53 protein-coding genes (1 of these 53 cut by a window edge) are annotated in these 57,671 nt (G+C 48.8%); 27 read left to right on the forward strand and 26 right to left on the reverse strand.

What is annotated here, in order from left to right; genetic code table 11:
* On the forward strand, positions 1 to 78 hold the final stretch of the coding sequence (locus ACTJJS_RS14130) for a VWA domain-containing protein (protein WP_168871036.1). The gene continues 945 nt to the left of window position 1, outside the view; only the last 78 of its 1,023 coding nucleotides appear in the window; the start codon falls outside the window, past its left edge; it ends in the stop codon at positions 76 to 78.
* Positions 79 to 124: 46 nt separating this feature from the next.
* Positions 125 to 874, forward strand: a complete 750-nt coding sequence (locus ACTJJS_RS14135; protein ID WP_440664176.1) for a tetratricopeptide repeat protein — start codon at positions 125 to 127, stop codon at positions 872 to 874.
* A 513-nt stretch (positions 875 to 1,387) separates the two neighbouring features.
* On the opposite strand, the gene ACTJJS_RS14140 is transcribed toward ACTJJS_RS14135, so the two are convergent.
* The gene (locus ACTJJS_RS14140; RefSeq protein WP_168871034.1) at positions 1,388 to 2,251 is read right to left on the reverse strand and encodes a helix-turn-helix domain-containing protein; all 864 of its coding nucleotides are present in this window, start codon (positions 2,249 to 2,251) and stop codon (positions 1,388 to 1,390) included.
* Between the two features lie 128 nt (positions 2,252 to 2,379).
* On the opposite strand from ACTJJS_RS14140, the gene ispG reads away from it, so the two are divergent.
* The 3 genes from ispG to ACTJJS_RS14155 all read left to right on the forward strand — a co-directional run bounded on the left by ispG (position 2,380) and on the right by ACTJJS_RS14155 (position 5,791).
* Positions 2,380 to 4,347 carry a (E)-4-hydroxy-3-methylbut-2-enyl-diphosphate synthase gene (gene ispG / locus ACTJJS_RS14145; RefSeq protein WP_440664177.1) on the forward strand — a complete coding sequence of 656 codons (1,968 nt, stop codon included), beginning with the start codon at positions 2,380 to 2,382 and terminating at the stop codon, positions 4,345 to 4,347.
* An 80-nt stretch (positions 4,348 to 4,427) separates the two neighbouring features.
* On the forward strand, positions 4,428 to 4,781 hold the full coding sequence (locus tag ACTJJS_RS14150; protein ID WP_440664178.1) for a hypothetical protein: 354 nt from the start codon (positions 4,428 to 4,430) through the stop codon (positions 4,779 to 4,781).
* A 116-nt stretch (positions 4,782 to 4,897) separates the two neighbouring features.
* Positions 4,898 to 5,791 carry a LysR substrate-binding domain-containing protein gene (locus ACTJJS_RS14155; protein ID WP_440664179.1) on the forward strand — a complete coding sequence of 298 codons (894 nt, stop codon included), beginning with the start codon at positions 4,898 to 4,900 and terminating at the stop codon, positions 5,789 to 5,791.
* 1 nt (position 5,792) lies between these two features.
* Here the strand turns inward: ACTJJS_RS14155 and ACTJJS_RS14160 are convergent, their stop codons facing one another.
* The 7 genes from ACTJJS_RS14160 to ACTJJS_RS14190 form a co-directional block, all read right to left on the reverse strand.
* Positions 5,793 to 6,311 carry a GNAT family N-acetyltransferase gene (locus tag ACTJJS_RS14160; RefSeq protein ID WP_440664180.1) on the reverse strand — a complete coding sequence of 173 codons (519 nt, stop codon included), beginning with the start codon at positions 6,309 to 6,311 and terminating at the stop codon, positions 5,793 to 5,795.
* A gap of 32 nt (positions 6,312 to 6,343) precedes the next feature.
* Positions 6,344 to 7,093, reverse strand: coding sequence for a metal-dependent hydrolase (locus tag ACTJJS_RS14165; RefSeq protein ID WP_440664181.1), 750 nt, complete (start codon positions 7,091 to 7,093; stop codon positions 6,344 to 6,346).
* A gap of 113 nt (positions 7,094 to 7,206) precedes the next feature.
* The gene (locus tag ACTJJS_RS14170; RefSeq protein ID WP_168871028.1) at positions 7,207 to 7,698 is read right to left on the reverse strand and encodes a lipocalin family protein; all 492 of its coding nucleotides are present in this window, start codon (positions 7,696 to 7,698) and stop codon (positions 7,207 to 7,209) included.
* A 131-nt stretch (positions 7,699 to 7,829) separates the two neighbouring features.
* Complete coding sequence (locus ACTJJS_RS14175; protein ID WP_440664183.1) at positions 7,830 to 8,231, reverse strand: hypothetical protein; 402 nt, start codon at positions 8,229 to 8,231, stop codon at positions 7,830 to 7,832.
* 216 nt (positions 8,232 to 8,447) lie between these two features.
* Complete coding sequence (locus ACTJJS_RS14180; protein ID WP_440664184.1) at positions 8,448 to 8,924, reverse strand: hypothetical protein; 477 nt, start codon at positions 8,922 to 8,924, stop codon at positions 8,448 to 8,450.
* On the reverse strand, positions 8,915 to 9,394 hold the full coding sequence (locus ACTJJS_RS14185; protein WP_440664185.1) for an RNA polymerase sigma factor: 480 nt from the start codon (positions 9,392 to 9,394) through the stop codon (positions 8,915 to 8,917). The genes ACTJJS_RS14180 and ACTJJS_RS14185 overlap by 10 nt, the downstream gene beginning before the upstream one ends.
* A gap of 131 nt (positions 9,395 to 9,525) precedes the next feature.
* The gene (locus ACTJJS_RS14190) at positions 9,526 to 10,026 is read right to left on the reverse strand and encodes a GNAT family N-acetyltransferase (protein ID WP_440664186.1); all 501 of its coding nucleotides are present in this window, start codon (positions 10,024 to 10,026) and stop codon (positions 9,526 to 9,528) included.
* 147 nt (positions 10,027 to 10,173) lie between these two features.
* On the opposite strand from ACTJJS_RS14190, the gene ACTJJS_RS14195 reads away from it, so the two are divergent.
* The 3 genes from ACTJJS_RS14195 to ACTJJS_RS14205 are packed head-to-tail and all read left to right on the forward strand — an operon-like array spanning position 10,174 to position 13,057.
* Complete coding sequence (locus ACTJJS_RS14195) at positions 10,174 to 11,445, forward strand: acetyl-CoA hydrolase/transferase family protein (protein WP_440664187.1); 1,272 nt, start codon at positions 10,174 to 10,176, stop codon at positions 11,443 to 11,445.
* Positions 11,446 to 11,478: 33 nt separating this feature from the next.
* On the forward strand, positions 11,479 to 12,489 hold the full coding sequence (locus ACTJJS_RS14200) for a lipid A-modifier LpxR family protein (protein WP_440664188.1): 1,011 nt from the start codon (positions 11,479 to 11,481) through the stop codon (positions 12,487 to 12,489).
* A gap of 28 nt (positions 12,490 to 12,517) precedes the next feature.
* Entirely contained in the window at positions 12,518 to 13,057 is a 540-nt protein-coding gene (locus ACTJJS_RS14205; RefSeq protein ID WP_440664189.1) for a hypothetical protein, read from the forward strand.
* 3 nt (positions 13,058 to 13,060) lie between these two features.
* On the opposite strand, the gene ACTJJS_RS14210 is transcribed toward ACTJJS_RS14205, so the two are convergent.
* Positions 13,061 to 13,609, reverse strand: coding sequence for an SRPBCC family protein (locus tag ACTJJS_RS14210; protein ID WP_440664190.1), 549 nt, complete (start codon positions 13,607 to 13,609; stop codon positions 13,061 to 13,063).
* A 21-nt stretch (positions 13,610 to 13,630) separates the two neighbouring features.
* On the opposite strand from ACTJJS_RS14210, the gene ACTJJS_RS14215 reads away from it, so the two are divergent.
* Together ACTJJS_RS14215 and recR are read left to right on the forward strand one after the other, a co-directional pair.
* A complete protein-coding gene (locus ACTJJS_RS14215) occupies positions 13,631 to 15,115 on the forward strand; it encodes an Ig-like domain-containing domain (RefSeq protein WP_168871020.1) in 1,485 nt (494 codons plus the stop codon).
* A gap of 60 nt (positions 15,116 to 15,175) precedes the next feature.
* Positions 15,176 to 15,793: a recombination mediator RecR gene (recR, locus tag ACTJJS_RS14220; RefSeq protein ID WP_168871019.1), complete on the forward strand. Its 618-nt coding sequence runs from the start codon at positions 15,176 to 15,178 to the stop codon at positions 15,791 to 15,793.
* Between the two features lie 127 nt (positions 15,794 to 15,920).
* Here recR and ACTJJS_RS14225 read toward each other — a convergent pair whose 3' ends face one another.
* A complete protein-coding gene (locus tag ACTJJS_RS14225; RefSeq protein WP_168871018.1) occupies positions 15,921 to 16,136 on the reverse strand; it encodes a hypothetical protein in 216 nt (71 codons plus the stop codon).
* A 415-nt stretch (positions 16,137 to 16,551) separates the two neighbouring features.
* On the opposite strand from ACTJJS_RS14225, the gene ACTJJS_RS14230 reads away from it, so the two are divergent.
* The 6 genes from ACTJJS_RS14230 (at position 16,552) to ACTJJS_RS14255 (ending at position 22,355) form a co-directional block, all read left to right on the forward strand.
* On the forward strand, positions 16,552 to 17,568 hold the full coding sequence (locus tag ACTJJS_RS14230; protein WP_168871017.1) for a homocysteine S-methyltransferase family protein: 1,017 nt from the start codon (positions 16,552 to 16,554) through the stop codon (positions 17,566 to 17,568).
* A 23-nt stretch (positions 17,569 to 17,591) separates the two neighbouring features.
* Positions 17,592 to 20,363 (forward strand): methionine synthase, encoded by a 2,772-nt coding sequence (gene metH, locus ACTJJS_RS14235; RefSeq protein ID WP_440664191.1) that lies wholly within the window; start codon positions 17,592 to 17,594, stop codon positions 20,361 to 20,363.
* A gap of 8 nt (positions 20,364 to 20,371) precedes the next feature.
* Positions 20,372 to 21,136: an exodeoxyribonuclease III gene (locus tag ACTJJS_RS14240; protein ID WP_440664192.1), complete on the forward strand. Its 765-nt coding sequence runs from the start codon at positions 20,372 to 20,374 to the stop codon at positions 21,134 to 21,136.
* A 51-nt stretch (positions 21,137 to 21,187) separates the two neighbouring features.
* Complete coding sequence (locus tag ACTJJS_RS14245; RefSeq protein WP_168871014.1) at positions 21,188 to 21,490, forward strand: DUF4286 family protein; 303 nt, start codon at positions 21,188 to 21,190, stop codon at positions 21,488 to 21,490.
* A 316-nt stretch (positions 21,491 to 21,806) separates the two neighbouring features.
* Complete coding sequence (locus ACTJJS_RS14250) at positions 21,807 to 22,076, forward strand: HU family DNA-binding protein (protein WP_012788562.1); 270 nt, start codon at positions 21,807 to 21,809, stop codon at positions 22,074 to 22,076.
* A gap of 153 nt (positions 22,077 to 22,229) precedes the next feature.
* On the forward strand, positions 22,230 to 22,355 hold the full coding sequence (locus tag ACTJJS_RS14255; protein ID WP_168871013.1) for a 30S ribosomal protein THX: 126 nt from the start codon (positions 22,230 to 22,232) through the stop codon (positions 22,353 to 22,355).
* Between the two features lie 102 nt (positions 22,356 to 22,457).
* On the opposite strand, the gene pdxH is transcribed toward ACTJJS_RS14255, so the two are convergent.
* Entirely contained in the window at positions 22,458 to 23,105 is a 648-nt protein-coding gene (pdxH, locus tag ACTJJS_RS14260; RefSeq protein WP_440664193.1) for a pyridoxamine 5'-phosphate oxidase, read from the reverse strand.
* An 87-nt stretch (positions 23,106 to 23,192) separates the two neighbouring features.
* Between pdxH and ACTJJS_RS14265 the strand changes: the two genes are divergently transcribed.
* Entirely contained in the window at positions 23,193 to 24,302 is a 1,110-nt protein-coding gene (locus tag ACTJJS_RS14265; protein WP_440664195.1) for a DUF3298 domain-containing protein, read from the forward strand.
* Between the two features lie 82 nt (positions 24,303 to 24,384).
* On the opposite strand, the gene pyrH is transcribed toward ACTJJS_RS14265, so the two are convergent.
* The 6 genes from pyrH to ACTJJS_RS14295 all read right to left on the reverse strand — a co-directional run bounded on the left by pyrH (position 24,385) and on the right by ACTJJS_RS14295 (position 29,230).
* Positions 24,385 to 25,098 (reverse strand): UMP kinase, encoded by a 714-nt coding sequence (gene pyrH, locus ACTJJS_RS14270; protein ID WP_168808203.1) that lies wholly within the window; start codon positions 25,096 to 25,098, stop codon positions 24,385 to 24,387.
* 201 nt (positions 25,099 to 25,299) lie between these two features.
* Entirely contained in the window at positions 25,300 to 26,124 is an 825-nt protein-coding gene (gene tsf, locus ACTJJS_RS14275; RefSeq protein ID WP_168871010.1) for a translation elongation factor Ts, read from the reverse strand.
* A 133-nt stretch (positions 26,125 to 26,257) separates the two neighbouring features.
* Entirely contained in the window at positions 26,258 to 27,241 is a 984-nt protein-coding gene (rpsB, locus tag ACTJJS_RS14280) for a 30S ribosomal protein S2 (protein WP_168871009.1), read from the reverse strand.
* Positions 27,242 to 27,303: 62 nt separating this feature from the next.
* Positions 27,304 to 27,693 (reverse strand): 30S ribosomal protein S9, encoded by a 390-nt coding sequence (rpsI, locus tag ACTJJS_RS14285; RefSeq protein ID WP_168871008.1) that lies wholly within the window; start codon positions 27,691 to 27,693, stop codon positions 27,304 to 27,306.
* Positions 27,694 to 27,707: 14 nt separating this feature from the next.
* Positions 27,708 to 28,151 (reverse strand): 50S ribosomal protein L13, encoded by a 444-nt coding sequence (rplM, locus tag ACTJJS_RS14290; protein WP_168871007.1) that lies wholly within the window; start codon positions 28,149 to 28,151, stop codon positions 27,708 to 27,710.
* 389 nt (positions 28,152 to 28,540) lie between these two features.
* On the reverse strand, positions 28,541 to 29,230 hold the full coding sequence (locus tag ACTJJS_RS14295; protein ID WP_440664196.1) for a zinc metallopeptidase: 690 nt from the start codon (positions 29,228 to 29,230) through the stop codon (positions 28,541 to 28,543).
* Positions 29,231 to 29,788: 558 nt separating this feature from the next.
* Between ACTJJS_RS14295 and radA the strand changes: the two genes are divergently transcribed.
* From radA to ACTJJS_RS14325, 6 genes are all read left to right on the forward strand, one after another.
* Positions 29,789 to 31,165 (forward strand): DNA repair protein RadA, encoded by a 1,377-nt coding sequence (gene radA, locus ACTJJS_RS14300; protein WP_440664197.1) that lies wholly within the window; start codon positions 29,789 to 29,791, stop codon positions 31,163 to 31,165.
* 18 nt (positions 31,166 to 31,183) lie between these two features.
* Complete coding sequence (locus tag ACTJJS_RS14305; protein WP_440664198.1) at positions 31,184 to 31,873, forward strand: ComF family protein; 690 nt, start codon at positions 31,184 to 31,186, stop codon at positions 31,871 to 31,873.
* 106 nt (positions 31,874 to 31,979) lie between these two features.
* Complete coding sequence (locus tag ACTJJS_RS14310; RefSeq protein ID WP_440664199.1) at positions 31,980 to 32,501, forward strand: glutathione peroxidase; 522 nt, start codon at positions 31,980 to 31,982, stop codon at positions 32,499 to 32,501.
* A 105-nt stretch (positions 32,502 to 32,606) separates the two neighbouring features.
* A complete protein-coding gene (locus tag ACTJJS_RS14315) occupies positions 32,607 to 33,152 on the forward strand; it encodes a hypothetical protein (RefSeq protein WP_440664200.1) in 546 nt (181 codons plus the stop codon).
* Positions 33,153 to 33,186: 34 nt separating this feature from the next.
* Positions 33,187 to 34,326: a DNA polymerase III subunit gene (locus tag ACTJJS_RS14320; RefSeq protein WP_440664201.1), complete on the forward strand. Its 1,140-nt coding sequence runs from the start codon at positions 33,187 to 33,189 to the stop codon at positions 34,324 to 34,326.
* A gap of 147 nt (positions 34,327 to 34,473) precedes the next feature.
* A complete protein-coding gene (locus tag ACTJJS_RS14325; RefSeq protein ID WP_440664202.1) occupies positions 34,474 to 35,964 on the forward strand; it encodes a PSP1 domain-containing protein in 1,491 nt (496 codons plus the stop codon).
* 186 nt (positions 35,965 to 36,150) lie between these two features.
* Here ACTJJS_RS14325 and ACTJJS_RS14330 read toward each other — a convergent pair whose 3' ends face one another.
* On the reverse strand, positions 36,151 to 37,203 hold the full coding sequence (locus tag ACTJJS_RS14330) for a nucleoid-associated protein (protein ID WP_440664203.1): 1,053 nt from the start codon (positions 37,201 to 37,203) through the stop codon (positions 36,151 to 36,153).
* Positions 37,204 to 37,341: 138 nt separating this feature from the next.
* On the opposite strand from ACTJJS_RS14330, the gene ACTJJS_RS14335 reads away from it, so the two are divergent.
* The gene (locus ACTJJS_RS14335) at positions 37,342 to 38,235 is read left to right on the forward strand and encodes an SMP-30/gluconolactonase/LRE family protein (RefSeq protein WP_440664204.1); all 894 of its coding nucleotides are present in this window, start codon (positions 37,342 to 37,344) and stop codon (positions 38,233 to 38,235) included.
* A 127-nt stretch (positions 38,236 to 38,362) separates the two neighbouring features.
* On the opposite strand, the gene ACTJJS_RS14340 is transcribed toward ACTJJS_RS14335, so the two are convergent.
* The 5 genes from ACTJJS_RS14340 to ACTJJS_RS14360 form a co-directional block, all read right to left on the reverse strand.
* Positions 38,363 to 41,383 carry a glycoside hydrolase domain-containing protein gene (locus ACTJJS_RS14340; RefSeq protein WP_440664205.1) on the reverse strand — a complete coding sequence of 1,007 codons (3,021 nt, stop codon included), beginning with the start codon at positions 41,381 to 41,383 and terminating at the stop codon, positions 38,363 to 38,365.
* A gap of 124 nt (positions 41,384 to 41,507) precedes the next feature.
* A complete protein-coding gene (locus ACTJJS_RS14345) occupies positions 41,508 to 42,992 on the reverse strand; it encodes a RagB/SusD family nutrient uptake outer membrane protein (RefSeq protein WP_440664206.1) in 1,485 nt (494 codons plus the stop codon).
* 24 nt (positions 42,993 to 43,016) lie between these two features.
* The gene (locus tag ACTJJS_RS14350; protein WP_440664207.1) at positions 43,017 to 46,061 is read right to left on the reverse strand and encodes a TonB-dependent receptor; all 3,045 of its coding nucleotides are present in this window, start codon (positions 46,059 to 46,061) and stop codon (positions 43,017 to 43,019) included.
* 370 nt (positions 46,062 to 46,431) lie between these two features.
* Positions 46,432 to 47,496, reverse strand: coding sequence for a FecR family protein (locus ACTJJS_RS14355; RefSeq protein ID WP_440664208.1), 1,065 nt, complete (start codon positions 47,494 to 47,496; stop codon positions 46,432 to 46,434).
* A 99-nt stretch (positions 47,497 to 47,595) separates the two neighbouring features.
* Positions 47,596 to 48,156 (reverse strand): RNA polymerase sigma-70 factor, encoded by a 561-nt coding sequence (locus ACTJJS_RS14360; protein ID WP_440664209.1) that lies wholly within the window; start codon positions 48,154 to 48,156, stop codon positions 47,596 to 47,598.
* A 372-nt stretch (positions 48,157 to 48,528) separates the two neighbouring features.
* Between ACTJJS_RS14360 and ACTJJS_RS14365 the strand changes: the two genes are divergently transcribed.
* Both ACTJJS_RS14365 and ACTJJS_RS14370 read left to right on the forward strand, forming a co-directional pair.
* Positions 48,529 to 51,726, forward strand: coding sequence for a SusC/RagA family TonB-linked outer membrane protein (locus ACTJJS_RS14365; RefSeq protein WP_440664211.1), 3,198 nt, complete (start codon positions 48,529 to 48,531; stop codon positions 51,724 to 51,726).
* Positions 51,727 to 51,756: 30 nt separating this feature from the next.
* Positions 51,757 to 53,214: a SusD/RagB family nutrient-binding outer membrane lipoprotein gene (locus ACTJJS_RS14370; RefSeq protein ID WP_440664212.1), complete on the forward strand. Its 1,458-nt coding sequence runs from the start codon at positions 51,757 to 51,759 to the stop codon at positions 53,212 to 53,214.
* Positions 53,215 to 53,279: 65 nt separating this feature from the next.
* Here the strand turns inward: ACTJJS_RS14370 and fabG are convergent, their stop codons facing one another.
* Genes fabG through lptB form a run of 3 tightly spaced genes read right to left on the reverse strand, consistent with a single transcriptional unit; the run spans position 53,280 to position 56,357 of the window.
* Positions 53,280 to 54,029 carry a 3-oxoacyl-[acyl-carrier-protein] reductase gene (gene fabG, locus ACTJJS_RS14375; RefSeq protein WP_440664213.1) on the reverse strand — a complete coding sequence of 250 codons (750 nt, stop codon included), beginning with the start codon at positions 54,027 to 54,029 and terminating at the stop codon, positions 53,280 to 53,282.
* 17 nt (positions 54,030 to 54,046) lie between these two features.
* Positions 54,047 to 55,576: a GH3 auxin-responsive promoter family protein gene (locus ACTJJS_RS14380; protein ID WP_168870990.1), complete on the reverse strand. Its 1,530-nt coding sequence runs from the start codon at positions 55,574 to 55,576 to the stop codon at positions 54,047 to 54,049.
* Between the two features lie 19 nt (positions 55,577 to 55,595).
* Positions 55,596 to 56,357, reverse strand: coding sequence for an LPS export ABC transporter ATP-binding protein (gene lptB / locus ACTJJS_RS14385; RefSeq protein ID WP_168870989.1), 762 nt, complete (start codon positions 56,355 to 56,357; stop codon positions 55,596 to 55,598).
* 171 nt (positions 56,358 to 56,528) lie between these two features.
* Here lptB and ACTJJS_RS14390 point away from each other — a divergent pair, with 171 nt between their 5' ends.
* Positions 56,529 to 57,482, forward strand: a complete 954-nt coding sequence (locus ACTJJS_RS14390) for a methylenetetrahydrofolate reductase (RefSeq protein WP_168870988.1) — start codon at positions 56,529 to 56,531, stop codon at positions 57,480 to 57,482.
* Positions 57,483 to 57,671: the final 189 nt, after the last annotated feature.

Genomic DNA, 57,671 nt, shown 5'->3' on the forward strand with positions numbered 1-57,671 from the left:
CTGGCGTTACTGCTGATTGAATTCTTCATTCCGGAAGTACGTCATCCACGTGTCCCCAGGGAAACCACAGTAGCCTAATTATCAACAGATCATGAACATTACTTTTATAAAACAGGGTTGCTTTATGGCTTCATTGCTGCTCACCGGCGTTACCGCGCTGGCACAGAATGGCGCCAGCAAGTTTATCCGCAAAGGCAATGAACTGTATCAAAAGCAGCTGTTCAGCGACGCTGAAGCCAACTACAAAAAGGCGCTTGAGCAAAACGGGCAGTCTGCCGTAGGCAGCTATAACCTGGGCAACTCCCTCTATCAACAGAAAAGATACGATGATGCCCGCACCCAGTATGCAAACAGCCTGAAAATCGCGGACAACAGCCGCATCAAGTCAGACGCAGACTACAACATCGGCAATACCTTTATGGAAGCTAAAAAGTGGGAAGAAAGCATCAAATCCTACAAACAGGCCCTGAAAATAAATCCTGCTGATGAAGATGCCCGCTATAACCTCGCCTACGCCCAGGCCATGCTGAAAAAACAACAGCAGGACAACAAAGACAATAAAGACAACAAGGATAAAAACAAAGACAAAAACAAGGATAAAAAAGACCAGAACAAGGACCAGAATAAAGATCAGAACAAAGACCAGCAGGATAAAGACAAGAAAGACCAGAACAAAGACCAGCAGAACAAAAACAAGGACCAGAATAAAGACAAAGACCAGCAGGAACAACAAAAACCGGAACCACAGCCCAGCAAACTGAACAAACAGGAGGCGGAAAGGCTGTTACAGGCATTGTCCCAGGAAGAAAAGAAGCTGCAGGACAAAGCCAAAAAAGTGAAAGGCCAAACCGTACCGGTGGAAAAAGACTGGTAATCTTAATTATACACTCAACAAAGAACAAAATCCGGCAGTACTGATGATACTGCCGGATTTTTTTATATAAAAAAAACCGGAACAGGATTATTCCGGCCATTTTACCTAAACCTACAACAGTTACGCATGGTAACAGTACTCTTTAGTGTTAAAATAAGGGGAAGATGCCTGCCACCTGACTGGTTACTCTTTACCTAATTTCCAGCCTGACGGTCGTTGTATTCATCTTACGTTGCAGGCAAGCATCACCCCGAACTTTAAAACACACTATTTTTAAGCAGCGCACAGCGGCAGCCGCCTGTTATTCTCATTGATCGCTGGCATCGACCAGAGGGTTTGCCACCCATCCGGTCCCCTAAATTGTTTGGGAGACGGGAAGACTTACAGCACAGTTAACACAATTTGGCATCCTAGCATGATTTCCTGTTTAACGTCAGCGGGTAGAACAATTCAATACGCAAAACTACGTGTGGGCGGGCCAATCTACTAGGACAATTCAGCTATTGACTTGGACTATTTGAACATAATGTCCCGGAAGTCCTGGGGGGAGATGCCAGCGTTGTTTTTAAAGAACCGGCTGAAATAGGCAGGATCTTCAAAACCAAGCTCATAGCAGATTTCTTTGACGCTTTTATGGCTGAAGGCCAGGTTCCGCTTTGCTTCCAGGATAATACGGTCATGCAGCAGCTCTGTCACGGTGCGGCCGGTAGTTTCTTTGGTGATTTCATTCAGCCTTTTGGGCGTCAGGGCAAAGGCATTGGCATAAAAGGCCACCTGATGTTCGCGGGTATAGTGTTTTTCCAGCAGGCGGCGGAGTTGTACCACCCGGGAATCGTGATGCAGCGGCCTCATGGTATCGGTCGCATTGCGTTTTTTCTCCCTTTCCGCCAGCAGCAGGAAGGCATTGAGATAGTGTTTGATAATACTGCGGCTATTGGTCCCTGGTGCGCGGTGTTCCCGGTTCATCAGGTCCACCAGTCCCAGTAACGACGGGGCCGTGTTTTCCCCGATATAGATGGGTCCGTAGCCGTGCCAGTTGTCAAAGAGGTTGGAAAAGTCGTACAGGGTTTCCTTGTCGTGTTTGTTAGCGAAATAAAAGCGTTCTGTAAAGAAGATCACGTGGCCTTCCCGCTCACAGTCCAGCTGGTGCACCTGTCCGGGCCGCAACAGGAACAACATATTATCTTCCATTTCATACCACACAAAATCGACCATATGGCGGCCTTTGGCTTTGGTAAACCATAAAACCTGAAAATGGTGATGCCGGTGTGGCTGGTGGGTGAAATCCATAGCAGCCATCCCCAGCGGGGCAATGTTGAAATGTGATTTCATCGGCCATTCCTGATAGGGAATGTCCATGCTTTTATCATTCGACATAAGTACTTCAAATTTAAACGAATGGCCCGCTTTTGACGGCACCGTTCGTGGAATTTAATGTAGCTTTAAGGTGTGGGGTAATTGCCCCTCAGGTTTATTAACTTTGCACCTGCAGAAAACAAAAACGTATGCAGCTTTATTGCAACTCATTGACAGAATATAAGCGACTGGCCACACTGGAAGTAAAGGTAGGTGATCTTCTCATTGGCAATTTCCATCCTATCCGGATCCAGACGATGACCACGACCGATACCATGGACACGGCCGGCACAGTAGCCCAGGCCATCCGGTGTATCGAAGCCGGCGCTGAGCTGGTGCGTATTACCGCTCCCAGCAAAAAAGAGGCAGAAAACCTGCTGAACATCAAAAATGAACTTCGTCGCCAGGGTTACCATACCCCGCTGGTAGCAGATATACACTTCACACCTAATGCCGCCGAAATAGCCGCCCGCATTGTGGAAAAGGTGAGAATCAATCCCGGTAACTATATCGACAAAAAGAAGTTTGAAACACTTGAATATACCGACGCAGAATACCAGGAAGAAATAGACCGTATCCGGGAACGTTTCACCCCGCTGGTGAATATCTGTAAAGAACATGGTACCGCCATGCGTATTGGTACCAACCATGGCTCCCTCAGCGACCGTATCATGAGCCGCTACGGCGATACCCCAATGGGCATGGTGGAAAGCGCCATGGAATTCCTGCGTATCGCTGAAGACCTCCGCTTCCGCAACATTGTCCTGAGCATGAAAGCCAGCAACCCGCAGGTGATGGTGCAGGCTTACCGTCTGCTGGTACAAACCATGCAACAGGAGCTGGGCCACGCCTATCCGCTGCACCTTGGCGTTACAGAAGCAGGCGATGGAGAAGACGGCCGTATCAAATCGGCCATCGGTATCGGCACCCTGCTGGAAGACGGTGTGGGTGACACGATCCGGGTATCCCTGACAGAAGATCCGGAATTTGAGCTGCCCGTATGCCGTGATATTGTAAAACGCTACAGTGGCAACCGTACCGAAAAACCGGCTACCTCCCGGCCGCTGGGCACCCTGCCCTACTCCCCGTTCTCCTACAAACGCCGCGAAAGCATCGTGGTAGACAACACCGGCGACAAGCAGGTGCCCGTAGTAGTGGCAGATTACCGCAGCTCTAGTGCCATACAGCCTTCTGACATTAACGCGATCGGCTATACGTATGATGAACCATCTGATAAATGGAACATCGCCGATGCCGCCGCAGATTATATTTATACCGGCACGCAGGTACCCTCTTTTGCCCTGCCCGGCACCCTCCAGGTAGTCCTCGACGCCGACAAGTGGCAGACACTGGCCGACAAAGCTGCGTATGTGCCTTACTTTGCTACCCGTACCTACCTTGACGCCATCGCAGCAGGACAAACCGGTAAAAAGAATTTTGTGGCCGTTAACTGTGACGACCTCGATACTGCTGATATCAGTGACTTATTAACACAACTGCGCCAGCCTGCTGTTGCCGGCGCTACCATATTGGCAGCCCATGCCTCCGGCAGCAACGCCATGGCCAGCATCAGAAGGTTCTTCATTCTGCTGACAACAGAGCAACTGACAGTACCAGTGGTCATCCACAGTGTTAGTCTACAGGCAACTGCCGATGAGCACCTGATCCATCATGCCACCGAGGCCGGCGCGCTCCTGCTGGACGGTTTCGGCGACGGCCTCTGGCTGACCAACCAGGACCAGGACACGGCACAGGCCGGACTGCTGAACAATATCGCCTTCGGCATTTTGCAGGCCACCCGGACCCGTATCTCCAAAACGGAATACATCTCCTGCCCTTCCTGCGGCCGTACGTTGTTTGACCTTCAGGAAACGACTGCACGCATCAGGGCCGTCACCCACCACCTCAAAGGCGTGAAAATCGCCATCATGGGCTGTATCGTAAATGGTCCCGGAGAAATGGCGGACGCGGACTTTGGATACGTAGGCAGTGGCGTCGGCAAAATCACCCTTTATAGAGGCAAAGAGATCGTAAAACGTGGCCTGAACAGCGATGTGGCTGTAGACGAGCTTATCAGCCTGATCCGGGAAAACGGTATGTGGGTGGACAAAAACTAATTATTAAATATTGCTTAAAAATATAGGGTGAAATGTGTTCGCATCAATAAAAAAGCTTAATTTTTGGTAAAACATTTCTTATGAAAAAGTTGCTTACAGGTGTTCTGGCTATGTTCATGGGCTTAACTGTTGCCATGGCCCAGGCTCCTGCCTCCACCACCCAAAAAGAAGCTAAAACCAAGGCTAAAACTGAGCAAAAAGCTGCCAAGAAAGAAGCAGCCGCTGTTAAGAAAGAAGCAGGGCAACCCGCTCCTCAGGCTTCACCGGTAGCAAAAACAGAGCACGTTACCAAGAGCGGCGCTCCTGACAAGCGCTTCAAGGAAAACAAAGGCACTACTACAGCGCCGGCAACAACAGGACCGAAAAAGAAAGACGGTACACCTGACATGCGCTACAAATCAAATAATCCAAACGCAGGAAAGAAAAAATCCTGATTCATAACATTATCCTCCGATAAGGATTAAGCCACCTCCCGGTGGTTTAATCCTTATTTTTTTACCTTTAGCCCCAACAACCAATAACTGCCCGCTAAAAAACTTACTTTTATTGCATGTTCGATTTCAGACTCAGGGTATTTCATACCGTTGCGAAGCGTCTCAGCTTCACCAAAGCCGCAGAAGAATTATATATCTCCCAGCCCGCCGTTACCAAACATATTCACGAGCTGGAGCAACAACTGGGCATGGCTTTGTTTGAGAGGATCGGCAACCGTATTAAACTTACCCGTGCCGGCCAGCTGGTCATGCATCATGCTGAGATCATTTTTACCGATTACCGTAACCTGGAATATGAAATCAACCAGCTGAAACACACGCAGGGCGGCCTGTTGGCCATCGGCGCCAGCACTACTATAGCACAATACCTGATCCCACCGCTGCTGGCCAAATTCAACCAGCGCTACCCGGATGTAAAAACGTCGCTCACCAGCGGTAATACAGAGCAGATAGAACAAGCGCTTTTTGAAAAAAGTATCTTACTGGGCATTATAGAAGGCAGCTCTAAAAATCCACTGCTGAAGTATGTAGAGTTTGCCCGCGATGAAATTGTGCTCATCGGGAACCCCAAACACGCTTACGGCAACGGCGAACCACTCAACGCCACTGAATTGCGGAACATTCCCCTGCTTATGCGGGAACATGGTTCCGGCACACTGGAGGTAATCACAGATGAACTGAAGCGTCTGAAGCTGAAGATCACGGACCTGAACGTGGCCATGTATATGGGCAGCACTGAGAGTATTAAATCTTACCTGCATCATTCTTCCTGTGCGGCGTTTATCTCTTTACAGGCCGTGCAAAGAGAAGTAGAAGCCGGAGAGTTTGTTGTGCTTCCCATCAAAAATTTCAAGCTGATCAGAAAACTGCATTTTACTTACTTACAGGGTCTTCAGGACAAACTCGCCCAGCTTTTCATCAAGTTTGCGCGGCAGCATGTAACCGAATAATTTACCGCAAAAAGTCTTTTTCCAACAGCTGCCAACGGAGCATGTTGTCCTGCATGCCGGTTTGCCGCATGCCCAGGTGTTGCAGCACTTTTCCGGAAGCGATGTTGTTCACTTCACATTCTGCCTCTATACTTTTTACGAATGGCTGCTGAAAGGCCCAGGTGACCAGTGCGGCCGCGGCCTCCCGCATGTACCCCTGGTTGCGGTGGGCTGGCAGCAGGGAATAGCCTATTTCCACCATGCCATTTTCATCGGGGCGGCCTTTAAAGCCAATGTCTCCCAGTACGATGTTGTCTGTTGCGGACACAATGGCCCACAATAGCCAGGGGAATGATTTCGGGTCGTGTTGAAGTAATTCAATCAGGTGTGGCAACAGTTCTTTCAGTTCTGCCTGCGGCCATTCAGGCGGAATGGATGCATTCAGCATGGTGACAGCCTGCGGGTCCTGCAGATAGATCGCAGTAATCAGTGGCAGGCGGCAAGGGCATACCAATAAACGGGATGTGATCAGGGGTAACATATACGGATGATTAAAAAAATAACAAGGGACCGTTAAGGTTTATGTAGTTGTAATTGCGCCATATCCAATTCTTCACCGGCTTTCAGCGAATGTATTTCCAGCCGTGCCTGGTCTTGTGTCAGCTCTTTCAGCCGTTGGGGCGTGCCCGTAAGTGAAGGCATCGTACCGTAATGGCAGGGGATTACGTGTTTCACTTTGAGCAGGCGGATGGCAAAAGCAGCTTCCAGGGGGCCCATGGTAAAGCGGTCGCCGATAGGCAGGATCGCGATATCCGGCTCATAGATTTCTCCCAGCAGGGCCATGTCGCCGAAAACGGAGGTATCACCGGAATAATAAACGGAGACATCATCGCTCATCCAGATAATGAATCCGTTGGCCGCATGGGTATATCCGATTTTACCGTCCGGCATCCATACCTGTGCAAAATGGAAGGCGTTGGTCATCGTGATTTTTGTTTGCAGGAAGGAGATGGTGCCTCCGGCATTCATCTGTTCAAAGACATGTTCCGGTACGCCTTGTTCCTGCAAGAAGAGGCGGACGATGGGGTTGGCGATCACTTTAGGTGAATGGGACCGGATCAGGTCAATGATTTTACTGTCGAGGTGGTCCCTGTGGCCGTGAGTGATCAGGACCAGGTCAATTTGTTCCGGGATGGTATAATCGTCCGGCAGAGCCGGATTGCCGGTAAACCAGGGGTCTACGAGAATGATATGGCCTTCCGGGGAGGTAAGCTGAAAACTGGCATGCCCCAGGAATTTGATTTTCGAATGCTGCGTGCTCATAGTCATCTGGTTTTTTACCTATCTAAATATACTATTATCTGTGCATACGAATAAATGAAAAATCCTGCCCGGAAAATTACCAGGCAGGATGAATTTCGTATAAAACGGTAAGCTTATTTACGTTGTAAGGAGTAGATGATAGCAGCGGATTTGCCTTCGAAGTTTACGTTAGCTCTCCATGTCATGGAGCTGCCGGCTTCTGTACATTCCATCAGGTAGCCGTCTGCCACGTTTTTAGCTTTTACGCCGGAGTACAGTTTTTTGAACCCGAACATGGTCACATTTCCCTGTTTGCTGATTGTCCATACGATTTTCTGGGTAGCAGGGCTGCAGCCGTCTGCCGTGGAGGACAATGTATAAGAACCATTTGCATTATTGTCGGGCAATACCCACTGGCTGCCGATGAAGCATTTCGCATTGGCCTCGTCAAAAACGGTTACTTTGGCATTATCAGGAATACCTTCATAACGGATATCGGTCAGCACCCAGTTGCCTTTTACAGCGCCTTTGTTAATGTTGGTGGTTACGCCCTGTTTAGGAGAGCAGGAAGTACCCAGGATTGCGACCAGAGCCAGAAACAATGCTGCGAATGATAAATTTTTCATGGGAATAATAATTTGTATGTTTTAATGCCTTCTCTGCATTCAACAGCTGTGCTACAATAAGGTTTAAACAGCCTGAATACAGCGGCAAGTTCAGCATTTGCAAGAAACGTACCAAATGAATATGTAAGCGGTCAGTGGCTGGCGGGCAAAAGGGCTTCTGCCGGGGTTTTCAGCCTGATCAGCACTTCTTCCAGCTGATTGGTCCGTTTGTAGAGGTACCATGTGCTGGCGGCCAGGGACATGGTCAGTACACAAAGGGCGAGAAATGCGCAGCGCCACCAGATGCTGACGGTTATTTTACGGTTCCATCCGGGCCTGATATCAATGTAAACGGGTTCGTGCGGAGGTTGTTCCCCGTCTCCTCCATTGGCGTGTTTAAAATAGTATTCCTGGTGTTTATACCGCCGGGCATCTTCCATGACCCTGTCTTTCAGCCGGACAGGCGGCGGTACGGCTTCAGCCATGATATTATTTTCGAGGCGAAGTTCAGCTGCGGCTATTTCCTGTTCGAGAATGGGGTGTAACCTTCTCATGTACGTCAATTCCCTCTCCTGCTCAGGTGTGGCAAGGCCGAGTAAATAACGTTCAATTACTCCACTATCAATGTAGTTTTTTAAGTCCAAAGCAATGATTTAAAAAACCGTATACCATCAAACATGATGGATAAACAAAATATCTACGAACCTCCACTGCCGGTTGGATTGTAAAATTGAGAAAATAATTTAAATAAAGGATTGCCGCAGGTTATATTATATATAAAAAATATTTTCTTTTTGCTCATGTATAGACACGGTGGCGGCAGCATGTTTTTCCTGCCTCTCTTTTTCCTGGCGGTATTTCAGATAATAAAGGATGGCAAAAAAGAGAAAGATTTTAGACAGGATAAAAATAATAATAAAGAATATCTTCCACCAGCGATGTACGGAGATATGGCTACCATCTTTGGGCTGGATATTGATGAACGTGTAATTGGACTGCGCATCTGCCTGTGCGCCGGCATATTCCCAGCGAACTTTTTGGAGTACCCGTTCCCGTATTTCCACAGGAGGTAACACGGCTTCATCAAAGCAGGCCTTTTCCAGCCGGCGTTCCACCAGTTCCACCTCTGTGTCCAGTTCAGGAAACAGTTTTCTCATATGCTCCAGCTCTTCCACTTCCGTTTCAGAAGCGAGGCCCAGCACATAAGACTCGATGATGCCGCTTTCGATATAAAATTTTAGTTCCAATGTTCTTTTAAGAATTTTCGGAAGGCTTTCATTGCTTCCCCCAGTATTTCATTTACCTGCCCTTCTGGTACTCCCAGCATACGGGCTATAGTTGTGATTGATAAACCTTTAAAATAACTCAGCCTGAACACCTGCTGTTCTGAAGCCGGAAGAATGATATAGAACTGCTGCAGGATACCTTCTTCTTTCTTCATCAGTTCTGTCCCTGTGAGCGCGGTTTCCGGGATGGCTTCCTTAATGGCCAGTTCCCTTGTTTTGCGTAATAACCAGGCAAATAAAGTGCGGAAGCCTGAAGAGTGGAACGCATTAATATGTTGGAATGCCCACGCAAAAACCTTGACTATAACATCGCTGGCCCTATCTTTTATAGGCACCAGCTGTAGCACAACCCCATACAGTGCGCCAGCGTAACGGTCATATAACAGCTCTTTTGCTGCAGGATCACCCAACGCCAGCCGTTCTATAAGCATTTGCTCACTTATATGTGTCAGATCTCTCCGCAAACAGTTGTGCTTACATTTATAAGTTCGCTAATTTATGAAATTATATGAATTGATCACGCTACGAGTTATTCACACATAGAGCTGAAATGGACAAGTTTCTACAGGACCATCTTGTATAGCCAGTAAGGCTGTCCAAATATCGGCGGCAGTTCTTTTATAAGCGAAAAACCCAGTTCATCATACATTTTGCGCGCAGCAGGCATTATGGTGCTGGTATGGAGCCCCAGTATTTTTTCGCCGGAATGCCTGGCATCTTCAATCGCCAGCTCCATTAACCGGCGCCCGATGCCCATCCGGCGGAAAGCAGGGTCCACTCCCAAACGGCGGATATAAGCCCATTCTGCCGGATAGATAGTGGTAGCCTGACCGGAAGGCACCATAAAAACCACGCCCACCAAACGTTCACCGGAACGGCATACAAACGTGTCTGCCTGTTTCATCAATGCAGCCAGCTTATCTATATCCGACTGGTTTTTATGCATGGTATGCCAATGCTCCGGTCCCAGTACCGGCGCAAATTCACCGTAACTTAACAATGAGAGGTCCCGTATCGCAGTTACATCTGCCGGGATAGCCATTTCATAAACAAGGGTGTCCATTTGTTTTCTTTTCCAGTGTTTGCTTATCCAACAAATAAGCATGGCTGGTTGTTGGATAAAACAGCGGCATATAAAAATACAACATGATATTACTCATAAATAATCTATCAAACGCTCGATAAATTTGCTCAAACAACACCAACGAGAATGTCTTATACTACGATCCAGAGTGCTATCCAGCTGATCCAGTCAGGCCACACCGTTTTTATCCATACCGCAGCAGCCACGCCACGGGAGCTTGTCAACGCCATGTCCAACCGCAGCAGTGAACTGAAAAATGTCCGGCTGGTAAGCATCCATACCGAATGGGATGCACCTTACGCCTCCCCTGAACATTCCCATGCGTTTGATATCGATACTTTCTTTGTCGGTAAAAATATCCGCCAGGCGGTCAACGAAGGGAGGGCCAATTACATCCCTATGTTCCTCAGTGAAGTGCCCCGGTATTTCCGTACCCTTGCATCAGGCATCGATGTGGCACTGATCACCGTATCCCCGCCGGACAAAAACGGCTATTGCACCCTCGGCGTATCCTGCGATGTGTCTAAAGCGGCTATTGACACCGCACGTATCATAATCGCGGAAGTAAACGCCAATATGCCCCGCGTGCTTGGCGACGGCGTGATCCACATTTCCCGTATCACCGCGGCCATAGCAACTGATTATCCCATCTATGCGCAGGCCGTACGGCCGCCCAGCGACGCTGAACTGGCCATCGGAGAACATGTGGCTTCCCTGATAGATGACAGGGCCACCCTTCAAATGGGCATCGGCGGTATCCCCAATGCCGTATTGCAATGCCTGCATAGCCATAAGGACCTGGGCATCCATACAGAAATGTTTTCCGATGGTATCATCGACCTGGTGGAAAAAGGTATTATCACCAACCGCTACAAAGCTATCCACCCCGGCCTGCTGGTATCCAGCTTTGCCATGGGAAGCCGCCGGCTGTATGACTTTATGGACAACAATCTTATCATCCGCCTGATGGACGTGGAATACGTCAACAACCCCACGACTATACGTAAAAACCCAAAGGTCACTGCCATTAACAGTGCTATAGAAATCGATATCTTTGGACAGGTATGCGCCGACTCGATCGGGTTCCGGCAATACAGCGGCGTAGGCGGCCAGATGGATTTCATGCGGGGCGCGGCCCTGTCTGCCGATGGCAAACCCATCATCGCCATTCCGTCTGTCACCGGCAGAGGCGTTTCCCGTATTGTATCCCGGCTGCAACCCGGCGCCAGTGTAGTGACCACACGCGCCCACGTGCATTATGTAGTAACGGAATACGGCATCGCACACCTGTTGGGAAAAAACCTGAAACAACGCGCACAGGCGCTTATCAATATTGCACATCCCGATCACCGGGAGCAGCTGCAGAAAGACGCCTTTGAAATATTCAAGGTGTTCTGATACAGATAACTGTCAGGATTAAAAGAAGGGCCTATGAAAGTTTTGTTATGGGGAATATTCATTTGTCTCAGCACGCTGCCTGCCGTACAGGCACAGATCACCCAGAATGCCACCAGACAGCTACGCATAAACGAAGATGACGATTTCTTCAATGTATGGGGAAGAGGGACCGACCGGGGTTACAGCAACGGCACGGCTATCGGTTACGTATATATGAAGAAGAAAAAATCCACTTTTATAGACAAATGGATCTTCCCAAAGGCCGGCCCCTATGCAGTGAATGTTTTTGAGTGGGACCTGATGCAGGTCATGATCACCCCCAATCAGATCGCAGACTCCTCTTTTGATCCCGGTGATTTCTATTATGCAGGCGCTCTCTTTGCCACTCATGGCCTTACCTCCTATAATCCGGCAAAAAAATTCCTTATCCACACCGAACTGGTTTTCGGCGTCCTGGGCCCCTGGGCAGGGGCTGAACAAACACAGCGCTTCTTTCACCGGCTCATTCATTACCAGGAACCGGAGGGATGGGGCAACCAGGTGCCCAACGCCCCGCTGTTGAACTACAATGCCTATTTTGAAAAAATGTTGTGGAACCCTGTCAAAAGCGTGGAAGCCCTTGGAGGTATTGAGGCACAGGCGGGCACGATGATGACATCACTAGGTGCATGGGTGTATGGGCGTTATGGACTAATCAATCCTTATTTCGGCGCACTGGACCTGAACGCTGCCGCACGCCGCAAGTTCCAGCTATACCTATTCATCCGGCCACGTTTTGCCATGAACTTCTTCAACGCTCTACTGCAGGGCGGCATCTTCAAATCTACTGACACCAATTTTGAGGAACTGTCCAACCAACAGACATCACATATGCGCCGGTTTACCATTGGCATGGACTATGGCGTGGGTATCGGTATCGGCCGCACCAGCATCCGTTACACCCAGCAAACAGCTACAGCATGGATGAGCGGCACCGGCAAACACTCTGTCGGAAATATTAGCTTGTTAATTCCCCTTTCCAAAGCAACCTATTTCCTGCAATGATGTTATCTTACTAAAAAAGAAAAAACACATGAACAGCCGCCTGTCTTTTTCCGCAGCCGTCCTCCTGTTGCTGGCCTCCTGTGGAGGCGCCACCCGTAACAGTACCGCCGATAGTGTCGCCGTTAATGACACTGCACTGAACGTACATCCTGATAACGGCAGCAGCCTTGACGTACAGCCGTTGAATGGCTATTTTGTTAAAAACACGATTCAGGTAAACGACAGCCTCACTTTCTGGCTGATTGACAATCCTGCTACCTTCGACAGCCTCTTTGGCGTTGCCAAAACCATGAACAACAAAATTGACCGTCCCGATTTTGGCACCCATGTAGTGGTGGCCGCCACTATGCCGGCCACTTTCTATGGCACGCAGATACAGCTGGCATCTGCCACCACAGACGATCTGACCAACAATGCAGAAATGCATTTCGTAGCGACAGGACAGGCGGAAAAAAGTTCCTCCAGCATGGTGCCGCTGTGGATTGGCAGCATCCCAAAAACAGGTCAGAGCAATATTAAAGTGTATACCGGCGACCAGCTGAGCACGACGCTGACCACCAAAGAATAGCCGTTATCCGAAAAGCTCCTGCACTGCACGGTGCCGGTAAGCAAAAATATGCTCCAGCTGACGCCGCACAAACAAGGTGTGCGCCAGACGGCCCAGCCATCCCAGTGGCAAGCGGTAGTGCACCGTGTCTGTCATCTCCACCCCTCCCGGTACTTCCCTGAAGTGGTGCTGGTGGTGCCATAGCTTGTAGGGGCCCACCCGTTGTTCGTCCACAAAATAATCCCCTTCCCGTACGTGCGTGATTTCCGTCATCCATTCCAGCGGGATGCCCGCCAGCGGGGAAATAGTATAAGTGATGACCTGGCCGGGATATACTTTCCTTTCATCCGGCGGCGAGGTAACGCGGAAACGTATATTAGACGGCGTGATCTGCGCGAGACCATTGGGATTGGAGAAGAAGTCCCACACCTGTGGCAGCGGGGCTGGTATAAACTGGGTGCGTTGCAGCAAAAAGATACTGGCCATGGGATAAAGGTACGCCATTGATGCCCATCCCTGTAGGTGATCAAAAGAAAAGTGAAGCTTTCCGCCGTTTTCGTAAGTTTGCAACATATTTTTAATCCGACCGGAAATATGTATCAATATATCAGGAGCTGGGCATTCTGGCTGATATCCTTTATGATTGCTGTTTCGATGACCCGTTGTGCCAACATAGTGCCACCTGGCGGAGGACCGCGTGACAGTCTCCCTCCCACCCTGGCGGCCGTGAACCCGCCGGATTCCTCCCTGCATTTCAAAAACAAGAAGGTATATTTTGTGTTTGACGAGTTTGTGGAGCTGGACAACGTGAATGACAAGCTCATTGTGTCTCCGACGCTAAAACGCACGCCTATCGTTACTGCCAAACTGCGGACGGTGACCATGGAACTGAAAGACACCCTTCAGGAGAACACCACTTACACCTTCAACTTTGCAGATGCCATCCGGGACATCAATGAGCGTAATGCTATTCCCGACTTTCAGTATGTAGTATCTACCGGCAATTACCTGGACAGCCTCCAGATGAAGGGCCATCTCATAGATGCCGAAAACGGTGTACCCGACAGTAATGTGGCCGTGATGCTGTACCGTAACCTGGAAGACTCCATTGTATCCAAGGAGAAACCTGTTTACTATGCCAAAACCCGCCCTGACGGCTCTTTCCGGTTTAAAAACATGGCTCCCGGCACCTATAAGCTGTTTGCGCTGAAGGAAGAGGACCGTGACCTGCAATACAACCAGCCATCCGAAATGATCGCTTTCGTCGAAAAGCCGATCGTCATAAAGGAAAAGAATATTGAAGGGGTGAACCTGTTACTTTTTATGGAGCGTGACAGCACCATTAAAGAGCCGCTGACACCAAAGGACTCCCTGGACCTCGCCCTGGACCAGGAAGAGAAGGACAGGGAAAAAGAGAAGGAGAAAGAGAAAAAGAAAAAAACGCCCAAGCTGCAAATCACGCCCACACTGGATGGTGGCATGCAGGAGCTGCCTGCGCCCTTACAGCTGACCTTTAACCTTCCTTTGAGAACGCTGGACAGTGCCCGGGTAATTTTAGCGGAAGACAGCACTTTTACCCCTGTCACTTTCCATACACAGATGGACAGCACACATACCAAGCTGTCTGTGCTTTACTCCTGGAAAGAAGGCACGCCGTACCGGATGATTTTTCCGGCAGATGCCGCCACGGATACCACCGGGCAACAATTGCCCAAGGCCGATACCATCAGCTTTAAGTCCAAGAAATCAAGTGATTACGCCATTTTTGGGGTAACATTGAAGATCAGTGACAGCACGCGGCAGGCCATCAACAGTGACACCATGCATTATGTGATACAGCTGGTGCAGGACAAAACCATCAAATATTCCGGCACTGCTGTTAACGGCACCTGGCTGCAGAAATTCATCACTCCCGGCGAATATGAAGTCCGGGTATTGCTGGATGCCAACGGCAACGGCAAATGGGACCGCGGGCAGTATTACAAAGAGCCCAAACGGCAGCCTGAACGGGTAATCCTCGTGCCAGGCAAACAGAACCTGAAAGCTTACTGGACCGTCCGGCCAACGATAGAAATATAATTATTGCCGTTGTGCCGGCTCCTGTGGCCAGTACAGCGGCAATATCCCTAACTTTGCATTATGGTATTCTCGTCCGCTCTGATAGAAAACGCTGTCAATGAATTTGCCAAGCTGCCGGGCATCGGAAAAAAAACAGCCCTGCGGCTGGTGCTGCACCTGTTGAAACAGGAAACGGCACAGGTACAGCAGTTTGGTGAAGTGATAGCCCGTATGCGGCAGCAGATCCGCTTCTGCAAAGTATGCCACAATGTTTCCGATGAAGAAATATGTGCCATCTGCAGTAATCATTCCCGTCACCGGCAGGTTGTATGTCTGGTGGAAAGTATCCGCGATGTGATGGCCATTGAAAACACACAGCAGTTCAATGGCCTGTATCATGTGCTGGGCGGCATTATCTCTCCTATTGATGGTATTGGTCCTGAACAACTGAATATCCAGTCGCTTGTAGAGCGGGTGAAAGACCAGGGCGTAGAAGAGGTGATCATGGCGTTAAGCCCTACCATTGAAGGGGATACCACCATTTATTTTCTGTCGAAGAAACTGAAAGATTATCCTGTGAAAATCACCACCATTGCGCGGGGTATTGCTTTTGGCGGGGAACTGGAATATGCGGATGAGATGACGCTGGCCCGGTCTATTTCCAACAGGCTGCCGCTGGACAGTTACGTCAAACCCTGATCATTTGGTCATTTTATCATTTAGCTATTGTGATTAAAATAATCAAATGGCAAAATAGCAAAATAAAATACGGGCGTTCAATAACGCCCGTCTTCGTTTAACCTGTAATTCCACGTTATGAAAAAGGTCAGTGTACGTCTTTTTCGGGCGTACCCTGAAATATGGTATGATTGGTTTCTGATTCTTTTTCGCGCAACTCTTTCCAGCGTTGCATTTCATATTTATTAAGAAAACATACCTTAAACACTGCGGGCTCACTTTCATCATTCATCTCAGGGACTGGTTGCAGGCCCAGACCTGCCAGGTGCTTCCTGAGCGCATGGATATGTTCTGCTATTGTCATGACAAAAAACTTTTGTTGTTGTAATAAAAACCGGGAAGAACTTAAGGAAAAACAGTGTGCTGTTAACAGCAGCAGCAGCGCCCCGAGGGACAGCAGGCATAGGGCTGGTGGGAGGCCATGGCCGGGTTCAACAGTATGTTCAGCTTTTGTTGTTGCATGGTGTTTTTCTATTACCCTACAAATATAGTAGACTTTATAGACTTCTACCAAATAAAAATATTAATATAGACAAAATCTATATAAAAGGCAGTTAATATCACCCAGGGAAGAAATGCCGTCCCATACAGGACCTGACAGGCAAATAACCTGTTTTTACAATGAAAATAGCGTATCTTTACAGGATATACGGGGTGGATTTGTTTATTGTTCGACCCTGTTAGATTTTAACAGCAACTAATAAACAGCAAAGAAAATCATGAAATCTTTACAAGACTGCGCTAATGAGCGTGTGCTCATCATCGACGGTGCCATGGGCACCATGATCCAGCGATACAAACTCCAGGAAGCTGATTACAGAGGTACCCGTTTTGCCGACTATCATATGGACCTCAAAGGCAACAATGACCTGCTCAATCTCACTCAACCACAGATTATCGAAGCCATTCACAAGGAATACCTGGAAGCAGGCGCCGATATTATCGAAACCAATACCTTCAGCAGTACGTCTATTGCCATGGCCGATTATGATATGCAGGCCCTGGCTTACGAGCTGAATGTGGCAGCGGCCCAACTGGCGAAAAGGGCAGCTGCGGAATACACCGCCAAAAACCCGGACAAGCCCCGTTTTGTGGCAGGAGCCATCGGTCCGCTGAACAAGACCCTTTCGCTCTCTCCCGACGTGAACAACCCCGGTTACCGCTCCGTTTCTTTTGATGAAGTGGCAGAAGCCTATGAGGAGCAGATAAAAGGCCTTTCAGACGGCGGCGTGGACATCCTGCTGATTGAAACGATTTTTGATACGCTTAACTGTAAAGCGGCCATATACGCCATCAAAAAGTATTTCCGGGAATCCGGCAAACCAGAGCTGCCGGTAATGATCTCCGGTACCATTACGGATGCATCCGGACGTACCCTGAGCGGCCAGACGCTGGAAGCTTTCTATATCTCGGTGATGCACGCCAATCCTTTCTCCGTAGGCCTTAACTGCGCCCTTGGCGGCCAGCAGATGCGCCCTTACGTGGAAGAACTGTCCAACATCGCCAGCTGCTATGTCAGCTGCTATCCCAACGCCGGCCTTCCCAACGCATTCGGGGAGTATGACGAAGAACCGGAAGATACCGCCTGTATCATTGAAGATTTTGCCAGTTCAGGCTTTGTGAACATTGTGGGAGGCTGCTGCGGCACCACGCCGGACCATATCCGCCATATTGCACAGCATGTAAAAAACATCGCACCACGCCGGAAACCCGAGCTGGTGGACACCCTGGCATAACCCTCTAAACAGCGAAATCAATCATGAGCGCAAGCACACATTCCAATACGGTCAACGAAACGATAGTCATAGAACCGGAAAACACCCAACAACGGGTCATCCGGCCATATATGCGGCTTAGCGGCCTTGAACCACTCGTGGTAAGGCCCGAAACCAATTTCATCAACGTCGGTGAACGTACCAACGTAACCGGCTCCAAAAAATTTGCCCGCCTGATACGGGAAGGCCTCTATGAAGAAGCCTTGTCCGTTGCCCGCCAACAGGTGGAAAACGGCGCCCAGATCCTGGACGTAAACATGGACGACGCCCTGCTCGACGGGGAACAGGCCATGGCCACCTTCCTGAAACTGCTGGCCGCCGAACCGGATATTTCCCGTATCCCCATTATGATCGACTCCAGTAAATTCAGCGTTATTGAAGCCGGCCTGAAATGCGTACAGGGCAAATGCGTGGTAAACTCCATCAGCCTGAAGGAAGGAGAAGCCAAATTCATTGAGCAGGCCTACATCTGCAAAAGCTACGGCGCCGCAGTGGTGGTCATGGCGTTCGATGAACACGGCCAGGCCGACACCGAAGAAAAACGGGTCAGCTTCAGCCATCGTGCCTATAAAATACTGACCGAAGTAGTGGGTTATGATCCACAGGACATCATCTTCGACCCCAATATCTTCGCTATCGCTACCGGTATAGAAGAGCATAACAACTATGCGGTGGAATTTATCAACGCCACCCGCCGGATCAAAGAACTGATGCCACTCGCCAAAGTGAGCGGCGGCGTCAGCAACGTGTCCTTCTCTTTCCGCGGTAACGAAACCGTGCGTGAGGCCATGCACTCCGTGTTCCTCTTCCACGCCATCAAAGCCGGTATGGACATGGGCATTGTGAACGCCGGCATGCTCCAGATATACGACGACATTGAACCACAGCTCCGCGAGCTCTGTGAGGACGCCATACTAAACCGTCGCGAAGACGCCACAGAACGCCTGATACAATTTGCCGAAACGGTGAAAGCCAAAGGCAAAGTGATTGAAAAAGACGAGACATGGCGCCAGGGATCCGTGGAAGAAAGGCTTAGCCACGCCCTGGTAAACGGTATCACCGAATATATAGATGCTGATACGGAAGAAGCCCGCGTCAAATACCCTCGCCCGCTCGATGTCATCGAAGGCCCGCTGATGGATGGCATGAACATCGTAGGCGACCTGTTTGGCAGTGGTAAAATGTTCCTCCCGCAGGTGGTAAAAAGCGCCCGCGTGATGAAAAAATCGGTAGCCATCCTTACTCCTTATATAGAAGAAGAAAAACTGCGCAACCAGGCCATCAACGGCGGAGAAATCAAGTCTGCCGGAAAGATCCTCCTGGCCACCGTTAAAGGCGACGTACACGATATCGGTAAGAACATCGTAGGCGTAGTACTGGCCTGTAACGGCTACGAGATCATCGATCTCGGCGTAATGGTGCCCGCAGAAAAAATATTGCAGACCGCCCGCCAGGAAAAAGTGGACATCATCGGCCTCAGCGGCCTGATCACGCCCAGCCTGGACGAGATGGTGCACGTGGCCCGCGAACTGCGCCGCCAGGAATTCGATATTCCGCTGATCATCGGAGGCGCCACCACCTCCCGTACCCATACGGCAGTGAAAATTGCACAGGAATACGCCCATGGTGTGGTCCACGTACTGGACGCCTCCCGCAGCGTGACCGTTACCGGCAGCCTGCTTAACAAAGCCCTGAAAAAGGACTTCCTGGCCTCTGTGAAAACAGAATACGAAAAGCTGAACGAGTCCTTCAAAAATAAAAAACCGGTCAAACAGTATCTTCCTTTTGCCACGGCGCAGGAAAACAAAGCCCCGATCAAATGGGACGCCTTCACCCCCGTGAAGCCGAAGTTCACCGGTGTAAAGGTTTTTGAAGACTACGACCTGGCAGAAATAGCCAAATATATCGACTGGCAGCCTTTCTTCATTGCCTGGGAACTGCACGGTAAATTCCCGCAGATCCTGACAGACGAAGTAGTAGGCACAGAAGCCAGCCGACTTTACAAAGACGCGCAGGAGTTGCTCGGAAAAGTGGTCAGCGAAAAATGGCTGGGCGCCAAGGCGGTGATAGGCCTTTTCCCGGCCAATGCCATCGCCCCGGACACTGTACAGGTTACGCCCGAGCAGGCAGACATAGCACCCGTCAAGCTCGAATTCCTGCGCCAGCAGATCAAAAAAGCACCCGGACAGCCCAACCAGTCCCTCGCTGACTATATCGCCCCTGCCTCCACCGGCAAAACCGATTATATCGGCGGATTCGCCGTCACAGCAGGTATTGGCATCGAGAAATGGCTAGATAAATTCAAAGCAGAGCACGACGACTACAACAGCATTATGCTGAAAGCACTGGCCGACAGGCTGGCGGAAGCATTTACAGAGCTGCTGCATGAGCGCGTGCGTAAAGAGTTCTGGGGCTATGCCAGTGATGAGCACCTCAGCAATGAAGCCCTGATCCAGGAAGAATACATGGGCATACGCCCGGCGCCGGGTTATCCCGCCTGCCCTGAACATACAGAGAAATACAAGCTGTTTGACCTGTTGAATGCCACCGAAAACACCGGCATCACCTTAACCGAATCATTGGCCATGTACCCTGCCGCCAGCGTAAGCGGATGGTATTTTGCCAATCCGGAAGCCCGGTATTTCGGGCTCGGTAAAATTGAAAAAGACCAGGTAACGGACTATGCAGCCCGTAAAGGCTGGACGGTGGAAGAAGCCGAAAAATGGCTCCGCCCAAATCTGGAATATGACATTTAATCCAACACATGAGAATCATATCGTATAATGTGAACGGCCTCCGTTCCGCTATGACCAAGGGTTTCACCGAATGGCTCCAAACTGATCCTGCAGACGTGATCTGTCTGCAGGAGATCAAAGCCCATCAGGATAATGTGGACTTCAAACAATTTGAAGCGCTGGGCTACGAACATTACTGGTACCCGGCACAAAAGAAGGGGTACAGCGGTGTTGCGGTACTGACGCGTATTACACCCGACAAGGTGTATTACGGCAGCGGACATACTCAGAGTGATGAAGAAGGGCGCTTTATCCGGCTGGATTTCGGCGATCTGACACTGATCAATACCTACTTCCCCTCCGGCACCAGCGGGGATATTCGTCAGACTTACAAGTACCAGTGGCTGGAAGAATTGTTCGCACATCTGGACGAACTGAAACAAACCCGGCCAAACGTAGTGCTGTGCGGCGATTACAACATCTGCCACAAGCCTATCGATATCCATGATCCTGTCAGCAATAAAAATTCCACCGGTTTTCTGCCGGAAGAAAGGGCATGGATGGACCGTTTTTTTGAAAGCGGTTTTGTGGACAGTTTCCGGCATTTTAATGCCAACCCGCACCAATACAGCTGGTGGAGCTTCCGCGCTAATGCCCGGAACAATAACAAAGGCTGGCGTATTGACTATATCAATGTGACCACCCCGTTAAAGGAGAAGCTAAAGCACGCCACCATCTATCAGGAAGTGAAACATTCAGACCACTGTCCGGTGTTCCTGGAACTGTCTTTATAGGCAGGTTTTACAGTCACGGGACAGGTGGATTTTATACCCGCAGCAACATTTATGATCATATACAACGTAACGGCCAAAGTGGCCACAGATACGCATTCCGCCTGGTTACAGTGGATGCGGGAAGAGCATATTCCAGCGATATTAAGCACCGGCCTTTTTAGTGATTACCGTATGTGCCGGCTGCTGGAGCAGGATGACGCGGAGGGGCCTACGTACGTGATACAGTTCTTTACCTCCAGCCTCGAGCACTATCAGACCTTCCAGGCCGTACAGGCAAACGCGCTACGGCAAAGGGGCTACGACCTGTTTGGTGACCGTTTTGTGGCCTTTCATACCGTTATGGAAGTCATTTAAACCATGCTTAACAATTAAACTTATCCACAGGAAATTCACTATTTTCAAGGCCTCCGGAGTTTGGTACAATACTTGGAAAAGCCCCTCTTCTACAGCCTAAAAGTCCGGAAATCAGCTATGGGACAACGTTTTACGAGAGCCTGCTAAAGTTCATCTCTTTAGCAGGCATCCACCCAATCAGCTGTAACCGTTACCTGTAGCGTTTTTCAGCCGATAAAAATTTCTATAAAAAAATTGTAAAAAATTTGGTAATCTGATAAAACGCGCTATATTTGCTCACATCAAACATTTTTTCACTAGTTAAATCTTACTAACTATGAACAAAGCCGAATTAATCGACAAACTTGCTAAAGACGCAGGAATCACTAAAACCCAAGCTAACGAAGCGCTGGACTCTTTCACTAAAGCTGTTGCTGATACCCTGAAAAAAGGTGGTAAAGTAACACTGGTAGGTTTCGGTACTTTCTCTGTTTCTAAACGTGCTGCACGTAACGGTAGAAACCCACAGACTGGCCAGATCATCAAGATCAAAGCTAAGAAAGTTGCTAAGTTCAAAGCTGGTAAAGCTTTATCCGACAAGCTCTAATCAGTTAGCACAACTTATTCAAGCAAGGAACAATCATGTTTCTTGCTTTTTTTTTATATAGAAGTCCTGCTGTATGCTATTTCCGCGATTTAGCGTATTTTGCAGCCTGATAACATCCTTTTTAATAAAACAACAAACTTCAAATTATTCGTTATGGGTAGAGGAGATGTAAAAACCAAAAGAGGTAAAATCTTCAGCAAATCTTTCGGTAAATCCAGACCAGCAAGAACCAGGAAAGCCGCTGCTGCAGCTGCTCCTAAAGCTGAGAAAAAAGCATAAATATTTACGGATTTTTTGATTTAGGGATTTCCTGATTTCGTGTATGAACGACAGGAATCCCCCAAATCAAAAAATCCGTAAATCAGAAAATCACTGACAGGCTCAGGGTGCCAGCCTTTCTATCTTCCAGCTGCCACCAGTGGTCTGTGTATACAGAATACGATCGTGCAGGCGGCTGCTTCTCCCCTGCCAGAACTCCACGGCTACCGGTTTTACCACATAACCGCCCCAGTATTCAGGCCGTTGAGGCGTTTCTTTTTCATATTTTGCGGCGGTTTCATCTACTTTTTCTTCCAGGAAACGGCGGTCAGGAATAACCTGGCTCTGTGGCGATGCAATAGCGCCAATCCGGCTGCCCAGCGGACGGCTGTTGTAATATTCATTACTTACCTGCTCTCCTGCCTTGGATACGATCCCTTCTATTCTTACCTGGCGTTCCAGTTCGCGCCAGAAGAACAGCAGCGTCACATACGGATTCTGCGCCAGCTCATGCCCCTTACGGCTTTCGTAGTTGGTAAAGAACATAAATCCCTCGTCATCGAAATTTTTCAGCAGCACGATCCTGGCGGAAGGGCGCCCATCCGGTGTGCTAGTGGCCAGTGTCATGGCATTGGGCTCGTCAACCTCGCTGGAAGTGGCGTCATTCCACCATTTGCCGAACTGTTGCAAAGGAGACGGGGCCACATCCTGTTCATCGAGGGAAGCCAGTTTATAATCTTTCCGAAGGTCTGCTACTTTCTGGTTTAACATGATCGTAAATATTTAATTGGTTCAAACCTGTCAACAAAGGTATGGAAGGATAATAGTAATTTTGGGCGACCTGATATAAATCATAGTATGAAAAGAGCGCTCCTATTACTATTACTGGCCGGCGGCCTGTTGCCTGCCTGCCACAACGGTAACCAAGAAAAGGCCCAACACGATACAGCCAGCGCGGTAGTTCCCCTGTTGAGCACACCTTATTATTACACGCAGTTAAAGGGCGCAGTGGGTGGCCGCCAGATCACCATGGAGTTGTTGAAAACCGCTCCCAACCTGTTTCGTGGCTATTACTATTACGACAGTACCGGTCTGCCTATCAGCATCTGGGGCAGCCAGGACGCTGACCAGGTAAAGATTTATGAAGATAACGGGAGCAGGGAAGAAGAACGTTTTTTTGGTGGCTCCCTGGGCGACGATGGTACGTTTAAAGGCGTATGGCATGGAGACAGCACCTCCTATCATTTTGAGCTGCATACCGACCTCCGGAAGGCCCAGCGGCTACAGGTATACTACGATGCCGATTCTGTGAAGTTACTGCCTTCATTCCCCAATTCACCGCTGGGCATCGCGTCTAATAGCATCCTATGGCCAGACTCAGCCACGGATTCCACATTGGCCGCATTTCTCCGGAAAGCGATCACCGGTGATATTAAGATCAATGATCCACAGCAGTTTGTAAAAAGGGCCATTGACTCTTTTGTGACCAGTTATCGTATAGCCGCCAAAGATGCTGATAGCAGCGATATCGCCGATGGCGAGTCAGCCTCCTGGAACTGGACTACCGAAAGCGATATGAAGGTGGTATACAATTCCTGGCCTTTGCTGGTGATAGAGAAATATGCCTATGATTTTACCGGCGGCGCCCATGGTAATTCCGGCGCTTTTTACCAGACGCTTGATCTGGCCAAAAGGAAAGTGGTCACGCCGGACGAGTATTTTAAGCCTGGTTATAAAGAAGTGTTGTCTCCATTGCTGGACAAGGCTTTCCGTAAGAAATTCCATATCGATGAGGACGAGTCGCTTGATCAGAACCTGTTGGTGAAGACGATTGTGCCCAACAACAATTTTATTGTAACAGGCAAGGGCGTGGCATTCAGTTATGTGCCTTACGAAATAGGGCCTTATGCATTGGGGCAGGTGACGCTGTTTATTCCGTTTACGGAGCTGAAAAGCATCTTAAAATAATTACGAATTACGAATTACGAAAAAGAGCGAAGATCAACTGGTGGTCTTCGCTCTTTTTCGTAATTCATAATTCGTAATTATTTTAGTCCTTTACCAGGGTACCAACGTTTTTGCCCATGATCACGTTCAGGAGGTTTCCTGGTTTGTTCATGTCGAATACGATGATTGGCAGTTTATTTTCCTGACAGAGGGTAAAGGCCGTCATATCCATGACGTTAAGGGATTTCTGATATACTTCAGAGAAGGTGATGGTTTCGAACCGGGTGGCGGTAGCATCTTTTTCCGGGTCGGCGGTGTAGATACCGTCAACGCGGGTCCCTTTGAGGATGACGTCCGCCTGGATTTCGATAGCACGGAGGGAAGCTGCGGTATCGGTTGTAAAGTACGGGTTACCGGTGCCTGCTCCGAATATAACCACGCGACCTTTTTCCACGTGGCGGATAGCGCGGCGGCGGATATAAGGTTCTGCGATCTGTTCCATTTTAATAGCTGACTGGAGGCGGGTATAGAGCCCTATTTTTTCCAGTCCGCTTTGCAGGGCCATACCATTGATCACGGTGGCCAGCATGCCCATATAGTCTCCCTGGGCCCTTTCGATGCCGGTTTCGGCTTCATTCATTCCACGGTAGATATTACCGCCGCCGATCACGATGGCTACCTGTACGCCGAGGTCGGTAACTGCTTTGATATCGTAGGCATACTGGGTAATTACCTTATGATCAATACCATAATTTGCATCCCCCATAAGGGCCTCACCGCTCAATTTGAGCAAAATACGCTTATACTTTGGCAACATGACGCTATAAAATATTGTAAGATTGTGATTTGCTAATGTAATTACGGTATCCTAAGATACAATTTAAAAGCAAAAACCTGCTAGTGAAAGCAAAATGCCGGGTGATTTTGTTGTAAGCAGGAGATTGCGGGCGCCTGATTTTGCAGTGCGCAAAAAAAAGGAGAGAACCAAAATTCTCTCCTTTTTTTCAATATGATTGTATTAACCTAAAGCGATTCGTTTAAAGCCGAATACTTTCAGATCAGCGTCTACAGACTTCAGGTAATCTGCTACGGATTTGTTGTTGTCCTTCACGAAGGCCTGTTGCAGCAGGGTGCTTTCCTTGAAGAATTTGTTCACTTTACCGGCAGCGATTTTTTCAGCCATTTCAGCAGGTTTGCCTTCAGCTTTCACCTGTTCAACAGCGATTTCTTTTTCACGGGCGATAACATCAGCAGGAACGCTGTCTGCGTCAACTGCGATTGGGTTCATCGCAGCGATCTGCATAGCCACGTCTTTACCTGTTTCTTCAGATACAGGTTTAGAGAAGGCAACGAGAACGCCCATACGGTAGTTACCGTGGATGTAGGCAGTTACACCGCCAGCTTCTACGAATTCGAATTTATTCAGGGTGATTTTTTCACCGATTTTAGCAACCTGGTCGTTTACTTTATCAGCAACGGTGGCACCGTCCAGCTCAGCAGCATTCAGGTCTTCGATGGTTTTGATACCTTTAGACAGGGCCAGTTCAACGATAGACTGTGCAAATTTCACGAAGTCTTCGTTTTTCGCTACGAAGTCAGTTTCGCAACCCAGGCCTACGATAACGCCGGATTTACCATCAGCAGCAACTTTAGCGATGATAACACCTTCTTTAGTTTCGCGGTCGGAACGCAGTGCAGCTACTTTCTGACCTTTTTTGCGCAGATAGTCTACTGCTTTTTCAAAGTCGCCATCACTTTCCACGAGTGCTTTTCTGCAATCCATCATACCCGCACCAGTTTGCTGACGCAGTTTGTTTACATCAGCCGCTGTAATTGTTGCCATGAGCTATATTGATTTATGAATATTAATAATTGATTAATTCTTGTTGGGTTATCGGGTTATTTAAAATGCAGCGAAGTAATCTTCGCTGCATTTAAATAACCTAATATTTCAATATCAAAATCAGAGAATGATATTATTTACCGGCTGGTTTTCTTGGACCGCCGCCGCCAGCGTTGGAGGGACGACGTTGTCCGCCACCCTGGCCACCGCCACGGTTACCACCGCCGCGATTAGCGCCGCCGCCCTGGCCACCGCGGTTGCCACCCTGGCCACCGCCACGGTTACCACCAGCGCCCGGACCACGACCACCGCCCTGGCCTTGTGGTTTACGACCTCTTTCGCGGTCTTCGCCACCTTCCACGTCAAATCTGCGGGCTTTGTCGTCTGCTTCTTCTTCCTCTTCTACTTCTTCAGATTTTTCAGTAGCTCTTTCAGACAGGCCTTCTGCGATAGCAGCGCAGATGTAGCTGGTGATGATAGCGATAGATTTAGTAGCATCGTCGTTCGCAGGGATAGCGAAGTCAACTTTGCTGGGATCGGAGTTGGTATCTACCATACCGAAGGTAACAATGCCCAGGCGTTTTGCTTCCGCCAGTGCAATATGTTCGTGGCTGATATCCACCATGAACAGAGCGGCTGGAACACGTGCCAGTTGGGCAATACCACCCAGCACTTTTTCCATTTTCTCTTTATCACGGCTTAAAGTCAGACGTTCTTTTTTGGTGATGTTGTCGAAAGTTCCGTCCTGCAGCATTTTTTCAATGCTCTGCATTTTCTTCACGCTCTTACGGATAGTAGAGAAGTTGGTGAGCATACCACCTAACCACCTTTCAGTAACGTAAGGCATGTTGATGTTACGCGCAGCATCTGCTACGATTTCTTTCGCTTGCTTTTTAGTAGCAACGAACATGATCTTTTTACCGCTTTTAGCGATGGATTTCAGGGCAGCTGCTGCTTCCTGTAAGCCTTCTACGGTTTTGTTCAGATCAATGATATGAATACCTTTCTTTTCTGCGAAAATATAAGGCAGCATTTTAGGATTCCATTTCTTCTTCAGGTGACCGAAGTGAACACCTGCCTCCAGTAACTGCTGCTGCAATGAGGTATTATTTTCCATGTTTATATTGCTCAATTAAAAGGATCAAATAATGTTTAGCGATAATGGCTAAGTACTCAAAATTAGCGTTTAGAGAACTGGAAGCTTCTTCTTGCTTTCGCTTTACCTGGTTTCTTACGTTCTACGCTTCTCGGGTCACGTTTCAGCAGACCGGCTGCTTTCAGTGCGGGACGGAACTCGATGTTCACTTCGCACAGTGCACGTGCAATACCCAGTTTAATCGCTTCTGCCTGTCCTTTGATACCACCACCCTGTGCATTGATCTTCACGTCAAATTTATCCAGCGCGTCGATAGTTTTGAAGGGTAATTCAACCTGGTTTTGCAGGTAGATCAGAGAAAAGTAGTTTTTATAATCCTTGTCGTTTACGGTAATGGCACCGGTACCCTTTGCGATATACACGCGGGCAACAGCTTCTTTACGACGACCTATTGTATTTTTTTGCTTTTCCATGTATCAGAGAAAAATTAGAAAGTTAATGGTTTTGGTTTCTGCGCTGCATGAGGATGTTCTGCACCTGCGTATACAAACAGTTTTTTGTACATTTTACGACCGAGACGGTTTTTAGGCAACATACCTTTGATAGCCTTCTCAATCATAACCTCAGGACGGCGACGGATCAGGTCCTTTGCCAGTTCAACTCTCTGACCACCTGGGTAACCAGTGTAGTGCATGTATTCTTTTTCCGCCATTTTATTGCCGGTCAAAGCGATTTTTTCCGCATTGATCACGATGATAAAATCACCACAATCAGTATGAGGCGTATAGTAAGGCTTGTTCTTACCTCTCAGGATAGCTGCCATTTTCGCACAAACTCGTCCGAGAGTCAGGTTGGTAGCGTCTACTATATGCCACTCACGCTTTACGTAAGCGTCGTTAGCCGATTTAGTTTTAAAGCTTAATGTGTTCATTGTTGTATACGATAAAAATTACGTCTTGTAAACAATTCCCCCTGTAACGGGGAGTGCAAAGGTACATTCACTATTCTGAATAACCATACATTTTACGTGATTTTTTGTAAGACACCTTTGCAATTGATTGATCTTCAATAAAAAATTTGAATAAAAGTTATTAACACCTATTAAAAACGCCTGCTGCGGGGATATTACGGACGCTGCCGTATCAACAGCCCCCTCCCTTGCCATTTTGCCGGGTTACCGGACAGTAACCTGTTCTCTAAATATTTATGTAGATACATTGTTTATATATCAAATAATAAACATTCAACAGGAAGGCGACACATAAAAAAGAGCTTCCCTTCCGGAAAGCCCTTTTAATATTTTCAGCTATTAGAATAAAGTTATCGCCGGTCCCGGGCACCCATATATATTAAAATATACTGGAACAGGGTGGCCAGAGAGGCCAGTGCCGCCACCACGTAGGTCATAGCCGCCCACCAAAGGGCATTTTTAGCCTTATCATGCTCCTGCGGGCGCATTACCTGGCTACGGTCCAGCCATGCCAGCGCGCGGCGGGAAGCGTCAAATTCCACCGGCAGCGTAATCAGGGCAAACACAGTGGTAATACCGAATAACACAATCCCCGCCAGCAACAGCTGGGGAAACACATTAATCAGCAGGATACCGCCCAGCAGCACCCACTGTACCAGCGAAGCGCTGAACTGTACGGCCGGCACCAACCGGGAACGCAGGCCCAGCCAGGGATAAGCCGCCGCATGCTGCACCGCATGCCCGCACTCATGCGCCGCCACGGCCGCAGCAGCCACATTGGCCCCTGCATATACGTCGGGGCTCAGGTTGATTGTCTTATTCGCCGGATTATAGTGATCTGATAAAAAACCGTCCACAGACAGTACCTGAACATCATAGATGTTGTTGTCCCTCAGCATTTTCTCTGCAATCTGCCTGCCCGTGAAACCGGATGAGGTCGGCACCTCACTGTAGGCCCGGAATTTACTTTTTAATACATAACTGACAAGAAAGCTGATCCCCACAAAAATCAGCGAAACAAAGATGATTCCTGGTGTCATACTCATACTTTTGATGCTTCTGAACGCACAAATTTCTGTCCAGATGCCCCGTTTTAAGTTTTATTTAAGAGTTTTCCTGCCAACCCTGCCTTTTACCTTTCATACAGAAATTTAACACTGTCATTTTGTCTTTTTTGAAGAAAATCACCTGAAATTACGGCCGGTTTGGCAGAAGTCGCCGGCGATCTTATGACATTTTTTTCATATGCAAAAATCATCAACATCAATCCTATTTATCAACATTTTACGAGTTGCCAATGAAAGTAATATTGGACAATTTATGGCCTGAAACAGGCATTGGCAGCCACTTTCTTACATTACGAAAATCAATCAAAAGTTATTCACATCAATCAAATAAACTTTTTTATTCTGAAGCCATTTTGTAATTTAGACCTGAATTTAATGGGTTAGTAAGTAGAAAGAGTCAACGGAATCTTCCGTTTGGCTCTTTTCTCTTTTAAAGACATGATTACCCCCTTTTTTAACCCTTCCTGTTAACATTTCACCCCTGTTTTTTCTAAAACAACTTACTTTGTAACATCCTGTTTCAAAAAAATTATGAGTAAAATAAGAACCGCTTTTTTTTGCCAGCAATGTGGATACGAATCTGCAAAATGGAATGGTAAATGTCCCAGTTGCGGACAATGGAACACCTTCGTGGAGGAAAGAGTACAGAAAGATATTCCCGGCAAACAACACGACTGGAAAAATAACGATACCGGCAATGCCCGGCACCAGAAAATCATCAACCTGGCTGAAGTAGTCACTAACGAAGAGAAACGCCTGCTGACACCAGACAATGAACTGAATCGTGTACTCGGAGGCGGTATAGTGGCCGGCTCACTGGTACTGGTAGGCGGTGAGCCTGGTATCGGAAAATCCACGCTCTTCCTGCAAAATGCACTACAGCTGAAACAAATAAAAACACTTTATATCAGCGGAGAAGAAAGCGAGCAACAAATAAAAATGCGGGCCGACCGCATCAAAAGCACCAATGATCAGTTCTATCTTCTTACGGAAACATCTACACAAACTATCTTCTCTGAAATAAAAAAACTGCAGCCGCAACTTGTGATCGTGGATTCCATCCAGACACTACACACTCCCCTGATTGAATCAGCACCCGGCAGCGTTTCACAGATCAGGGAAACAACTGCGGAATTGCAACGCTTCGCCAAGGAAAGCAACACACCGGTTTTCCTGATCGGACATATTACCAAAGACGGCTCCATCGCCGGACCGAAAGTGCTGGAACATATGGTGGACACCGTACTTCAGTTTGAAGGCGACCAACACTATGCCTACCGCATACTGCGTACCATTAAAAACAGGTTTGGCTCCACTGCTGAACTGGGTATTTATGAGATGACCGGCACTGGTCTCCGGCAAGTGACCAACCCTTCAGAGATACTGATCTCCCAACGCGACGACCTGTTGAGCGGTGTGGCCATCAGCGCCACCATGGAAGGTCTCCGGCCACTGTTGGTAGAAGTGCAGGCGCTTGTTACCCAGTCGGTATACGGCACACCACAACGTACCGCCACCGGCTTCGACCTGCGCAGGTTACAACTGTTGCTGGCAGTATTGGAAAAACGCGGCGGCTTCCACTTCGGCGTAAAAGATGTTTTCCTCAATATCGCCGGCGGTATCCGCGTGGAAGACCCGGCCATCGATCTGGCAGTGCTCTGCGCATTGCTTTCTTCTTATGAAGACAATGCTATTGCCAATAAGATATGTTTCGCCGGAGAAGTAGGCCTGAGCGGTGAAATCAGGGCTGTCAACCGTATTGAACAACGTATTGCGGAAGCGGAAAAACTTGGTTTTCATAAAATATTCATCTCCCGTTATAACAAAAAAGGAATCGATCTCACTAAATTCAATATAGAAGTAGTGCCGGTAGGAAGAGTGGAAGAAGTATATCAACAATTATTCTGACACCTTTATATAAGGCTCATGTTTACCCGTTTGTTATCCCCATTGGTACACTTGTTTTATCCGCATTGCTGTGAAATTTGCGGACAGGAACTGGCTTCAGCAAATGACCTGTTGTGCCTGCACTGCCAGGACTGCCTGCCGTTAACAGGTTTTCACCATCATGCAGACAATCCTGTGGCGAATATTTTCCGTGGGCGCATGCCCGTCACCCATGCGACCGCTGTCTATTATTATAGTCAGGCTTCAGGGTTGCAGCGGCTTGTGCACCAGTTTAAATATCATCAGCGAAAAGATATTGCGGACTGGCTGGGAAAACAAGCCGGTCATGTGTTACAGACCGGTGGATGGGGCGCTGCTGCAGACTGCCTGGTGCCAATGCCATTGTATCACCGCAAGGAGAAGGAACGGGGCTACAACCAGGCAGCGCTGCTGGCGATGGCCATCGGCGCAGTGATGGACAAGCCCGTGCTTTCGCAGGCACTGCAACGGGTGCAGTACACAGATACCCAAACGCGGAAGAGCCGTATCAGTCGCTGGGAAAACGTAAAGACCGTATTTAAAGCAAACCCAGCGTTACTAACGGGAAAGCATGTACTCCTGATAGACGACGTGATCACCACCGGCGCCACCACAGAGGCTGCCGGACAGGCGTTGCTGGAAGCCGGCGCCACAGTGGGTGTTTGTTGTCTCGCCTGGGCCTCCGGCTAACAAAAAGTTAATTCTTTTTCTTCCCGGGGATGTGTATCTTTACACCGTAAAGTCCGCTGCAGGCTGACTAATTAACCACCGATCAATCCCTCTAAAAAATATTTTTATGTTGAGACTGGCCATACTTTCGGTCCTTCTGCTATTTGCAGGTCCGCGCATCTATGACTTCAAGGTAGATGCAGTAGACGGGGGTAAAATTGAATTCTCCCGTTTCAAGGGTAAAAAAATAATGATTGTCAACACTGCTTCTCTCTGTGGTAATACGCCACAATATGCAGGTTTGGAGAAAATATATCAGAAGTACCAGGACAAACTCGTAATCGTAGGTTTCCCGGCGAATAACTTCGGCTCACAGGAGCCTGGCACCAATGCAGAAATCAAAAGCTTCTGCACCAAACAGTATGCTGTTACCTTTCCCATGGCCGCCAAAATATCAGTAAAGGGAGATGATATCCACCCACTGTATAAATGGCTGCTGGAAGAAAGTAAAGCCAAACACCTGGAGCCGGCAGACGTTAAGTGGAACTTCCAGAAATATTTGCTGGATGAAAAAGGGAATCTCATTGCTGTGTTTTCACCCAAAACACAACCGGATGCGCCAGAGGTGATTGCTGCCATTGAAAAGTAGCATTGCTTCACACCTTTTGCCAACTTAGTGTAATAAAATGCCGCACGCCTGCGTATATACGTTAGCGTGCCTGAGAACATTACAACAAGTGGATATTTAATACAGATGAAATACCATTCCGAACACCGTAGTAAAACCGTGATCCCGGTTTTAACGGCTATCCTGTTATGCATGGCAGCCTGCCAGCACAGCATCGATACGCCCATTTTATCATGCCCCGAAATGACGATGACTGGTACCGTTCAGAACACCACTCGTACCCTGAACCTCTCCACCAGCACATTGTTCAGGCAGCAGCTGGACAGTGGCGGCGTTAAATTTCTGAGCATGGAGGCTGTCTCAGACAGTTTTAAATTCGTGCTTAACCTGATGGACGGTCCTTATTCAGATCCTGCCATCAGCAACGACAGCCTCAAACTGAAAACATATGTATACTCCAAAGCCCGCAGATTGCAGGGAGGACTGGTAGTGGCGGCAATGAACAATGTTGGAGACTACACGTATCTGAACACCGATACTTCTGCCATCACCCTTACTTTTATTAATACCAAACTAAAAAAAGTAAGCGGCACCTACTATTTCGAGGCGGAAGGCCGCAAGATTACCGGCTCCGGCACGTTCCGGAATGCTTGTTATGTGACGTTACCCTAAGTGAGGATTAGCCCCTTTTCAGTATCTTGCGCCCATGCTTTTTTCTGAGATCATAGGACAAGCAGCAGCACAACAGCAGCTGATACAATCGATACAACAGAACCGCCTCAGTCACGCGATGATACTACTGGCTCCCGAAGGGGCCGGCGGGTTGCCCCTGGGACTGGCTTTCACCCAATACCTGGTATGTGAGAACAAGCAGGCACATGACGCCTGTGGCCAGTGCCCGTCCTGTCTGAAAGCGGCGCAGCATATCCATCCTGATATTCACTACTCCTATCCGGTGATACCCCGAAAACCCGGTGACAAGCCGGTGAGCACGGATTATATTTCCGAATGGCGGGAGTTTGTGACCACCAATCCGTATGGCAATGCATATGACTGGCTGCAGTTTATCGGCGCGGAAAACAAGCAGGGCAATATCACTGCCAATGAGTGCTCGGACATTATCCGTAAACTGAACCTGAAAAGCTTTGAAAGCGGTTATAAAATCCTGCTGATGTGGATGCCGGAATATCTGGGCAACGAAGGTAACCGGCTGCTGAAGCTGATAGAGGAACCTCCGGCCAATACCCTGTTTGTCCTGATTGCAGAAAACCAGGAACAGATCCTGGCCACGATCCTGTCACGCACCCATCTGATAAAAATAAATCCGCTCTCCCGGGAAAACATGGAAAAAGCCCTGACCGAGCGGGCCAAAGTACCGGCTGCCAAGGCCCGGCAGATTGCCACCATTGCGGCAGGCAACTACCGGGAGGCTATCTTTCTGCTTCAGCACTCCGATGATGACTACCATGAACTGCTGCGTAACTGGCTCAATTACCTGTTCACCGGTAACCGGGTAGCCCTGCAGGAATGGATTGAAGGTATTTCAAGCGCCAAAACCGGCCGTGAAAACCAGAAGCAGTTTCTGCGGTATTTCATCAACCTGCTGGAACATACCCTCCGCCTTCAGTATATAGACAAGGCGCAGCTGGCTTTTTCAGACGAGGAAGTGGATTTTGCCACCAAACTGGCCAAACTGGCCAATCTGGAACAAACCAGGCAGATTGCTGATGTATTAGACAACGCGTATTATCATATTGAACGCAATGCTAATGCAAAAATGCTATTTCATGCATTGTCTATCAAGCTACAATATATATTTAAAAAGAAACCTTTACCTGTTCTGTAATAACCGGAAAGCCGCTCCCCTCTTGTCATGGCATTTCCTTACCTTTGTCATCTCCCGTCCTTTTTGTTTTTCTGAAGGGAAAAATGTATTTTAAAGGATTGGAGTAACCTGAAATGCTTATTTATAAAATTTAAACTATTTATTAATATGGCTTGTGCCGGATGTGGTACGGGTGTGGAAGGAAAGCCGTCAGGATGTAAGAGTAATGGAGGATGCAGTACGGGAGGTTGTAACCGACTGAATGTATTTGACTGGCTGTCCAATATTCCGCTTGGCGATAGCTTAGCACCATTCGATATTATAGAAGTTAGTTTCAACAACGGGAGCCGTAAGGACTTCTTCCGCAATGTTACCAGGCAGCACCTTGACAAGGGTGAGATGGTAACAGTAGAAGGTGTCAGTGGTTTCGATGTTGGCACAGTAAGCCTCACGGGCGAGCTGGTAAAACTTCAGATGAAGAAAAGACGTGCTGAAGACACCCCCGAGATCAAAAAAGTATTACGTCGTTCCAGCAATGACGACCTGCAAAGGATGGCCGATAACAAGGCCCGCGAAAAAGATGCCCTGATAAAATCCAGGGCCATCGCCCGTAACCTGGGCCTCGAAATGAAACTGGCAGAAGTAGAAATACAGGCCGATGGCCGTAAAGCCACTTTCTTCTACACCGCAGACGACCGTGTCGATTTCCGTGAGCTGATCAAGGTATATGCCTCTGAATTCCGCGCCAAGGTGGAAATGCGCCAGATCGGCGCCCGCCAGGAAGCCGGAAAAGTAGGTGGCATCGGTAGCTGCGGACGCGAGCTCTGCTGCTCAACCTGGTTGTCTGACTTTAAAAGTGTCAACACCACGGCTGCCCGGTATCAGAACCTGTCCATCAACCAGGCTAAACTGTCCGGACAATGCGGCCGCCTGAAATGCTGCCTCAACTACGAGCTGGACACCTATCTTGATGCGCTGAAAGAATTCCCCGACGATGCTGATACCATCGAAACCGCAGGCGGCGTTGCCAACCTGCAGAAACGGGACATCTTCAAAAGCCTCATGTGGTATTCCTATGAAGGCAGCAACAAACAGTACCCGCTCACCATCACCAGGGTAAAAGAAATCCGCCAGCTCAACCGGCAGGGCGTGAAACCTGAAGAACTGAAAGCGGTGGAAGTAGTGACGGCCAAACCTAAGGAAACCGACCTCGGTTTCGCTGACGTGGTAGGCCAGATCAGCCTCAAGTCGCTGGAAAAAACAGTCCAGAAACGTAAGCAGAAGGACAAAGACCGCCAGAAACAGCAGAAAGCCGGCGAACAACAGCCGAAGCAGGGCGGACAACCCAAAAACGAACCGAAACAGGAACAAAAGTCAGCCCAACAGCGGCATGAACGCCACGAACGCCATCATCCTGACCGTAACAGGAACAAACAGGAAACACGCGGCGGAGGAGGCAATCAGCAGCGCCAGGGACAAGGCCAGCAAGGCGGACAACCCAAACAAGGCCGTGAACAACAACCCCGGCAGGAACAGGGACAAAAGCCACCGCAAAACCAGGGAAACCAACAGGGACAAGGAGGCGGACAGCCTAAACAGGACCGTCGCCCCCCAAGGCATAAACCCAGGCCCAAACCGGATAACAATAACAAAGGATAAAAAAAAGACAACCGTAACGGTTGTCTTTTTTTTTGCTTAATTAAGTAGATATATAAAACTAAAAGGCCGCCCAGATGAGGCAGCCTTTGTTAACAATTGGTTTTTGCTTATGAGAAAAACTTAATAATATTTTGATCATTCTCTCCTCACCAATTCAACAACACGGCTACCTGTGGCCTACTTCGCCTACGACTCGTTTTCAAACATCAGCTTATAGTAGTGCAGGTTTGTGGCTTCATCGTATCCACGCTCAATCATTTCGCGGTTACCATGAATATACACATGGAAATTGCGGTCCAGTTTCAGTATGCTCTTAAAAACCTTTTGTTGTTTTTTTACTGCCGGGGCCGAAATATCAAATTCATCAGGGATCTCCTGTTGATACGTTTGCTGGTATTCGTTCCTGAATTCCTTAAATGATGCAATCGCGTCCGGATGGCCTAATACTTCCTGTGCAAAATCTTCCAGCTGGAACTGTTCTTTTTCCTTAAAATATGCAGCTGATTTATTTAATAAATCTACCTGATCTACACGATCCATCTCATATTCGGTTGGCAGCTTGTTGTGAATAAACTGTTTACACATATTCACAGCAGTCTCTGTCTGATGGTAGCTGTCTTCACGGCGCTGCACCTGTAAAAACGCGTCTTTCCAATAAACTGCTTCTGTTTGTTTGCCGGTACTGTCAACTACGCTGACTTTAAAACCGTTATCCTCTTCTGTATTAAATATCAGACAACCTTTGTCAAGTTTATTTATATTAATACCATCTTCATAGTCCACCTGATAATTCTCATCAGACAAAAACACTTTCAGATAGGTATCCCGGTTTTCCGATTTAAATATGCCTATGGCCGCAACTTCTTCACCATCCACCTGACATTTGCTAAAGTACGCTATATAAAGCTCTCCGCCTTTCACTTTGGGATGGGTGGAATGTTTATATAGATGTTTGGCTATATTAACAGACTGCTCTTGAAATTCATTCTCGTCAGTAAATATACGGCGACAATATTGAAATATTTCATTCAATTGTAAATCTGCCTCATGATAAAAGCGGAAAAATTCCGCTGAATTCGCAAACGGCTGTATAAAATAGGTACACAGCAGCTGGGCAATCGTCTCATCTTCCAGCTTCAATGGCGCCTTTGAAAAAAGAAGCGGCTCATCATTAGCGGAGTTGCCTACCTTATGAATCGTAAGCTGAGCAAGGTCTTTGAATTCCGAAACATGAATCATGGGCGCAAAATTAAGAAATAAGTTGACAGTCCCGCTCGCCGATAACCCCCACCCTTGTCCCTACCCTTTCCCGTATGCAGATCTCCGTTAAAAAATCGGTAATTCTTGAGTAACTTAACCCTTCAAATATTCTAGCTCATGAAAAGACATCTCTCTCTGATGGCGCTGATGGCCTGCCATGGCCTTTCCACGTTAGCCCAACATACTGACCGCCCGCTTTATCAGGCCCGGGACCTTACCGCCGAAAATATGTTCTCTGTAAACATTGAAGGCCCCAACTTCGATAAAGCCGGTAATTTCTATGTGGTCAACTTCCAGCGGGACGGCACTGTGGGCAAGATCAACACCCAAACAGGCGCAGGGGAAATATTCGTGAGCCTGCCCGACAGCAGTGTAGGCAATAGTGTCAACTTCAACAGCAAAGGAGATATGTTCCTCCCCGACTTCAAAGGACATAACGTGTTACGGGTAGACATGAAAACCCGCAAAATCAGCGCATACGTGCATTCCAGCCAGTTTAACCAGCCCAATGACCTCTGCATCAATAAAAAGGATCAGATCTTCGCTTCAGATCCTGCCTGGGCCTCCAGTGGCGGCCAGATCTGGCGCATAGACCCCAACCGCAAGGCCGTACTGCTGGAAACCGGCATGGGCACTACAAATGGCATTGAACTGAGCCCGGATGAAAAAACACTTTACGTCAACGAAAGTGTCCAACGCAAAGTCTGGAAATATGATGTGGACAAAAACGGCAACATCTCCAACAAAACACTCTTCACCTCTTTCCCTGACTTTGGCCTCGATGGCATGAAATGCGACAAAGCCGGTAACCTGCATATAGCCCGCTGGGGCAAAGGCGTGATTGCTGTCTTCTCTCCCAAAGGAGAACTTATCCGCGAAGTTCCCCTCAAAGGCAAAAACTGCAGCAACCTTATCTTCGGTGATAAAGACGGTAAAACAGTATATGTTACCCTGCAGGACCGTAAGTGCGTGGAAACCTTCCGTACAGATATTCCCGGGAAACGATACTAAACCATTTAGGGATTTTTTGATTTACGATTTCCTGATTTCGTAATCTGATAAAAAGCGAAGACCAAAGCAACTGTCCTAATAGTAGCTTTGGTCTTCGCTTTTATCGCAAAATCAAAAAACTAAATGCTTATCGGATAATAAGTATCCAGCCTTTGTTTTTAGCGACGGGTATCTGCGCGTCTTTGGCAAACGTACGGCCCTGCTGGAAATTACGTACGTCCGGCGCCGTGATCACCGCCTTTGCAGGATCTATGCCCAGTGCTTTCCAATCTATATTCAACTGTACCGTGGTATCTTCTTTGGCCCAGCTGGCAAGCGATATCAATACCGCACCGTCTTTCCTGTAGATGGTTGCCGGCACCAGCGGGTTATTGGTTTTAACCGGGTTATTGTCTACCCAGTAACCAATCATTTTAGTGCCCTGCATACCGAAATCATCCCACACTTTCCAGATAGGCCGCGGGTCTGCATTGTCAGACCATGGCATGCGGCTGGTCATGCCATATACCATGCCCCTCCACGGATTACCGCCGTCCTGCAGCATCTCACCCATAAGGCCGAAAGGAATGCCGCTCACTTCTGTGAGGAAGAAATCAGGACTGTTGTTTTCATAATCAAAATACTCCCCAAACCAAAGCCTGTTCAGGTAAGGGAAATGTTCCATATAGAGCATGCCACTGTTGATAAAACCATCTGATTTATTGTACTGATTGGCAGAATGCAGGTCTATAATACCCGGATGACCGTCCTGAGTGAGCACTCTTTTAATACGTTTCATTGTCACCCGGTCGAAGGCCACATCATCGAGGTAGATGCCGTCGATGCCCACGTTTTGCACCAGCCAGTTCATACCTTCCACATAGTAGTTGTGCCAGCGGTTCATGCCACTGTTGATAATAGCGGCGTCTTTAAACTCGGGAACAAACCACGCCGCGATATAGTCACTGTCGATGTGTTCCTGCAGCCAGGAGAAGCCGCCGCCTTTGCCGGGACTATACACCTCGTGGCCCAGGCTGCGCAGCGGGAAAGTTTCCCAGGCATGATTGGACAGCTCGCGTACGGTGTTATATATCTTAACTTTCAGTCCTTTCTGATGGGCCGCATCAATATAATCCTTCATCTTCTTCCATTCAATGAACGGATAGTTGATCCATGGATTGATATCATTGCCATGGTGGATGTTGACCACAGTAGCGCCGGTAGCTTTGATGCTGTCCAGGTTATTGTATTTATGATAGAAACGGGTGCTCCACTGGAAGTCTGTGTTTACAGGATGGAATGGCGTGATGATCAGGTGGAAATTAAAATACAACGTATCTCCCTTATGCAACGTACGTTCACCACTATACGCATTTACCAGGATAGCTTTCCCTTTTTCTCCGATCGTGATACCGCCTTTTTCTCCATTGCCCCATGAAACAGGTAACAGTAGCGGCTTCTGGAGATAAAAATTGGTATTCAGCGGCCGTACATAGTGTTCATCGCGAAGCGTAAACTGCAAGCCGGCATTAACATCGCCGAGCCAGGCGCCATCCTGGTTTTTATGTTGCACGTCCCACTTCCAGTCTATTTTTTCAGGGCGCAGGCCTCCTTTCTGATTGAGCCCCATCATGTATTTGGCCGCTCCTTTTTCGAAAGGCAGGTGAAGGGTGATATCTTTCAGGGCAACGTCTTCCAGGGCTGTCACTTTCACGGTATAGTCCATATAGCCGTCAAATTCAAGTGCTGCCAGCACGTCCATTTGCAGGCCGGTGGTGGTATTGGTGGCTTTCCAGCTGATTTTGCCGGCTTCACGGCCGGTAATCTGCCAGCCATTGTTTTTCCATTTCAGGTCTTTGCCATCTGTCGCCGCGATGAAGTGGAAGTGTACGGGTTCTGTAAAGATATTCTTCGCCTGGTTGGAGAGTGATGTCATTTCAGGGGTGAAGAAGGTCTGTATCTGTGCAGGGAAACCATCTTTATGGATACCTACCTTACGGCCCAGGAGGCTGATGACACTGTCTTTCATCTCCAGCGGCGTATAGGGCGCTATGACCTCATTATCCTGTGCCAGCGTGGAGTTGAGCCATTTCAGGCGAGTTTGTTTCCATGGTTCGTTAAACCCGCTGTTGACGGCCGTTTTACCGGTCACGGTGAGTGTCAGTCTCACCGGCATGGCAGGCATGCCTTCCGGGTGAATGGTGACGATGCCCTTATACACGCCCGGAGCGGCATCTGTTGGCACATCGATACCGCACCACATGGCCTGCACCGTACCTTCCGGCACATTGACAGCAGCGGTGAAAGGCTGCGCGTCGTAAGTGGTCCCATGAGTATTAATGCAGTGCAGCTGAGACGCCGGAATCGTTTTTCCGTCTGTCGTCTTAAGATCGTTGAAGTTGACCTGTACCTGCTTCAGCGCATGGAGGGCGTAGATGCCCAGCTGGAAAGCGTAGTACTCTCCTTTGTCGGCCTGACCGGCAAAGGACTGTGAAGGTCCTTGCTGTATCCAGCGTTGCGGCAGGTCGTGGGTCATGCGGACAGGAAAAGCACGGTCTTCGGGGAATACGAGGTAACCGGCGCCGGGGTGACGCAGCAGCAGCTGTTTCATTTCAGCAGTGGTAGCTATCACTTCCATCGGATAAAATGTGTTGAAGGTATCGATGGCTTCCAGCTCTTTTACCGTTGTATTGGGCCTGGGCGGTACAGCGATTGTTTTCGCCCAGCTGTTGCTGCCGGCGGGTTCCGCTGGCAGGTATACCCCTTTGGGGTAATTGGCCCTTCCTTCGTTTTTATAAGGGAGATAATAGATATAATAGGTCCCTTTGCCGGACACCGGATCAAAGACGATGTCCCCTTGTTCGCGGTTGATGGACACGGGAAAGACGTTACTGACCGGCTGTTTGGTCTGCGCGTCCTGTACAATGATACGCTTTAGTTCCGGGTGCTGGTCACGGCGGCGCCACGGAATAACTACGCGGGCCGGTCCGGCGGTACCGTTGAAAGTCACTACTGCCCGGTGGTTACCGAGAGAATCGGCATCCCAGTTATTGTTGCCGGCGGTGTACTTTATCTGCTGGGCGTTAACCGCGCCGAGGAAGGTAAAGGTAAAACCTGCCAGCATCAAGCCTTTCCGCACGAGGCGGTCATGGTGGTTAGATTGATACATCAATAATTATTTTACATTTTTCATATGGTCACTGCGGGGCTGAATTTACGCAGGATGGCGGTTATTTTCATGGATAATTACATAAATGGGAAAGCCCCGTGGTACGGGGCTTTCCGGCTATTGGTTATTGTATGGGATTTTGTATCAGGTTGGGGTCCAGCAGGATTTCCGATTCAGGGATAAAATGTACCACTCTGGCATCGGTGTATTTGATAGTTTGCGGATGTTCCGGCTGTACGCCCGGATAATCACGGAAAACATTCCTGTTGTTGCGGAAGAGATCGAACACGCGGTGTGTTTCGAAGGCCAGCTCCAGCCGGCGCTCGTCCAATACCACATCCAACGCAGAGGCATACCCCTGCATGTTGGCGGAGGAGAACAAGGCGTTGCCGCTCAGGCCGGCACGGGTGCGGATGATGTTCACATCAGCCAGTGCCGCATCGTTTTTACCCATTTTGGCATTGGCTTCCGCGCGCACCAGGTACATTTCCGCCAAACGCAGCACTACCGGGGAACTCAGGGTAGGCACATTGTCCTGGTTGGAGTATTTCAGGATGTACCATTTGGGAACGTTGTTACGGGCAGCCATTACCTTATTGCCATTGGCATCAACAGAATCCTGGCCAGACTGCGCTTTCAGATATACCGGCTGTACAAAGGCATGCCGTACGTCCTGCGGAAATCTATCCAACAGGGTGCGATAGGACTGGGAGGCATACATCTCACCATATCCCATACCACCGGGCGACATATAATACATGGAGCCGATGGAACTCCATGTTCGGTCGTCCTGTAAGGTATGGTGAATCGCGAAAATGGTTTCGTTATTGTTTTCGTTGCTTTTGGTAAAATAACGGGGCAGTTCAGCGGTGCTGAGCAGTGAATATTTACCGCCAGTGATCACGGAATCCGCATAGATGGCAGCAGAATCGTTACGTCCCATATAGAGGTATGTTCTTGCCAGCAATGCCATGGCAGCGCTTTTGGAGGCATAGCTGTTGCTGTTGTCATCGTTCATCAACGCCTTCGCGCGGGAGAGGTCAGCTACCAGTTGGGCATACACTTCTTTTACTGTATTACGTTTAGGCATTGCCGTTATATCGTATTTTGTAATAACAGGAACGCCTAAGTTAGTTTCCGGGCTTTGGCTGTATGGCCGGCCAAAAGAACGAACCAGCGCAAAGTGAACAAATGCGCGGATGAATAGGTTTTCACCGATCAGTTGATTTACTGCGGGTGACTTTCCCTCCGGCATTACCTCCAGCAGCCTGTTACAGCCGTTAACAGCTTTATATCCCATACGCCACAGCTGGCCGGTATTACCCTGGTTGGTAAGATGGCCATAAGTGTAAGAGTAAAACAGCGGGTCAGTGGTGGCGCCACTCAGCGCCACATCGTCGCTGGGGAACTCTCCCATCTGGAAATAGTTGCGGGTAAAGTTTTCCTCTTTGAGCAAGGCATAGTTGCCGGCGGTAGCGGCAGGCCATTTGGTTTCATCTTTCAGTACACCGTCGTCGGGTATAGCACTGTATGGTTCTTTATCGAGCGAACAGGAGGCGGTAAAAGCCACCAGTGAGAGCCCTGCAATATATTTGGTTATCTGCTTCATGATAATATCTTTTTTTGCACCCTGTTAAAAATTGATTTCAAGTCCGGCAAACCATTTGGTACTGAAGGGATATTTAGTCCCGTTGATACCGCGGTCGTCAACTTCCGGATCGATGCCGGAAAACTTGGTAAGGGTCCACAGGTTGTCACCGCCCACGGATACACGCACATTGCTCACCTTCACACGGTCCAGCCATTGTTTGGGCAGTGAGTAGCTCAGGTTTACGTTTCTCAGGCGCAGGTAGCTGCCATCTTCCAGGAAACGGGAGGAGGGTTTATGCGCGTTCTTATTGCCGCCGATCACATATTTCGGATGTGTGGCGTTATCGCCGGGATTCTGCCAGCGGTTCCAGTTTTTATCCAGCTGCATCAGGTTATAAGTGTAGTAGGCGCCATCGTTGTCCATCAGTTCACGGGTACTGTTGTATACGTCATTACCGGAAACAAAGGCCAGGAAGGCTGACAGCTGGAAATTTTTGTAAGACCATACGTTACGCATGCCGCCAAAGAATTTAGGCGTGGCGGAGCCTACGATCTGCAGGGTAGCGTCGTTGTAATTGCTGGTAGTGGTAACGGTTTTCTTTCCGTCAGCATCGGTGGTGACCTTCTCCCAGGTAGGGTTACCGTTGCTCGGATCTACACCGGCCCATTTACGAATATAGAAGCTGCGCATGTCCTGGCCTTTTTGCAGGATAAAGTAGCCACTCAACGGATCGATGATGTAGTTTTTGCCGCCATAGAGATCGCGTACGGTGTTTTTGTTGAAACCGATATTGAAATCGGTGCTCCATTTAAACTCACCCACGAGGTTATCTGTGCTCAGGTTGATTTCAATACCCTTGTTGCGCACACCGCCTACGTTCTGTGAAATGTAGCTGTAGCCGGCGGTACCGGGCAACGGTACATTAAACAACAGGTCTTTGTTGTCTTTCTGATAAATATCTACGCTGAGGTTGATCCGGTTGAACAGCCCCAGGTCAAACCCGATGTTGGTATTGTATGCTTTTTCCCAGGAAAGGTTAGGTACATTGTAAATGCTGGGGTATGCACCAGGGAAACCATTGTACTGCGTATTGATGGCGTAGGCGCCGATAGCAGCATAGTCACCGATTTCAGCATTACCAGTGGTACCATAGCTGGCCCTTACTTTCAGGTTGGTAATAGCTTTGATGGATTTAATAAAGTTTTCCTCAGAGGCGGCCCAGGACACACCAAAAGCATAGAAGTTACCATACTGCTGGTTGGCGCCGAACTTGGAAGAACCGTCTCTTCTGAAGGAAGAAGTAAAGTAGTATTTATAATTGTAGTTATAGTTAGCCTGAATAAAATAGGAATTGAACACACGGTCTATTTTGGTGCCGCCGATAGACATAGGGGAAGAGGTGGCGCCCAATACGTCTTTACCGGCCAGGATACCTTTTCCTTTGGCATTGATGTTACCCCAGTTAACCTGCTGGAACTCTGCACCCACCAGTCCATCGATGTTATGCACCTTATTGATGGTGTAACGGGCTTTCAGCAGGTTGGAGCTGATATATACGGTAGTGTCCAGGTAATAGTTGTACAGGTTGCCACGGTCATCAGCGCCGGCGGCAGTTCTCACGTCACCATTGCTTTCGTTGCGGTCGTGATAGTACTGCGCGCGGTTGGTAGTGCTGAATGACAGCCATTTGGTGATGTCGTATTCCAGTTTCAGCAAGCCTTCGAGGGACTGCCGGGTGTGTTTATCATAGTTATATTGCTGATCATAGAGGAAGTTGGTCATATCACGGCCGTACCACACGTCAGTATTGATCGGGTTGATCGGTCTGCCTTCTGCGTCATAGGGTTTGTCCCATGGCAGGTTAGTGTAATACTGGTACAATGACCCGCCGGAGTTGTCCTGGTCGCGCTGCTGTACCGCTGCGAAGTTGGCGCTCACACGGAGTTTTTCAGTGATATTATGATCGAGGTTGAGGCGGGCGCTGAAGCGCTCTACGCCGGTACCTTTGAGGATACCATCTTCTTTATAGTAGTTTCCGCCCAGGTAGAACTTGGTTTTTTCGTTACCGCCACGGGCAGACAGTTCATAGTTCTGGTTAGAGGCGTTCTGGAAGGCAAGTTTCTGCCAGTTGGTGTTGATATCTCTGATGGAAGGGTCCAGTTTTCTGCCGGCAGCTGTTTGCAGGTCGTAAAGCTGTGTTCCGTTCATGAGATGGAAACGTCCGGTATTGAGTTGCGCGGAGCCAACGTTGGTACGGAAGTTCACCTGTGTTTTACCTGCCTTGCCGCGTTTGGTGGTGATGACCATTACGCCGTTGGCGGCACGGGCGCCGTACAGGGTGGTGGCGGCAGCATCTTTCAACACCGTTACCGTTTCTATATCGCTGGGATTAGGCAGACCGCCAATGATACCGTCTACCACCACCAGCGGGGCATTACCGGCAGTAAGCGTACCATTGCCCCTGATACGGATGGTAGGGGTGGCAGCGGGGTCGCCGGAGCTGTTGCCTACAAATACGCCGCTGACTTTACCCTGCAGCATTTTATCCACGCTGGTGGCCTGTACGTCCTTCAGTTTGGCGCCACCTACGGATTGTGCCGCGCCGGTGAGGTTTTTCACGGTGGTGGTAGTATACCCCATCACCACTACTTCTTCCAGCTTTTTGGTGTCTGCGTCCAATTTTACGTTGATTTCTGTGCGGTTATTTACTGGTACTTTCTGTTGTACATAACCTACAAAGGAGAACACCAATGTGGCGCTACCGGAAGGTACCTGTACGGAAAAGTGGCCACTGGCGTCGGTCACGGCGCCACCAGAGGTGCCTTCTACGGCGATGGTGACACCGGGCAGCGGCTCATGTGTGCCGGCGTCGGTTACGCGACCGGTAATTTTCATCTGCTGGTTATTCACCGGGGTGATCACCACCAGATTGTTTTCCAATACGCGATAGGTGACATTGGCAGTGGAGAACAGCTGGCCAAGTACATCGTTGATCTTTTTGTTTTTCACGTCGATGGACACTGCCTTGTCCAGGTCTGCAAAGTTCTCATTGTAAAAAAAGCGATAGTTACTGCTGTTTTCAATCATTTTGAAAACTTCACGGACGCTCTTGTTTTCTGCGTGTAGTTCGCTAATTCGGTCTTGTGCGGAAATGGTGGCAGATGCTTGTAGAATACTTCCGAAAATTAGCAATCCCGTCATTCTCATCATTAGGAATAATTTTCGCCTGGGGCAAAGAAATGCCGCCAAGTTTAGAGTGGATTTCATAAACTTGTATAGATTTTAGTTAAACGATGAATTACGGCAGAACGCCCGTCGCAAAGGCTACTGCACACTATGTGATTTTCGTTGGATTGGGGTAAGTCGCATTACCCCAATTTTTTTCAGTTGTTCCTACTGTTCATTCATTGGTTTTTACAGGTTTAATAATTGGTTGTTCTGTTGGCCTGCCTCCCGGCTATTTACCGTTCCGCAGCGCGTTGGCATATTTTTCCTTCAATACTTTATCCACGCTGATGGTCACAGTTCCCTCTTCTATCCTGTAGTCCAGGGGTGCTGTCAGTTTAAGGATATTTAGTACCTGCTCCAGTGTTTCCTGGCGGAATGTGCCACTGAACCGGTAGTTTTTCAATTCGTCTTCTTTGAAGTCAACATTTACATTAAACCTGCGCTCCATGGTGACAGCCATTTCTTCCAGTGTCTGACCTGTTACGATCCAGTTACCATCTTTCCAGGCCGTGTATATATCAGTGTTGCTCACTTCTTTTGTTTCCACCGGCGCTGGGGCGGCGGCGTGGCTGCTGGTGTTTTTACCGGCAGGTGGTGCCTCTGTTGTCTGTTTATACACCACATGCTGATGTGGCTTTAGCATTATTTTAAACGGATTGGCGGTGCTGCTGCCATCTATCCGAACGGCGCCATCCACCAGGGTGGTCACCACGCCTTTGTCTTCCGGATAGGCCTTTACGTTAAACGAAGTGCCCAGTGCCAGTATCCTGAGATCGGAAGCCTTCACGGTAAATGGTTTCCGGGAATCTGTATGGACCTTAAAAAACGCTTCTCCTTCCAGTTTCACTTCCCTGCCGGCGGTATTGAAGGAAGAGGCGTATTCCAGCTTGCTGCCGGCATTGAGCCATACTTCTGTGCCATCAGACAGTTCTATTTTGGTCGTTGCTCCCTTCGGGCTGGTCACCGTCACCACTCCCTGGTCTCCTTGTCCTTTTTTCAGCGTAAGCCAGGAAAACACCACCCCCCCGCCTAAAACAAATGGCAACGTATAGGAGGCGGCCATTTTCAGCACTTGTTTCCATCTTTTGACGGACACCGGCGCGTTGACCTGTCGCATTTCCTCCCAGGCCGCTTCTGCATTATACGGACCTGTTGCCGCGGTGGCCATCCAGGCATCCCGCAGCTGTATAAAATATTCCCGGTTCCCGGGGCTGGCATCTATCCATTTTTCCAGCTCCTGCTGGTCTTCCGGCGTAATATTACCAGACAAGAATTGCGCAATCAGATCATCCATCTGCCCAGGTAAATAGTTAGGCTGCATATTTTTAAACAAGTAGTAAGACAATCTTTTTGTCCCCATAGGGTGACAAACAAGAAAAAAAATTTTCGGTATTTATTTCAGCAGTGGCAACAGCTCGTTCCGCAGACGTTGTAACGCCCGGGTCATTTGTGTTTTCACAGTATTGACGGAAATGCCCAGTTGGCGGGAGATTTCGGGATAACTCAACTGTTCAAAGCGGCTTAGCCGGAATACATCCTGGCATTGTGGCGGCAGTTTCCGGATCGCCTTTTCCGCCATATGTTCCAACTCCGCGCTCTCCAGCCTTTCTGCCGGTGTAAGTGCAGCAGGCATATTCATTAAGGTAATACGGGATTCCAGCTGTTGTAGCAGCTCATGGCCATAGCGGGCCCTGATACGGTCCTGCTTAACGTAGTTGATGCAATTGTTTTGAACAGCCCTGTACAGGTATGCTTTTACTGATATCTGTATGTCCAGGTCATCATAACGTTCCCAGACTTTGAGAAATGTGTCCTGTACAATCTCTTCCGCCAGTTCATGACGGTTTACAAAATCAAACGCAAAAGTACAGAGCGCAGCATAGTACGTTTTGAAGAGCCCTTCAAAAGCCGGTAACTGTTGTTTATGTTGATTGATATGTAAACTCGATTCCAAAGTATTCAGATCCTGACACGCTGTTATACTGGCTGTAGTGCTACTTGTACGGTCACTCCATCGTTCACGTCATTGCTCACTTCATTGCTCATCGGTCGCAAACAAATATATGTTATACGTCCATGAAAAGATACGATAAGTCCGGAGGTATTTGACAAATTGTTGTAAATAACGCCGAGATGTGTAAAAAAAATAGCAATATCTCCCCTGCTCCTATCTGTAATCGTCATTAAAATTTCACCATGCTGTGAGTTAAATTTATATGAAAATGATTGTCAACAACTTAACGGTTTTGTAACGGTTTATTAATATCCCCATAACAGTGGTGCTATTGCTTTGCGGTTTAAAAATTTTTTTTAAACCAGTCAAAGCATGAAGAAAAAATTTACAAAGTATCTGAAGCGACCACTGGGCCTTGCTACTGTACTGTTGCTCTCGGGCCACCTATATGCCCAACAGCCCGTCCATGTGAAAGGACGCGTAGAGTCTTTCGACAAAGGTGAGCCTATCCCTGGCGCGGCTATCATGGCCAATGGCAAGCTCCTCGCCATCACCGACGTAAACGGCGCCTTCGACATCAAGACCCTTACTCCCGGCGCACAGCTTTATATCACCATGATGGGTTATGAAAAGCAGCAGCTGGTGTTCAACGACGATGCGTCCAATCTGCATGTACGCCTGAAAACAACTACCGGCAAGCTCAATGAGGTGGTGGTGACCGCTCTTGGTATTAAAAGAGCAGAGAAAGCACTGGGGTATGCACAACAAACCCTTAACGATGAAGCCATGACCGATTCCAGGCCCAACAACTGGTCTGATGCGCTGCGTGGCAAAGTAGCCGGATTAAATATCGCCTCTCTCGGCGGCCCGCTTAACTCGCAGGAGATAAGGCTCCGCGGCACCAACTCCCTTACCTCCAACGGCAACGCTGCACTGGTGGTAGTAGACGGTGTACCCGTAAACGGAGGCCTCACTACTTCCGGAGCCTCCAACGGCTATATGGGCGGCGATGCTTCTATCGACGTTCCGGTCGATTTCGGTAACGGTATCTCAGATATCAATCCGGACGACATTGAAAGCGTAAGTATCCTCAAAGGCCCCGGTGCAACGGCATTGTATGGTAGCCGCGCTGCCAACGGCGCCGTATTGATCACCACCAAATCCGGCGCTAAAGCCAAAAGAGGACTGGGCATCTCTTTCAATAACAACACCAGCTTTGATGTGATCACCCGCTGGCCCGACTGGCAATATGAATACGGCCAGGGCGACGGTAAAACCAACTACAACGCCAAAGGTGAACTGTATTACTCCTATGGCGCTACGGAAGACGGTCGCAGCACCGGTGGCAGCAGCAGCGCCTTCGGCCCTAAATTCGACGGACAGTACTATTTCCAGTACGACCCCGTTAAAATGGGCACCGGTTCAGAAAGAACACTGTGGCAACCTTATAAGGACAACCGTAAATCCTTCTGGCAGACAGGCCGTACGGTTACCAACACCCTGTCGCTCGAAAACTCCGGCCAGGACGGCTCTATCCGCGCTTCCGTGACACATTCCTCCAACAAATGGATCATGCCCACCACCGGATTTGAACGTATAACCGCTGCCGTTAACGCCGGATACAAAGTATCTAACGCCATCAGGCTGTCCACTGCGGTAAACTATACCAATAAATCCAGTGACAACCTGCCGGGCCTCGGCTATAACAACCACTCCATCGGTTATTTCATGATTTTCCAGAACCCCAACGTAGACCTCGACTGGTACAGGGCAAAATGGAAACCGGGAGCGGAAGGCATCAGCATGATACGCCCTTACAGCTCCTTTATCGATAACCCGTTCGTTATTGCGGAAGATATCACCAACGGCTTACGTGGCAACGCCATTACCGGCAACCTGAAAGCCGATGTGCAGCTGGCGCCCAAACTCACCCTGATGCTGCGCGGTGGTATCAACACCAACCACCAGAACAGGGACCAACGCCGTCCATATGACACTAACCGCTATGGGCAAGGTTTCTACACTAAACAAACCGTATACACGCAGGAAATCAATACCGACTTCCTCCTGTCTTACAAGAATGCATGGATGCAGGACAAATTCACCCTGACCGCATCTGCCGGTGGTAACGCCATGAGCAGCCGCTACGACCGTACCGATAATACCCTGATCGGACTGGTGGTGCCCGGCGTTTACAAGATGACCAACGGTATCAGCAACCCGCTGGTAGCCACCTACGACTCCAGGAAAAAAGTAAACAGCCTGTATGGCCTCGTCAACCTGGGTTACAAGGACATGATCTTCCTGGACCTGACGGGCAGAAACGACTGGTCCAGCACCTTGCCGGAAGCCAACTGGTCTTTCTTCTATCCTTCTGCCAACCTGAGCATGATCATCAGCGAAATGGTACAGCTGCCTAAATCCATCAGTTACCTGAAATACCGCCTGTCACTCGCCCAGGTAGGTAACGACACTGAACCGGGCAGAACAGCCAAATACTATGGCCGCAGCAGCTTCCCCAGCTCCGCTGAAGCACCTTCAGAACTGTATAACCTGGAATTCAAACCGGAGATATCCACCAGCGTGGAAACAGGTATTGAAGTGGCTTTCCTGAAAAACCGCCTGAAGCTCGATGCATCTGTATATCGTACCCGCACTAAAAACCAGATCCTCTCTGTTCCCCTGGAAAGAGCCACCGGCTTTGCCTCCGCGCTGCTGAACTCCGGTGAAGTCCGCAACCAGGGCCTGGAGCTGATCTTAAGTGCCACACCAGTGACGAATAAAAACTTCACCTGGAACACTACTATCACCTGGGCGGCTACACGCAGTAAAGTGCTGAGCCTCGATCCCCGCCTGGGCGGCAAACTGTCTATCATGAGCTCTTCCAGCGCCACACTGACCGCCGTGGAAGGACAAACAGCTTCTGCACTATATGGTCTTAAGTTCCAACGCGCCCCGGACGGCCAGATCATCTACGTTAACGGCATTCCCAGTGTAACGCAGGTCACCGAATACGTAGGCGACACCAACCCCGAATGGAGAGCCGGCTGGACCAACAGCGTGACGTACAAAGGTTTCAGGCTAAGCACTACTATCGACGGACAGCTGGGTGGTACTCTCTATTCTCACTCCCACCATAAAATGACAGAACAGGGTAAGCTGAGACACACACTGAAAGGCAGAGAAGAAGGATGGATCGTTGGCGAAGGCGTAGTACAAAATGCAGATGGCTCTTTCAGCCCAAACACGGTAAAAGTAAGACCAGCCGATTATTATGCGCAGTACTACCGTTTGAACAACACTGAAGCCAATTCCTTTGACGCTTCCTTCATCAAACTGCGTGAAGTGTCGCTGGAGTACAACTTCCCGAAAACATGGTTCAACCGCACCAAAATACAGAACCTGAGCCTCGCCATTTACGGACGTAACCTGGCAACCATCTCCGATTTCCCGATTTATGATCCGGAAGTGGCCACACAAGCCAGCGGGACAGGTATCCTCACCGGTGTGGAAGTAGGCCAGATGCCGACACCGTCTACTTTTGGCTTCAACCTGAAAGTAAAATTATAACCGATCTCTGTTACTGAAATCAGCATAACCATGATATCTCTGAACTTAAGCAACCGCTTTAAAACCATATATGCCGCTGTACTGGCCACTGCGTTACTGGGCAGTTGTACCAAGGACTTTGTGGAGACAAATAAAGATCCTAACCGCCTGGAAACCATTACCCCGGGCACTTTGCTGAATCCCACCATTTACAACGGTGCGTCCTATGGCATGAGCCGCAGCCGCTCCTTCACTTTTGAGCTGATGCAGATTGCCGGCGGATATCCCAATGAATCTGTAGAAGACCAGGCTTACCTGTACGATTTCCGGGAAGATATTGGTAACGGCATCTGGGCCACGTATTACCAGTGCCTTGCCAATACACGCGAAATGGAGCTGTCTGCCATTAAACTGAACAATAATAACTATCTGGCGATATCCCTGACGCTGAAAGCATGGTTTTATTCCATGCTGACAGACTGTTTCGGCGATGTCCCGATGAGTACCGCCCTGAGCGGCGAACAGGGCACCTTCTTCCCAACCTTCGACAAGCAGGAAGATGTTTACAAAACCATCCTGGCAGACCTGGAAAGAGCCAACACATTGTATAATACCGGCACTACCACCATGTATGCTGCCGATATCCTTTTCAACAATGACCTGACCAAATGGAGGAAGTTCACCAACTCACTCCGTCTCCGCCTGTTACTGCGCACCATGAAAAAACTGCCCGGCAATGCAGACATCATGGCCGCTATGTTGCAGGACGCAACGAAGTACCCGGTATTCCAGAGCAATGCCGAAGCCGCTGTACTCAGCATCACCGGTACCACGCCTAATATCTCCCCCTGGAGCAGGCCGCAGGACTTCAGCACCGGTCGTGTGTATTTCGATTTCTTTATCAACAACCTGAACAACTTCAAAGATCCGCGCTTAGCCTTGTTTGCCGGTCAGGCAAAGGATAAGAACAACAAAAACATAGGGTATAAAGGCTTGCCGGTGAACTATATGGAATCCCCTACCAGCGTCAACTACAGTCCTTCCGGGTTGCTGCAGCGACTGGTGATCGCACCGATGATCGCACCGATACTCAGCTACGCAGAAGTGGAACTGATCCAGGCAGAACTGGCGCAGCGGAACATTATCCCTGCCGCCACAGCGGAAGATCACTACAAAAAAGGTGTAAAAGCTGCTATTGAGATGTGGGGAGGCGTGATGCCGGACAATTACTTCACGCTGGAGAGCACTAAATACGACGGTACGCTGGACCGTATTATGCTGCAAAAGTATTTTGCGCTTTTCTTCACAGATTACCAGCAATGGTTTGAGCATCGCCGTACAGGCCTGCCCGTATTGCCTACCACTACTTTTATGTATAATGATCAGAAGATGCCTAACAGGTTATATTATCCGATCTCTGTTAAGGTAAACAATACAGACAACTACCTGAAGGTAGTAGAGCAGATGGGAGGAGATAAGATCAACACCAAAGTATGGTGGGAAAAATAAGGATAACCACACAACAAAAAACGCGGGTGATACACACCCGCGTTTTTTTTATCTGTAATAGGAGATTACATGCATAAGCCGCCGCAGGCGCTGATCGTCTGACCAGTAACATAGCTGCTCATATCAGAAGCCAGGAAGAGGCATACATTGGCAATATCTTCCGGCGTGCCGAAGCGGGCCAGCGGAATTTGCTGAATATAGCTGGTTGCCTGCTCACCTTCTTTCAGGTAGCTGGTCATATCTGTTTCGATAAAGCCCGGAGCTACAGCGTTGCAACGGATGTTACGGCTGCCCAGTTCCTGTGCGATGGATTTGGAGAATCCGATGATACCGGCTTTGGAAGCGGCGTAGCTGCTTTGGCCCGCGTTGCCCATGATGCCTATCACGGAGCTCATGTTGATGATGCTGCCGGATTTGGCTTTCATCATCGGACGGATCACCTGTTTGGTCATGTTGTACACGCTTTTCAGGTTGATGTTCATCACATCGTCCCATTGGTCGGGGCTCATGCGCAACAGGAGGTTATCTTTGGAGATACCGGCGTTGTTCACGCAGATATCAATTTTTCCGAATTCTTTCAGCACTTCAGTTACCAACACTTCTGTCTCTTCGTAAACACCGGCGTTTGATTTATGTGCTTTCGCCTGTACTCCCAGCGCGCGGAGTTTTTCTTCTAGGATTTTCGCCTTTTCATCAGAACTTACATAAGTAAAAGCCACGTTGGCTCCCTGTTCTGCAAATTTCAAAGCTATCGCTTCTCCAATACCACGGCTGGCGCCAGTTACAATCGCTACTTTGTTCTCCAGTAATTTCATGTTATAGTTGATAGGTTTTAAGTGTTCATGGTTGCCGCAAACTTCAGAATTTCTTCGAGGTAGTTACGGTCGTTGTTCAGGCGGGGCACTTTGTGCTGGCCACCCAGTTTGCCTTTGCTCTTCAGGAATTCGCAGAAAGTGCCTTTAGGCAGTACATGTACTACCGGCGGGCGCAGGGCGATGTCCTTATGCCTTTTGGCTTCATAGTCTGAGTTAATGGATTTCAGGGTATTGTCCAGTACAGACACAAAGGTGTTTATATCTGTTGGCGCCACTTCAAACTCGATGAGCCATTCGTGCCCGCCATTGCCTTCGTCGCTGAAATATACAGGTGCTGCGGTATAGTCATTCACAACGGCGCCGGTAGCTTCGCTGGCTTTGGCGATAGCCATATCGGCGTTTTCCACGATCACTTCTTCACCGAAAGCATTGATGAACGATTTAGTACGTCCGCTCACCTTGATGCGGTAAGGCAGCAGGGAGGTAAACTGTATGGTGTCTCCTACCAGGTAACGCCATAGTCCGCCGTTGGTACTGATAACCAGGGCATAATTTTTCCCGGTTTCCACTTCCTGCAGCTGCAGGGTACGCGGATTTTCCTTGCCCAGTTCCTCCATCGGCATAAACTCATAGAAGATGCCATGGTTAAGGAACAGCAGCAGGCCTTCTTCACCGATTACGTCCTGGGCTGCAAAGAAGCCTTCCGAGGCGTTATAGGTTTCCTGGTAGTGCATCAACGGGTTACGGATCAGTTTTGCAAACTGGTCGCGGTAAGGTGTAAAGCTTACGCCGCCATGCATATACAGTTCGAGGTTGGGCCATACGTCTGCCAGGTTATCTTTACCGGTAAGCTCAAATATCCTTTTGATCAGTACGATGGTCCAGGTAGGTACGCCGGCAATGGAGGTCACGTTTTCGTGGATCACGGCATTGGCCATGCGCTCTATTTTTTCTTCCCATTCGTCCATCAGGGCTATTTCCAGGTCGGGCGTGCGGATCATGTTACCATAAAAGGGCATGTTCTGCAACATCACGGCGCTAAGGTCGCCACAGTAGGAATCACTGTCCTCCGACAGTTTATTGACCTGGTGGCTGCCGCCGATGATCAGCGATTTTCCGGTAAATACGTCGGAGTCAGGGAAGTTATTGTAATAAAGGGAGATAACGTCGCGCCCGGAACGGTAATGACACTCGTCGAGGCTTTCAACGGTTACGGGTATAAACTTGCTTTTATCAGCGGTGGTGCCGCTGGATTTGGCGAACCATTTGATTGGCGTATTCCACAGTACGTTCTGTTGGCCTTCCATGGTGCGCTGGATATAGGGTTTGATGGTATCGTACGTGTGTACCGGTACCCTTTCTTTATATTCCTCTATCTTATAAATCTTTGAAAAGCCGTGTTGTTTGCCGAACTCCGTGTATTGAGCGGCGCTAATAAGGTTTTGGAATACCTGCTGCTGTACTTGCACGGGATATTGCATAAAATAGGCGATGCGCCCCATGCGCAGACGTGCGAGTTGTGATATGGCAGGACTTAAAATCTTCATATATAGGAGTAGCGTGTTTTTATTGTTTAGCTGCTTCGTCCAGGTAATTCTTCCTCCGAAGAACGAAATTCTGGCCAAGATACACTTTTCTCACCTGTTCATCTTCAGCCAGTTCTTCTGCCGACCCGGATTTCAGGATTTTTCCTTCAAACAATAAATAAGCCCTGTCAGTAATGGACAATGTTTCCTGTACGTTGTGGTCTGTGATCAGGATACCGATATTCTTGTATTTCAGTTTGGCTACGATAGACTGTATATCTTCCACGGCAATAGGGTCGATACCGGCAAAAGGTTCGTCCAGCAAGATGAATTTGGGATCTACCGCCAGCGCGCGGGCAATTTCCGTACGGCGGCGTTCACCCCCGCTCAGTACGTCCCCCGGGCTTTTGCGGACATGCGTCAGGCGGAATTCGCTCAGGAGCGCTTCCAGCTTGTCTTTTTGCTCGGCCTTTTTCAGATTGGTCATCTCCAGCACAGCGGCGATATTGTCTTCCACACTGAGTTTGCGGAACACAGACGCCTCTTGCGGCAGATAGCCAATACCCATTTTGGCCCTTTTGTACATGGGCAGCTTGGTAATATTCACCTCATCGAGGTAAACATTCCCCTCATCCGGCTTAATAAGCCCGACAACCATGTAAAAGGAGGTGGTTTTACCCGCTCCGTTAGGGCCCAGCAGCCCTACAATCTCCCCCTGGGAAACCTCAACAGACACGTGGTTTACCACCGTCCGGGCGCCATAGCGCTTTACCAGCTGGTCCGTATGTATTCTTAATGCCATATGATCAAACTTAGCAAAATTAAACAATTCATTCACTTGGCCTAGTCATAGTTCGCCCAAGATGAAAAATCATACAAGATTGACGAGGGGATATGTTATTTTTGCCCCCGTAAATTTTCAGTCGGAATAAGGTTTACCCAAACAGCCATTATTCCACAAATTCCATAACACATGAAAGTAACAGAACATATTGCCCAGGCGAAGGATACACTGATATCTTTCGAAATCCTTCCCCCGCTGAAAGGAAAGAGCATTGAGTCCATCTACGACCATCTGGACCCGCTGATGGACTTCAAGCCGGCTTATATTAATGTAACCTACCACCGCAGTGAGCATATGTTCAAAAAGAAGGCCGATGGCGCGTTCGAGAAGGTGGAAATCCGTAAACGCCCCGGTACGGTAGGTATCTGCGCCGCTATTATGAACCACTATACGGTGGATGCAGTCCCTCACCTGATCTGTGGCGGCTTTAGCAGGGAGGAAACGGAAAACGCCCTGATCGACCTGGCCTTCCTCGGCATCGATAACGTATTGGTGCTCAGAGGCGATGCTCCGAAAAACGAAACGTTTTTTGAACCAGACCCGCACGGCCACAGCTACGCCAGCGAACTGCTGGACCAGGTGGTGCATATGAATAATGGCGTGTACCTGGAAGACGACCTGCAGGGCGGCGTAAAAACCAACTTCTGCATTGGGGTGGCCGGCTATCCGGAAAAACACTTCGAAGCCCCCAATATGCAGACTGACATGGGCTACCTCAAACGGAAAGTGGAAATGGGAGCGGATTATATCGTTACTCAGATGTTCTTCGATAACCAGAAATTCTTCGATTTTGTAGCCAAATGCCGCGAAATGGGCATCACAGTACCGATTATCCCGGGACTGAAACCCCTGACCTCCAAAAAACAAATGAACATCCTTCCCAGGATTTTCCATGTAGACCTTCCCACGGAGCTGTCCAGCGAAATTATGCGCTGCAAAACCGATAAAGAGGTGGAACAGGTAGGCACCGAATGGCTGATCCAGCAGTCCAAAGAACTAAAAGCCTTTGGCGTGCCGGTGCTCCATTACTATACCCTCGGCAAACCGCAGGTGGTACGCAAAGCAGTGGAAGCGATCGTATAACATTTAACCGACTTTATATAAAAAGAAAAGGGAATGACGAAAGTCTTTCCCTTTTTTGCTTTTCTTTCATATTATAATGCCATTACGTAGAGACGTAGTGGCATATCCCTATAACTGTCACACATTTAAATTAACTGTCCAATGATCATCGCAACCCCTTAGGGAAGCAACTTTCTGTAAAAAAGACGC

Source organism: Chitinophaga sp. 22308 (assembly GCF_052045305.1).
In the GTDB taxonomy this organism is placed as follows: Bacteria; Bacteroidota; Bacteroidia; order Chitinophagales; family Chitinophagaceae; genus Chitinophaga; species Chitinophaga varians_A.

Excerpts from the sequence above, each read along its gene's own strand:
- ACTJJS_RS14135 (WP_440664176.1), top strand. The coding sequence starts at position 125 with ATGGCTTCATTGCTGCTCACCGGCGTTACCGCGCTGGCACAGAATGGC.
- ACTJJS_RS14140 (WP_168871034.1), bottom strand. The coding sequence starts at position 2,251 with ATGTCGAATGATAAAAGCATGGACATTCCCTATCAGGAATGGCCGATG.
- ispG (WP_440664177.1), top strand. The coding sequence starts at position 2,380 with ATGCAGCTTTATTGCAACTCATTGACAGAATATAAGCGACTGGCCACA.
- ACTJJS_RS14150 (WP_440664178.1), top strand. The coding sequence starts at position 4,428 with ATGAAAAAGTTGCTTACAGGTGTTCTGGCTATGTTCATGGGCTTAACT.
- ACTJJS_RS14155 (WP_440664179.1), top strand. The coding sequence starts at position 4,898 with ATGTTCGATTTCAGACTCAGGGTATTTCATACCGTTGCGAAGCGTCTC.
- ACTJJS_RS14160 (WP_440664180.1), bottom strand. The coding sequence starts at position 6,311 with ATGTTACCCCTGATCACATCCCGTTTATTGGTATGCCCTTGCCGCCTG.
- ACTJJS_RS14165 (WP_440664181.1), bottom strand. The coding sequence starts at position 7,093 with ATGAGCACGCAGCATTCGAAAATCAAATTCCTGGGGCATGCCAGTTTT.
- ACTJJS_RS14170 (WP_168871028.1), bottom strand. The coding sequence starts at position 7,698 with ATGAAAAATTTATCATTCGCAGCATTGTTTCTGGCTCTGGTCGCAATC.
- ACTJJS_RS14175 (WP_440664183.1), bottom strand. The coding sequence starts at position 8,231 with ATGAGAAGGTTACACCCCATTCTCGAACAGGAAATAGCCGCAGCTGAA.
- ACTJJS_RS14185 (WP_440664185.1), bottom strand. The coding sequence starts at position 9,394 with ATGCTTATAGAACGGCTGGCGTTGGGTGATCCTGCAGCAAAAGAGCTG.
- ACTJJS_RS14190 (WP_440664186.1), bottom strand. The coding sequence starts at position 10,026 with ATGGACACCCTTGTTTATGAAATGGCTATCCCGGCAGATGTAACTGCG.
- ACTJJS_RS14195 (WP_440664187.1), top strand. The coding sequence starts at position 10,174 with ATGTCTTATACTACGATCCAGAGTGCTATCCAGCTGATCCAGTCAGGC.
- ACTJJS_RS14200 (WP_440664188.1), top strand. The coding sequence starts at position 11,479 with ATGAAAGTTTTGTTATGGGGAATATTCATTTGTCTCAGCACGCTGCCT.
- ACTJJS_RS14205 (WP_440664189.1), top strand. The coding sequence starts at position 12,518 with ATGAACAGCCGCCTGTCTTTTTCCGCAGCCGTCCTCCTGTTGCTGGCC.
- ACTJJS_RS14210 (WP_440664190.1), bottom strand. The coding sequence starts at position 13,609 with ATGTTGCAAACTTACGAAAACGGCGGAAAGCTTCACTTTTCTTTTGAT.
- ACTJJS_RS14215 (WP_168871020.1), top strand. The coding sequence starts at position 13,631 with ATGTATCAATATATCAGGAGCTGGGCATTCTGGCTGATATCCTTTATG.
- recR (WP_168871019.1), top strand. The coding sequence starts at position 15,176 with ATGGTATTCTCGTCCGCTCTGATAGAAAACGCTGTCAATGAATTTGCC.
- ACTJJS_RS14225 (WP_168871018.1), bottom strand. The coding sequence starts at position 16,136 with ATGACAATAGCAGAACATATCCATGCGCTCAGGAAGCACCTGGCAGGT.
- ACTJJS_RS14230 (WP_168871017.1), top strand. The coding sequence starts at position 16,552 with ATGAAATCTTTACAAGACTGCGCTAATGAGCGTGTGCTCATCATCGAC.
- metH (WP_440664191.1), top strand. The coding sequence starts at position 17,592 with ATGAGCGCAAGCACACATTCCAATACGGTCAACGAAACGATAGTCATA.
- ACTJJS_RS14240 (WP_440664192.1), top strand. The coding sequence starts at position 20,372 with ATGAGAATCATATCGTATAATGTGAACGGCCTCCGTTCCGCTATGACC.
- ACTJJS_RS14245 (WP_168871014.1), top strand. The coding sequence starts at position 21,188 with ATGATCATATACAACGTAACGGCCAAAGTGGCCACAGATACGCATTCC.
- ACTJJS_RS14250 (WP_012788562.1), top strand. The coding sequence starts at position 21,807 with ATGAACAAAGCCGAATTAATCGACAAACTTGCTAAAGACGCAGGAATC.
- ACTJJS_RS14255 (WP_168871013.1), top strand. The coding sequence starts at position 22,230 with ATGGGTAGAGGAGATGTAAAAACCAAAAGAGGTAAAATCTTCAGCAAA.
- pdxH (WP_440664193.1), bottom strand. The coding sequence starts at position 23,105 with ATGTTAAACCAGAAAGTAGCAGACCTTCGGAAAGATTATAAACTGGCT.
- ACTJJS_RS14265 (WP_440664195.1), top strand. The coding sequence starts at position 23,193 with ATGAAAAGAGCGCTCCTATTACTATTACTGGCCGGCGGCCTGTTGCCT.
- pyrH (WP_168808203.1), bottom strand. The coding sequence starts at position 25,098 with ATGTTGCCAAAGTATAAGCGTATTTTGCTCAAATTGAGCGGTGAGGCC.
- tsf (WP_168871010.1), bottom strand. The coding sequence starts at position 26,124 with ATGGCAACAATTACAGCGGCTGATGTAAACAAACTGCGTCAGCAAACT.
- rpsB (WP_168871009.1), bottom strand. The coding sequence starts at position 27,241 with ATGGAAAATAATACCTCATTGCAGCAGCAGTTACTGGAGGCAGGTGTT.
- rpsI (WP_168871008.1), bottom strand. The coding sequence starts at position 27,693 with ATGGAAAAGCAAAAAAATACAATAGGTCGTCGTAAAGAAGCTGTTGCC.
- rplM (WP_168871007.1), bottom strand. The coding sequence starts at position 28,151 with ATGAACACATTAAGCTTTAAAACTAAATCGGCTAACGACGCTTACGTA.
- ACTJJS_RS14295 (WP_440664196.1), bottom strand. The coding sequence starts at position 29,230 with ATGACACCAGGAATCATCTTTGTTTCGCTGATTTTTGTGGGGATCAGC.
- radA (WP_440664197.1), top strand. The coding sequence starts at position 29,789 with ATGAGTAAAATAAGAACCGCTTTTTTTTGCCAGCAATGTGGATACGAA.
- ACTJJS_RS14305 (WP_440664198.1), top strand. The coding sequence starts at position 31,184 with ATGTTTACCCGTTTGTTATCCCCATTGGTACACTTGTTTTATCCGCAT.
- ACTJJS_RS14310 (WP_440664199.1), top strand. The coding sequence starts at position 31,980 with ATGTTGAGACTGGCCATACTTTCGGTCCTTCTGCTATTTGCAGGTCCG.
- ACTJJS_RS14315 (WP_440664200.1), top strand. The coding sequence starts at position 32,607 with ATGAAATACCATTCCGAACACCGTAGTAAAACCGTGATCCCGGTTTTA.
- ACTJJS_RS14320 (WP_440664201.1), top strand. The coding sequence starts at position 33,187 with ATGCTTTTTTCTGAGATCATAGGACAAGCAGCAGCACAACAGCAGCTG.
- ACTJJS_RS14325 (WP_440664202.1), top strand. The coding sequence starts at position 34,474 with ATGGCTTGTGCCGGATGTGGTACGGGTGTGGAAGGAAAGCCGTCAGGA.
- ACTJJS_RS14330 (WP_440664203.1), bottom strand. The coding sequence starts at position 37,203 with ATGATTCATGTTTCGGAATTCAAAGACCTTGCTCAGCTTACGATTCAT.
- ACTJJS_RS14335 (WP_440664204.1), top strand. The coding sequence starts at position 37,342 with ATGAAAAGACATCTCTCTCTGATGGCGCTGATGGCCTGCCATGGCCTT.
- ACTJJS_RS14340 (WP_440664205.1), bottom strand. The coding sequence starts at position 41,383 with ATGTATCAATCTAACCACCATGACCGCCTCGTGCGGAAAGGCTTGATG.
- ACTJJS_RS14345 (WP_440664206.1), bottom strand. The coding sequence starts at position 42,992 with ATGAAGCAGATAACCAAATATATTGCAGGGCTCTCACTGGTGGCTTTT.
- ACTJJS_RS14350 (WP_440664207.1), bottom strand. The coding sequence starts at position 46,061 with ATGATTGAAAACAGCAGTAACTATCGCTTTTTTTACAATGAGAACTTT.
- ACTJJS_RS14355 (WP_440664208.1), bottom strand. The coding sequence starts at position 47,496 with ATGGATGATCTGATTGCGCAATTCTTGTCTGGTAATATTACGCCGGAA.
- ACTJJS_RS14365 (WP_440664211.1), top strand. The coding sequence starts at position 48,529 with ATGAAGAAAAAATTTACAAAGTATCTGAAGCGACCACTGGGCCTTGCT.
- ACTJJS_RS14370 (WP_440664212.1), top strand. The coding sequence starts at position 51,757 with ATGATATCTCTGAACTTAAGCAACCGCTTTAAAACCATATATGCCGCT.
- fabG (WP_440664213.1), bottom strand. The coding sequence starts at position 54,029 with ATGAAATTACTGGAGAACAAAGTAGCGATTGTAACTGGCGCCAGCCGT.
- ACTJJS_RS14380 (WP_168870990.1), bottom strand. The coding sequence starts at position 55,576 with ATGAAGATTTTAAGTCCTGCCATATCACAACTCGCACGTCTGCGCATG.
- lptB (WP_168870989.1), bottom strand. The coding sequence starts at position 56,357 with ATGGCATTAAGAATACATACGGACCAGCTGGTAAAGCGCTATGGCGCC.
- ACTJJS_RS14390 (WP_168870988.1), top strand. The coding sequence starts at position 56,529 with ATGAAAGTAACAGAACATATTGCCCAGGCGAAGGATACACTGATATCT.